The sequence below is a fragment of the Kushneria konosiri genome (assembly GCF_002155145.1).
Classification (GTDB): domain Bacteria; phylum Pseudomonadota; class Gammaproteobacteria; order Pseudomonadales; family Halomonadaceae; genus Kushneria; species Kushneria konosiri.
Genome location: NZ_CP021323.1, coordinates 57,672 through 115,342 on the forward strand (window position 1 = coordinate 57,672; position 57,671 = coordinate 115,342).

At 58.0% G+C, this 57,671-nt stretch carries 51 protein-coding genes, 2 tRNA genes and 3 rRNA genes (2 of these 56 cut by a window edge); 31 read left to right on the plus strand and 25 right to left on the minus strand.

Features of this window, described 5'->3' with window-relative positions:
- From B9G99_RS00350 to B9G99_RS00360, 3 genes are all read left to right on the plus strand, one after another.
- A protein-coding gene (locus B9G99_RS00350; RefSeq protein WP_086623186.1) for an NAD(P)/FAD-dependent oxidoreductase crosses the window boundary here: on the plus strand, nucleotides 1-69 show its final stretch. 1,230 nt of this gene lie to the left of the window's left edge; only the last 69 of its 1,299 coding nucleotides appear in the window; its start codon lies beyond the left edge, outside the window; it ends in the stop codon at nucleotides 67-69.
- 216 nt (nucleotides 70-285) lie between these two features.
- Nucleotides 286-1,038 (plus strand): sugar phosphate isomerase/epimerase family protein, encoded by a 753-nt coding sequence (locus B9G99_RS00355; protein ID WP_086620249.1) that lies wholly within the window; start codon nucleotides 286-288, stop codon nucleotides 1,036-1,038.
- A 97-nt stretch (nucleotides 1,039-1,135) separates the two neighbouring features.
- Nucleotides 1,136-2,125 carry a 2-hydroxyacid dehydrogenase gene (locus B9G99_RS00360; protein WP_086620250.1) on the plus strand — a complete coding sequence of 330 codons (990 nt, stop codon included), beginning with the start codon at nucleotides 1,136-1,138 and terminating at the stop codon, nucleotides 2,123-2,125.
- Between the two features lie 122 nt (nucleotides 2,126-2,247).
- Here B9G99_RS00360 and B9G99_RS00365 read toward each other — a convergent pair whose 3' ends face one another.
- From B9G99_RS00365 to B9G99_RS00375, 3 genes are all read right to left on the minus strand, one after another.
- On the minus strand, nucleotides 2,248-2,553 hold the full coding sequence (locus tag B9G99_RS00365) for a GIY-YIG nuclease family protein (protein ID WP_086620251.1): 306 nt from the start codon (nucleotides 2,551-2,553) through the stop codon (nucleotides 2,248-2,250).
- Nucleotides 2,537-3,232, minus strand: coding sequence for a ribulose-phosphate 3-epimerase (rpe, locus tag B9G99_RS00370; RefSeq protein ID WP_086623187.1), 696 nt, complete (start codon nucleotides 3,230-3,232; stop codon nucleotides 2,537-2,539). The genes B9G99_RS00365 and rpe overlap by 17 nt, the downstream gene beginning before the upstream one ends.
- Nucleotides 3,233-3,374: 142 nt before the next feature.
- On the minus strand, nucleotides 3,375-3,551 hold the full coding sequence (locus tag B9G99_RS00375; protein ID WP_086620252.1) for a hypothetical protein: 177 nt from the start codon (nucleotides 3,549-3,551) through the stop codon (nucleotides 3,375-3,377).
- 181 nt (nucleotides 3,552-3,732) lie between these two features.
- Between B9G99_RS00375 and ggt the strand changes: the two genes are divergently transcribed.
- The 5 genes from ggt to B9G99_RS00400 all read left to right on the plus strand — a co-directional run bounded on the left by ggt (nucleotide 3,733) and on the right by B9G99_RS00400 (nucleotide 9,369).
- The gene (ggt, locus tag B9G99_RS00380) at nucleotides 3,733-5,451 is read left to right on the plus strand and encodes a gamma-glutamyltransferase (protein ID WP_086620253.1); all 1,719 of its coding nucleotides are present in this window, start codon (nucleotides 3,733-3,735) and stop codon (nucleotides 5,449-5,451) included.
- 178 nt (nucleotides 5,452-5,629) lie between these two features.
- Complete coding sequence (cysP, locus tag B9G99_RS00385) at nucleotides 5,630-6,649, plus strand: thiosulfate ABC transporter substrate-binding protein CysP (protein WP_086620254.1); 1,020 nt, start codon at nucleotides 5,630-5,632, stop codon at nucleotides 6,647-6,649.
- Nucleotides 6,649-7,485 (plus strand): sulfate ABC transporter permease subunit CysT, encoded by an 837-nt coding sequence (gene cysT / locus B9G99_RS00390; RefSeq protein WP_086620255.1) that lies wholly within the window; start codon nucleotides 6,649-6,651, stop codon nucleotides 7,483-7,485. The genes cysP and cysT overlap by 1 nt, the downstream gene beginning before the upstream one ends.
- 1 nt (nucleotide 7,486) lies before the next feature.
- Nucleotides 7,487-8,314 carry a sulfate ABC transporter permease subunit CysW gene (cysW, locus tag B9G99_RS00395; RefSeq protein ID WP_086620256.1) on the plus strand — a complete coding sequence of 276 codons (828 nt, stop codon included), beginning with the start codon at nucleotides 7,487-7,489 and terminating at the stop codon, nucleotides 8,312-8,314.
- Complete coding sequence (locus tag B9G99_RS00400) at nucleotides 8,311-9,369, plus strand: sulfate/molybdate ABC transporter ATP-binding protein (RefSeq protein WP_086620257.1); 1,059 nt, start codon at nucleotides 8,311-8,313, stop codon at nucleotides 9,367-9,369. Before cysW ends, B9G99_RS00400 begins: the two co-directional genes overlap by 4 nt.
- A gap of 79 nt (nucleotides 9,370-9,448) precedes the next feature.
- Here B9G99_RS00400 and B9G99_RS00405 read toward each other — a convergent pair whose 3' ends face one another.
- From B9G99_RS00405 to B9G99_RS00415, 3 genes are all read right to left on the minus strand, one after another.
- Complete coding sequence (locus B9G99_RS00405) at nucleotides 9,449-10,123, minus strand: class I SAM-dependent methyltransferase (RefSeq protein ID WP_086620258.1); 675 nt, start codon at nucleotides 10,121-10,123, stop codon at nucleotides 9,449-9,451.
- 2 nt (nucleotides 10,124-10,125) lie between these two features.
- Entirely contained in the window at nucleotides 10,126-10,737 is a 612-nt protein-coding gene (locus B9G99_RS00410; RefSeq protein WP_086620259.1) for a TIGR04211 family SH3 domain-containing protein, read from the minus strand.
- Between the two features lie 199 nt (nucleotides 10,738-10,936).
- Nucleotides 10,937-11,263: a DUF1820 family protein gene (locus B9G99_RS00415; RefSeq protein ID WP_086620260.1), complete on the minus strand. Its 327-nt coding sequence runs from the start codon at nucleotides 11,261-11,263 to the stop codon at nucleotides 10,937-10,939.
- A gap of 329 nt (nucleotides 11,264-11,592) precedes the next feature.
- On the opposite strand from B9G99_RS00415, the gene miaB reads away from it, so the two are divergent.
- The 7 genes from miaB (at nucleotide 11,593) to B9G99_RS00450 (ending at nucleotide 19,393) form a co-directional block, all read left to right on the plus strand.
- Nucleotides 11,593-12,942, plus strand: a complete 1,350-nt coding sequence (gene miaB / locus B9G99_RS00420) for a tRNA (N6-isopentenyl adenosine(37)-C2)-methylthiotransferase MiaB (protein ID WP_086620261.1) — start codon at nucleotides 11,593-11,595, stop codon at nucleotides 12,940-12,942.
- Nucleotides 12,943-13,112: 170 nt separating this feature from the next.
- Nucleotides 13,113-14,114: a PhoH family protein gene (locus B9G99_RS00425; protein WP_086620262.1), complete on the plus strand. Its 1,002-nt coding sequence runs from the start codon at nucleotides 13,113-13,115 to the stop codon at nucleotides 14,112-14,114.
- Nucleotides 14,111-14,638: an rRNA maturation RNase YbeY gene (ybeY, locus tag B9G99_RS00430; RefSeq protein WP_086620263.1), complete on the plus strand. Its 528-nt coding sequence runs from the start codon at nucleotides 14,111-14,113 to the stop codon at nucleotides 14,636-14,638. The genes B9G99_RS00425 and ybeY overlap by 4 nt, the downstream gene beginning before the upstream one ends.
- Entirely contained in the window at nucleotides 14,635-15,528 is an 894-nt protein-coding gene (locus B9G99_RS00435; RefSeq protein WP_086620264.1) for an HlyC/CorC family transporter, read from the plus strand. The genes ybeY and B9G99_RS00435 overlap by 4 nt, the downstream gene beginning before the upstream one ends.
- Nucleotides 15,529-15,623: 95 nt before the next feature.
- The gene (lnt, locus tag B9G99_RS00440) at nucleotides 15,624-17,105 is read left to right on the plus strand and encodes an apolipoprotein N-acyltransferase (protein WP_086623188.1); all 1,482 of its coding nucleotides are present in this window, start codon (nucleotides 15,624-15,626) and stop codon (nucleotides 17,103-17,105) included.
- Between the two features lie 28 nt (nucleotides 17,106-17,133).
- Nucleotides 17,134-17,877, plus strand: a complete 744-nt coding sequence (locus B9G99_RS00445; protein ID WP_086620265.1) for a YdcF family protein — start codon at nucleotides 17,134-17,136, stop codon at nucleotides 17,875-17,877.
- Nucleotides 17,878-17,992: 115 nt separating this feature from the next.
- Complete coding sequence (locus tag B9G99_RS00450) at nucleotides 17,993-19,393, plus strand: MFS transporter (RefSeq protein ID WP_227875859.1); 1,401 nt, start codon at nucleotides 17,993-17,995, stop codon at nucleotides 19,391-19,393.
- A 4-nt stretch (nucleotides 19,394-19,397) separates the two neighbouring features.
- Here B9G99_RS00450 and B9G99_RS00455 read toward each other — a convergent pair whose 3' ends face one another.
- A complete protein-coding gene (locus B9G99_RS00455) occupies nucleotides 19,398-19,988 on the minus strand; it encodes a zinc ribbon-containing protein (protein ID WP_086620266.1) in 591 nt (196 codons plus the stop codon).
- Nucleotides 19,989-20,252: 264 nt separating this feature from the next.
- Here B9G99_RS00455 and leuS point away from each other — a divergent pair, with 264 nt between their 5' ends.
- From leuS to B9G99_RS00485, 6 genes are all read left to right on the plus strand, one after another.
- Nucleotides 20,253-22,844, plus strand: coding sequence for a leucine--tRNA ligase (gene leuS, locus B9G99_RS00460; RefSeq protein ID WP_086620267.1), 2,592 nt, complete (start codon nucleotides 20,253-20,255; stop codon nucleotides 22,842-22,844).
- A gap of 92 nt (nucleotides 22,845-22,936) precedes the next feature.
- Nucleotides 22,937-23,482: an LPS-assembly lipoprotein LptE gene (locus tag B9G99_RS00465; protein ID WP_158521409.1), complete on the plus strand. Its 546-nt coding sequence runs from the start codon at nucleotides 22,937-22,939 to the stop codon at nucleotides 23,480-23,482.
- Nucleotides 23,483-23,495: 13 nt separating this feature from the next.
- Nucleotides 23,496-24,569 carry a DNA polymerase III subunit delta gene (gene holA, locus B9G99_RS00470; protein WP_086620269.1) on the plus strand — a complete coding sequence of 358 codons (1,074 nt, stop codon included), beginning with the start codon at nucleotides 23,496-23,498 and terminating at the stop codon, nucleotides 24,567-24,569.
- A 5-nt stretch (nucleotides 24,570-24,574) separates the two neighbouring features.
- Nucleotides 24,575-25,678 (plus strand): DUF5924 family protein, encoded by a 1,104-nt coding sequence (locus B9G99_RS00475; RefSeq protein WP_086623190.1) that lies wholly within the window; start codon nucleotides 24,575-24,577, stop codon nucleotides 25,676-25,678.
- Between the two features lie 92 nt (nucleotides 25,679-25,770).
- Nucleotides 25,771-26,223 (plus strand): transcriptional regulator SlyA, encoded by a 453-nt coding sequence (gene slyA / locus B9G99_RS00480; protein WP_086620270.1) that lies wholly within the window; start codon nucleotides 25,771-25,773, stop codon nucleotides 26,221-26,223.
- Nucleotides 26,224-26,365: 142 nt separating this feature from the next.
- Nucleotides 26,366-26,824, plus strand: a complete 459-nt coding sequence (locus B9G99_RS00485) for a universal stress protein (RefSeq protein ID WP_086620271.1) — start codon at nucleotides 26,366-26,368, stop codon at nucleotides 26,822-26,824.
- Nucleotides 26,825-26,959: 135 nt separating this feature from the next.
- Here the strand turns inward: B9G99_RS00485 and B9G99_RS00490 are convergent, their stop codons facing one another.
- On the minus strand, nucleotides 26,960-28,876 hold the full coding sequence (locus tag B9G99_RS00490) for an ATP-binding cassette domain-containing protein (RefSeq protein WP_086623191.1): 1,917 nt from the start codon (nucleotides 28,874-28,876) through the stop codon (nucleotides 26,960-26,962).
- A 124-nt stretch (nucleotides 28,877-29,000) separates the two neighbouring features.
- Between B9G99_RS00490 and B9G99_RS00495 the strand changes: the two genes are divergently transcribed.
- Together B9G99_RS00495 and B9G99_RS00500 are read left to right on the plus strand one after the other, a co-directional pair.
- Nucleotides 29,001-29,852, plus strand: a complete 852-nt coding sequence (locus tag B9G99_RS00495) for a TatD family hydrolase (protein WP_227875860.1) — start codon at nucleotides 29,001-29,003, stop codon at nucleotides 29,850-29,852.
- Between the two features lie 49 nt (nucleotides 29,853-29,901).
- Nucleotides 29,902-30,417, plus strand: coding sequence for a hypothetical protein (locus B9G99_RS00500; protein ID WP_086620272.1), 516 nt, complete (start codon nucleotides 29,902-29,904; stop codon nucleotides 30,415-30,417).
- A gap of 17 nt (nucleotides 30,418-30,434) precedes the next feature.
- Here the strand turns inward: B9G99_RS00500 and B9G99_RS00505 are convergent, their stop codons facing one another.
- On the minus strand, nucleotides 30,435-31,016 hold the full coding sequence (locus B9G99_RS00505; protein WP_418268929.1) for an elongation factor P hydroxylase: 582 nt from the start codon (nucleotides 31,014-31,016) through the stop codon (nucleotides 30,435-30,437).
- Nucleotides 31,017-31,180: 164 nt separating this feature from the next.
- Here B9G99_RS00505 and B9G99_RS00510 point away from each other — a divergent pair, with 164 nt between their 5' ends.
- Complete coding sequence (locus tag B9G99_RS00510; protein ID WP_086623194.1) at nucleotides 31,181-32,560, plus strand: MATE family efflux transporter; 1,380 nt, start codon at nucleotides 31,181-31,183, stop codon at nucleotides 32,558-32,560.
- Nucleotides 32,561-32,732: 172 nt separating this feature from the next.
- Nucleotides 32,733-33,425: a hypothetical protein gene (locus B9G99_RS00515; protein WP_086620273.1), complete on the plus strand. Its 693-nt coding sequence runs from the start codon at nucleotides 32,733-32,735 to the stop codon at nucleotides 33,423-33,425.
- A gap of 2 nt (nucleotides 33,426-33,427) precedes the next feature.
- Here the strand turns inward: B9G99_RS00515 and tusA are convergent, their stop codons facing one another.
- From tusA to B9G99_RS00555, 8 genes are all read right to left on the minus strand, one after another.
- The gene (gene tusA, locus B9G99_RS00520; protein WP_086620274.1) at nucleotides 33,428-33,676 is read right to left on the minus strand and encodes a sulfurtransferase TusA; all 249 of its coding nucleotides are present in this window, start codon (nucleotides 33,674-33,676) and stop codon (nucleotides 33,428-33,430) included.
- Between the two features lie 32 nt (nucleotides 33,677-33,708).
- Complete coding sequence (rlmM, locus tag B9G99_RS00525; RefSeq protein ID WP_086620275.1) at nucleotides 33,709-34,791, minus strand: 23S rRNA (cytidine(2498)-2'-O)-methyltransferase RlmM; 1,083 nt, start codon at nucleotides 34,789-34,791, stop codon at nucleotides 33,709-33,711.
- Nucleotides 34,792-34,995: 204 nt separating this feature from the next.
- Nucleotides 34,996-35,111, minus strand: a 5S ribosomal RNA gene (gene rrf, locus B9G99_RS00530).
- Nucleotides 35,112-35,218: 107 nt separating this feature from the next.
- A 23S ribosomal RNA gene (locus B9G99_RS00535) occupies nucleotides 35,219-38,109 on the minus strand.
- Nucleotides 38,110-38,383: 274 nt separating this feature from the next.
- Nucleotides 38,384-38,459: transfer RNA gene (locus B9G99_RS00540), tRNA-Ala, on the minus strand.
- A 7-nt stretch (nucleotides 38,460-38,466) separates the two neighbouring features.
- Nucleotides 38,467-38,543: transfer RNA gene (locus B9G99_RS00545), tRNA-Ile, on the minus strand.
- Nucleotides 38,544-38,611: 68 nt separating this feature from the next.
- Nucleotides 38,612-40,147: ribosomal RNA gene (locus B9G99_RS00550) — 16S ribosomal RNA — on the minus strand.
- The 16S, 23S and 5S rRNA genes sit together here with 2 tRNA genes alongside, the layout of an rRNA operon.
- Before the next feature lie 489 nt (nucleotides 40,148-40,636).
- Entirely contained in the window at nucleotides 40,637-41,389 is a 753-nt protein-coding gene (locus B9G99_RS00555; protein WP_086620276.1) for a GntR family transcriptional regulator, read from the minus strand.
- A 161-nt stretch (nucleotides 41,390-41,550) separates the two neighbouring features.
- On the opposite strand from B9G99_RS00555, the gene pabB reads away from it, so the two are divergent.
- From pabB to B9G99_RS00575, 4 genes are all read left to right on the plus strand, one after another.
- Nucleotides 41,551-42,918 (plus strand): aminodeoxychorismate synthase component I, encoded by a 1,368-nt coding sequence (gene pabB, locus B9G99_RS00560; RefSeq protein WP_086623195.1) that lies wholly within the window; start codon nucleotides 41,551-41,553, stop codon nucleotides 42,916-42,918.
- A 110-nt stretch (nucleotides 42,919-43,028) separates the two neighbouring features.
- A complete protein-coding gene (locus tag B9G99_RS00565) occupies nucleotides 43,029-44,093 on the plus strand; it encodes a FecCD family ABC transporter permease (RefSeq protein WP_086620277.1) in 1,065 nt (354 codons plus the stop codon).
- On the plus strand, nucleotides 44,090-44,896 hold the full coding sequence (locus B9G99_RS00570; RefSeq protein WP_086620278.1) for an ABC transporter ATP-binding protein: 807 nt from the start codon (nucleotides 44,090-44,092) through the stop codon (nucleotides 44,894-44,896). Before B9G99_RS00565 ends, B9G99_RS00570 begins: the two co-directional genes overlap by 4 nt.
- Before the next feature lie 102 nt (nucleotides 44,897-44,998).
- Nucleotides 44,999-45,619 (plus strand): phosphoadenosine phosphosulfate reductase domain-containing protein, encoded by a 621-nt coding sequence (locus B9G99_RS00575; RefSeq protein ID WP_086620279.1) that lies wholly within the window; start codon nucleotides 44,999-45,001, stop codon nucleotides 45,617-45,619.
- 68 nt (nucleotides 45,620-45,687) lie between these two features.
- On the opposite strand, the gene cysB is transcribed toward B9G99_RS00575, so the two are convergent.
- Complete coding sequence (gene cysB, locus B9G99_RS00580) at nucleotides 45,688-46,659, minus strand: HTH-type transcriptional regulator CysB (RefSeq protein WP_086620280.1); 972 nt, start codon at nucleotides 46,657-46,659, stop codon at nucleotides 45,688-45,690.
- Nucleotides 46,660-46,828: 169 nt separating this feature from the next.
- On the opposite strand from cysB, the gene B9G99_RS00585 reads away from it, so the two are divergent.
- Entirely contained in the window at nucleotides 46,829-47,608 is a 780-nt protein-coding gene (locus B9G99_RS00585; protein ID WP_335617619.1) for a sulfite exporter TauE/SafE family protein, read from the plus strand.
- A 123-nt stretch (nucleotides 47,609-47,731) separates the two neighbouring features.
- Nucleotides 47,732-48,055: a thioredoxin gene (gene trxA / locus B9G99_RS00590; RefSeq protein ID WP_086620281.1), complete on the plus strand. Its 324-nt coding sequence runs from the start codon at nucleotides 47,732-47,734 to the stop codon at nucleotides 48,053-48,055.
- Nucleotides 48,056-48,135: 80 nt separating this feature from the next.
- On the opposite strand, the gene B9G99_RS00595 is transcribed toward trxA, so the two are convergent.
- The 7 genes from B9G99_RS00595 to B9G99_RS00625 all read right to left on the minus strand — a co-directional run.
- On the minus strand, nucleotides 48,136-49,221 hold the full coding sequence (locus B9G99_RS00595; protein WP_086620282.1) for an AI-2E family transporter: 1,086 nt from the start codon (nucleotides 49,219-49,221) through the stop codon (nucleotides 48,136-48,138).
- A gap of 64 nt (nucleotides 49,222-49,285) precedes the next feature.
- Nucleotides 49,286-50,488 (minus strand): Bcr/CflA family multidrug efflux MFS transporter, encoded by a 1,203-nt coding sequence (locus B9G99_RS00600; protein WP_086620283.1) that lies wholly within the window; start codon nucleotides 50,486-50,488, stop codon nucleotides 49,286-49,288.
- A 64-nt stretch (nucleotides 50,489-50,552) separates the two neighbouring features.
- On the minus strand, nucleotides 50,553-51,044 hold the full coding sequence (locus B9G99_RS00605) for an STAS domain-containing protein (RefSeq protein ID WP_086623197.1): 492 nt from the start codon (nucleotides 51,042-51,044) through the stop codon (nucleotides 50,553-50,555).
- The gene (locus B9G99_RS00610) at nucleotides 51,037-52,179 is read right to left on the minus strand and encodes a PP2C family protein-serine/threonine phosphatase (RefSeq protein ID WP_086620284.1); all 1,143 of its coding nucleotides are present in this window, start codon (nucleotides 52,177-52,179) and stop codon (nucleotides 51,037-51,039) included. Before B9G99_RS00610 ends, B9G99_RS00605 begins: the two co-directional genes overlap by 8 nt.
- 32 nt (nucleotides 52,180-52,211) lie before the next feature.
- Entirely contained in the window at nucleotides 52,212-52,952 is a 741-nt protein-coding gene (locus B9G99_RS00615) for an MlaA family lipoprotein (RefSeq protein WP_086620285.1), read from the minus strand.
- A gap of 183 nt (nucleotides 52,953-53,135) precedes the next feature.
- The gene (hrpA, locus tag B9G99_RS00620) at nucleotides 53,136-57,107 is read right to left on the minus strand and encodes an ATP-dependent RNA helicase HrpA (RefSeq protein WP_227875861.1); all 3,972 of its coding nucleotides are present in this window, start codon (nucleotides 57,105-57,107) and stop codon (nucleotides 53,136-53,138) included.
- Between the two features lie 163 nt (nucleotides 57,108-57,270).
- Nucleotides 57,271-57,671, minus strand: the final stretch of a protein-coding gene (locus B9G99_RS00625) for an AMP-binding protein (protein WP_086620287.1). The gene runs 1,279 nt beyond the window's last position; 401 of the gene's 1,680 nt are visible here — the last part of the coding sequence; its start codon lies beyond the right edge, outside the window; it ends in the stop codon at nucleotides 57,271-57,273.

A 57,671-nucleotide genomic window follows, 5' to 3' on the forward strand; every position in this document is an offset into this window, starting at 1 on the left:
CGCACCGGCATTCGTATACTGGTGGATCGCATCAATACGATCATTCGCCCACGGCTTAAACTGCATTGAATGCCTTCAAAGCCTGAACGCGTCGATCGGCCCGGACGGGATGGCCATCGCGTTAACGCAAGGGTTCGACATTGCAGGAGCAGCCGGTGCGCCCGCCTCGGCATGACCCTACTACACTGCAAGCAGCATGCGCATTTTCTACATGATGATGTTCATGGCTTCGGCGGCTCTCACTGACAGAGCCGCCTTCAGACCAGGTGACGCAAGGAGTTTCCCATGGGACCGGTAATAATCTGTACTTCTGCCTTTGGCGCCGATCTGGTCAAACAGCTGGGGCAGGCAGGCGTTCTTGAACATATCAGGGAGGCCGGCGCACAAGGCGTCGAAATTCGTGAAGAATTGCTGAGCGATCAGGATCTGCCCCTGAGCCGACTGCGTGAAGCCATTGAACAGGCCTCACTGAGCTGTGTTTACTCTGCGGCCACGCCGCTTTTTGACAAACAAAGCCGGCTCAATACCGACGAGATGCATCAGTCACTGGCACGCGCCAATGAGCTGGGGGCACGATGGATAAAGTTCGGACTCGGCCAGCTGTGCGCCGAGTGCATCGATGACGGTGCGGCCACCCTCAAAAACGAGCTTGCCGATCACTCCCTGCCGGTCCTGATTGAAAACGATCAGACGTCCTGCGGCGGTGACCCACTGATTCATGCCGCGCTGCACAGGGCGCTGGAATCCGATGCGCTTGGAACGACCCTGGATCTCGGTAACGGCTACTGGACGGATCACGATCTCTCACAGGCGGCAAGCCGTTTGGGTGCCAGGGTACGCTATGTGCATTGCAAGGCCGTCACCCATATCAACGGCCAGCCCAGGGCCTGCCCACCGGACGACGCCGCGCGCGCGCACTGGTCCGCGCTCTGGCATCATTTTCCGGCGGAGGTACCGCGCGCCATCGAGTTTCCGCTGGATCATGACAATGTCAGTGCCACCGCGCGTCATGTCGAACAGTTGAAATCGCTTGCCTGACGTTCTGATAAACCGAGGGAGCAGAATCCTTCACGTCATATCCTGCTATAACGAGCTGTCGTTAACCGCTCGTTGACTTCCTGCATCAGGAGAGATCATGTCTTCGAAGAAAACCGTCATTGTGTACCAGCGTGCCCTGAAACCGGCCCTGCAGGAAAAGCTTGAGCGGGAGTGCCATGTACTGGATTTCTCGCAGACCAAGGGCCTGACCCAGAACAGCGAGTTCAAAAAGGCACTGTCTCAGGCCCATGCCCTGATCGGCTCCAGCGTTAATCTACCCCCCGAACTGCTGGATCAGGCGCCTCATCTTGAAGTGGTTTCGAGCATCTCGGTGGGCGTGGACAACTATGATGTCGACTACCTCAGCAGGCGTGGGATCGTACTTTGCCATACGCCGGATGTGCTGACGGAAACCACCGCGGATACCGCCTTTTTACTGATTCTGGCAAGCGCCCGTCGAGCGGTTGAAATGGCGGAAATGGTAAGAAAGGGAGAGTGGACCGGTGGTGTCGCCGAGCCTCATTTCGGTGTGGACGTGCAGGGCAAGAAGCTCGGCATTGTCGGCATGGGGCGTATCGGTGCCGCGATTGCGCGACGCGGCAGGTTCGGCTTCAACATGGCGGTGAGCTATCACAACCGCTCACGTCATGAGGATTTCGAACGCGAGCTGGGCGCCGACTGGAAAGAGCTTGATGACCTGCTTCGCGATGCTGATTTCGTCTGTGTCACCGTGCCGCTCTCTGATGCCACGCGCCACATGTTTGGCAAGCATGAATTCGAGCTGATGGGCAAGGACACCATCTTCGTCAATATTGCTCGTGGCGGAGTGGTGAATGAGCCGGCCATGATCGAGGCGCTGAAAAATGGCACCATCCGTGCCGCAGGTCTTGATGTCTTCGAAACCGAGCCTCTGCCTGCTGATTCTCCGCTGGCGCACATGAACAATGTCGTGGCCCTGCCCCATATTGGCTCAGCCACACATGAAACCCGTTATGCCATGGCGGAACTGGCCGTAGATAATGCTCTGGCCGTACTCAAGGGCGAAAAGCCCCGGGCGCCCTATAACTGGGAGACCCTCAAACGCTGATCGCTTCATGGCTGACGGTGCCGGTATGGCACCCTAAAACACATCGCCGGCCTGATGGCCGGCGATGTCGTGCAGATGGCAGTCTCATTGACGATCGACAGGGCAGCGCCTCATGGACATTATCAATCCACGGGAAGCTGTCCCTTTTCGATGATGGCCAGACGCCCGGAACGCGAGAGTTTCTTCACACGCCGTTCAATACTGAGTGCCCGCCCTTTATCACCTACCAGGCAGGAGAAGCGCAGGCGCAGCGGCCCCTTGCCTCTCAGTGATCGTGCACATCGGCCACCATCGCTCTGGTGCTCCCTGAAACGGCGTGCCACGTCCGTGGTTACGCCGGTATATAGATGCCCCAGCCGATTTTCGATGATGTAAAGCGACCAGACCTTGATGGTCGCCTCATCATCCTGCTCAGTCCGACAGACCATCCAGCGGTTCCCTGAAGGCGCGCAGGATCGAGTCGTAACGGTTCGGGTCGCTATCACTGCGCTGGGCAAAGATGGAAGAACCGGAGACAAAGGTATCTGCGCCTGCACGAGCAATCTCGCCAATGTTGTCGGCGTTGATGCCGCCATCGACTTCAAGACGAATGGCGTTGCCGGTGGCGTCGATCATGGCGCGCGCCAGACGCAGCTTGTCCATCATGGCCGGAATGAAGGATTGCCCACCAAAGCCCGGATTGACCGTCATGACCAGCAGCATCGACAGCTTGTCGAGCACATGGTCGAGCGTTGAAAGCGGGGTCGCTGGATTGAGCGCAAGACCTGCGGTGGCGCCACCATCAAGAATCAGCTGCAGGGAGCGGTCGACATGCAGGCTGGCTTCCGGGTGGAAGGTAATGTGGTTGGCACCGGCATCCAGAAAGGCGCGGATCAGATCATCGACCGGGGATACCATCAGGTGGACATCGATCTCGGCGGTCACGCCGTAATTGCGCAGGGCATGACAGACCGCCGGCCCAAAGCTCAGGTTGGGAACATAGTGGTTGTCCATGACGTCGAAATGAATCATGTCGGCGCCGCTGGCCAGCACATCATCCACCTCCTGTCCCAGACGGGCAAAGTCTGCAGACAGAATGGAAGGTGCGATCCTGAAGGGTTGTTGCACTGTAAACACCTCATCAAACAAGCTTGATAGCCGTCAGCCTACACGGCGGACCCAAAGCGTAACAGGGCATCGCTGCGCAGGCGTTACTGCACGAGACAAAAAGGGGCCGCCTCATGGCGGCCCCTCTCATACTACCAAAGTCTCAATTTTCACACTCATAACGCTTGACGGCGTCAATGGCTTCCTGCTCGGTTTCATATTCACTGAGCAGGGTATCGGTATCAGGATTGACCCCACGGACTTCATAAACCGTTTTGCCACACCCCTTTTCGACCTTCTTGACACAGGCAGTGCGGGGCGTGGGCGTTTGATCAGGCATGGCAAGAACCTCAATGTTAGCGTGCAAGAGTCACTATAGTTCATACCCGCCAGCTGGCGAGCCGCTCGACAACCTCTACAGGTGCTTCCGCTTCCGGAAGCCGTGCAGATATCCTATTGTTGCAAAGGCGCATTAAACGGAACTGATATAGCCATATAAACAACACAAAAAGGGGATTTGCATGCCGGGAATACAACGATCAGCACTGGCCTGCCTGCTGTTGATGCTTTTGCCGTCACTGGCCAGTGCCCAGCCACCCATCATCGAAGGCGAGCGCTTTCACTCCGAATCCGGCCAGCACGCAATGGTCGTTACCAGCCATGAACTGGCAAGCCGTGTCGGCCGCGATATCCTGCGCCAGGGTGGCAATGCCGTAGACGCCGCGGTCGCCATCGGCTTTGCGCTGGCCGTGGTTCAGCCACGCTCGGGCAATATTGGCGGCGGCGGCTTCATGGTGATTTCCGATGAAAAAAGCGGTGAAGTGACCTCGATCGATTATCGCGAGACCGCACCTGCCGGATCCTTCAGGACCATGTTTCAGGATGAGCAAGGCAATGTCATCGAGGAGGCTTCGCGCTATTCCGCTAACGCCTCGGGCGTCCCCGGTACGGTCTCCGGCATGGCGATGGCGCTTGAGCGCTACGGCTCAATGCCCCTTGAGCAGGTCATGGCACCGGCCATCCGGCTGGCACGCGATGGCTTTGCCATTCCCGGGCGCTTTGCCGACGGCCTGAATGGTAGCCGCGAGCAGCTGGAAAAAAATGAGGGCACGCGCCGTTTGTTCTACAAGGCCGATGGCAGTGACTGGCGTTCAGGAGAGGTCTTCAAACAGCCCGAACTGGCCGCCACGCTGGAACGTATCGCCCAGAACGGCCCGCGCGAATTCTATGAAGGCGAAACGGCCGACTATCTGATCGACACCATCAAGGCACACGGCGGCGTCATGACCCTTGAAGACCTCAGGGATTATCGTGCCATCGAGCGTGCTCCGGTGCATGGTAATTACCGGGGATATGATATCTACGCGATGGCGCCCCCCTCCTCCGGCGGCGTTCACACCGTGCAGATATTGAATATGCTGGAAAACGATGATCTTACTGCCACGGGCTTTGGCTCCGCTGCCACCATGCATCTGATGAGTGAGGCCATGCGGCGTGCCTATGCCGACCGCTCAAAATACCTGGGCGATCCAGACTTTTTCGACGTGCCGGTCGATGCGCTAACGTCAAAGGCCTATGCCCGCGCACTTCGTCAGCAGATTTCTCTTGACCGGGCGACGCCCTCTGCGGATATCGGGCCGGGCAATATCACGCCCCATGAATCCAATGAAACCACGCATTACTCGGTCGCTGATGACTCGGGACTGGCGGTATCCAATACCTATACCCTCAATTTCAGCTATGGCTCCGGCATTGCCGTGGAAAAAGCCGGCTTTCTGCTCAACAACGAAATGGATGATTTTTCAGCCAAGCCGGGCGTTCCCAATGCCTACGGCCTGATTGGTGGCGAAGCCAATGCCGTGGAACCCGGCAAGCGCATGCTGTCCTCCATGACGCCTACCATCGTCAAACACGACGGCAAGAACTTTTTGATTACCGGTAGTCCGGGCGGCTCTCGCATCATTACGACCACGCTTGGGGTGATCAGCAACGTCATTGATCATGGCATGAACATTCAGTCGGCCGTCAGCGCCCCACGCTTTCACGACCAGTGGCTACCCGATGAACTCCGCATCGAGGACGGTTTTAGTCCGGATACCGTGCGTATTCTGGAGAACATGGGCCATCACGTGGTTCAGAAATCGGCCATGGGCGCCAGCCAGTCGATTCTGATCAACGACAGTGGGTTTTATGGCGGCGCCGACCCACGTCGTGAAACGTCCTCCGCCCTTGGGCTATAAACGGCTCGGTGAGAGAGGCATTGCCTCTCTCACCGGTAGACCCTAACCCTGCCTTAAAGAACAAAATGGCATAACCGGACAGATTGTCATTCCCTCAGGTTTTGTTTAGCCTCTACTCAATGCCAGCCCTGCTGGCTTTTGATAACAATCCTGCCGATCAGATGCCGGGGAACACGATATGTCCGTACGCTCGACCCTTTTACGTCGCGTGGTGGCCACCGCTGCGCTAAGCATGGCACTGGGCAGCACGCCGGCCTTCAGCGCCGACCGCGAGCTGCTCAACGCCTCCTACGATATCGCGCGTGAACTCTTTGCCGAACTCAACCCGCAATTCGTCGAGCACTGGCAGGAAGCGCACGGGGAGTCGGTCGATATCAAGCAGACCCATGCCGGCTCTTCAACCCAGGCACGCGCCATCCTGCAGGGGCTTCGCGCCGATGTCGTCACCTTCAACCAGGTCACCGATGTCGATGTTCTGGCACAAAAGGGCCAGTTGATCCCGAAGGACTGGCAGACACGGCTGCCCAACTACAGCTCGCCCTATTACTCGACCATGGCGTTTCTGGTCAGAAAGGGAAATCCGAAAAACATTCACGGCTGGTCGGATCTGGCCGGCGATGACGTGGCGCTGGTCTTCCCCAACCCCAAGACCTCCGGCAACGGGCGCTACACCTATCTGGCCGCCTGGGCGTCAAGCAATCACGACAATGGCGGTGACAACGACGCCACTCGTGACTACATGAAGAAAATGCTGGCCAATGTCGAAGTCTTTGACACCGGCGGACGTGGTGCCACCACCACGTTTGCCGAGCGCGGCATTGGCGATGTGCTAATCACGTTTGAATCGGAAGCCAACAACATTCGCAACCAGTATGGCCCGGACGACTACGAGGTCGTGGTACCGCCGGTCGATGTCATGGCCGAATTTCCGGTCACCTGGATCGACAAGAACGTCGAGCGCAACGGTACCGAGGATCTGGCCAGGGGCTATCTGGAATACCTCTACTCGCCCGAAGCGCAGCGCACGCTGGCGCAGTACTACTATCGCGTCAACAATGACGACATCAGCGAGGAGTTTGCCGATCGCTTCCCGCAGACCACGCTGCTGCGCATCGAGGACGCCTTCGGGAGCTGGGAAAATGTGATGCAGACACATTTCGCCAGCGGGGGTGAACTCGACCAGCTGCAGCGACGTTAATGCGTGCCCGTGCTGCCCGGGTCCTGCCGGGCTTTTCGCTGTCGCTGGGTGTGACACTGCTGTTCGTGTCGTTGATTCTGCTGCTGCCGATGACCAGCCTCATCGGCCAGCTGTCAACGCTGTCATGGTCGCAGTACTGGGCGGCCATCACCGACCCGCGTCTGATCGCAAGCTATCGGGTCACGATTCTGGCAGCACTGGCCGCCTCGCTGTTCAATGCGCTGTTCGGGCTTTTGATGGCCTGGGTACTGGCACGCTATACGTTTCCGGGCAAGCGCATCCTTGATGCGCTGATGGATCTGCCCTTCGCCCTGCCCACGGCCGTGGCCGGCATTACCCTGGCCACGCTCTACTCCCGCAATGGCGCCGTAGGCAGCCTGCTTGAACCGCTGGGGATCGAGGTCGCCTATACCTGGCTCGGGATTGCACTCGCCATGGCCTTTACCAGCGTGCCCTTTGTGGTGCGCACCGTACAGCCGGTGCTTGAAGACCTGCCCGGTCAGGCCGATGAGGCCGCGCTGACGCTGGGGGCCAGCAACCTGTATGCCTTCCGCCGGGTCATCCTGCCCCACATCTGGCCGGCCGTGGTGACCGGCACCGGGCTCTCCTTCGCCCGATCGCTGGGCGAGTTCGGCGCGGTCATCTTTATTGCCGGTAACATGCCCTATCGCACCGAAGTGGTCTCTCTGATGATGGCCACCCGCCTTGAAGAGTATGACTACGCAGGCGCCGCCGCCATCGCCTCACTGGTGATGCTGGTCTCCCTGCTGCTGTTGCTGGCCATCAATCTCTGGCAGGGACGCTTTTATCGTCGTCTGCATGGCGGGAGGCACTGACATGAAGCGTATCGGTGATGGCACGGCCACACGCGTGGGACTGATCGGGCTTGCCGTGGTCCTGACGACGCTGTTTCTGGTCATACCGCTGGCCGGCATTTTCTACCAGGCGTTTGCCGAAGGTCTGGCGCCCTTCTGGCAGAACCTGACCAGCAGCTTTACCAGAGAAGCGATCGGACTGACGCTTCTGATCGCACTTCTGACCGTGCCGATCAACCTGATTTTCGGCATTTTTCTGGCCTGGCTGGTCACCCGTTTTGCTTTCCCCGGCCGGCGACTGCTGCAAACGCTGATCGATATTCCCTTTGCGGTATCCCCGGTCGTGGCAGGTCTGCTTTATCTACTGCTATACGGCCGTACCGGCTGGCTGGGCAGCATGCTGTCCGAACACGACGTGCAGCTGATGTTTGCCTGGCCCGGCATGGTGCTGGTGACCGTTTTTGTCACCTGCCCGTTCGTGGCACGTGAGCTGATTCCGCTGATGCAGGCGCAGGGCAGTGCCGAAGAAGAGGCCGGTGTCACGCTGGGCGCCAGCGGCTGGACCCTGTTTAGACGCATCACCCTGCCCAATATTCGCTGGGCACTGGTGTACGGCGTCATTCTGACCAATGCCCGCGCCATCGGTGAGTTCGGCGCCGTCTCGGTGGTTTCGGGCAGCATTCGTGGCGAGACCATCAATCTGCCGTTGCAGGTGGAGCTTTTGTATCAGGATTACAACACGGTGGGCGCCTTCACCAGCGCTGCACTGCTGGCGGCACTTGCCATCGTGACGCTGATCATCAAGGCCGTGCTTGAGTGGCATACCCATCGTCGGGAGAAAACAGCATGAGCATTACCATAAGCGATGTCTCCAGACGTTTTGGCAGCACGACGGCCCTGCATCCGCTGTCACTGGAGATCAACCAGGGAGAAATGGTCGGGCTACTGGGGCCGTCAGGCTCCGGCAAGACCACGCTTTTGCGCATTATTGCCGGCCTTGAAGCCCCGGACAGTGGCTCGATTCATTTCGGTAATCGGGAGGTGACCCACGTCCATGTGCGCAAGCGCCGGGTCGGGTTTGTCTTTCAGCACTACGCACTTTTTCGTCACATGAGCGTGTTTGAAAACGTGGCTTTCGGACTACGGGCACGGCCGGCCAGAGAGCGGCCTTCCAATGCCGAGATTCGCGACCGTGTACAGCACCTGCTTGAGCGTGTTCGCCTGGACACCCTGGCCAAACGTCTACCGGCACAGCTTTCCGGCGGTCAGCAGCAGCGAGTCGCTCTGGCCCGCGCGCTGGCCGTCGAACCCGAGGTGCTGCTGCTGGATGAACCCTTCGGCGCACTGGATGCCAAGGTACGACTCGAGCTGCGTCGCTGGCTCAGGCATCTGCATGAAGAGTTCGGCTTTACCAGCGTGTTCGTGACCCATGATCAGGAAGAAGCGCTTGAGCTTTCCGATCGCGTGGTCGTCATGAGCAACGGCCGCATCGAACAGATCGATACACCACAGGCGCTTTATCGCGCACCGGCCAACCGGTTTGTCTTTTCGTTTCTGGGTGAAACCAACCGCTTTGGCGGCGAGTATCACAATGGGCGGCTGCAACAGGGTAACGCATGGATTGCGCTGGAGCATTCGGAAACGGCGTCCGACGAGGTGCTTTTGCGGCCCCACGAACTGATGCTGACCACGGCGCCCGACGAGCGCGCGTATCTGCCGGTCACGGTAGATGCCGTATCACCGGTTGGCAGCGACGTTCGGGTCGAACTGGTGGCCGACTGGATGGACGCCCCCTGGCTTGCCAGCATCACGCATCACGATTTCGATCGCCTGCTGCCGGCACGCGGTGACAGCTTCTATGTTGTCCCCTCGCGCTGGCACCGGTTTGCTCCCGAAACGACCTGACAGCGCAAGCCCCGGTGATCACTCATGTTCACCGGGTGCTCGATATTCAAGCAGTTCTGCACTCGATCCCTTCAGGGTTTCAGCATGAAAGCGGCGCCCTGCGACACAGGCGCCAGACGACTTCGGTCATGCCACGCTCATCGCGCCGCTCCCCCAGTCGCTCCAGCATGAAATTGGGCGCAAACAGACGATGGACCTCATCATCGGTGACCACATAGGGCGGTCCCTGATCGCGCTGCCCGTCACGAATCAACGAAATCAAAAGCCCTTCCACATTCGGCCGGCACAGCTCGGCCAGCTTGAGCGCATAGCGCTGACGCGCTGCTTCAGGCAGTGCAATCAGTGCGGCCCGATCATAAAAGGCGTCAATGTCGTCACTCAAGGCGGCATCGAGATGGAAAAAGTTACCCACATCGAAGGTCACGCCGGCACGCCCCACCCGTTCGGGGCTTTCGAAGCGATTAAAATTCGTGCGGGCCACGGTCTCGGGCAATGCTTCGGCCTGATCCTCAAACCAGCTTCGAACCGCTTGTTCGACCAGCTCAACGCCCAGTACGGCATGGCCGCACTGCGCCAGCCAGAGGATGTCGCCGCTTTTGCCGCACAACGGTAGAAGCACCCGCGCCCCGGTCGACACGCTCAGATGAGACCAGTAGCGCGCCAACATGGGCTGGACGCTGTCACTGTGAAAGCCGATGCGTCCTTCCCGCCAGCGCTCAAACCACTGCTCGTTACCCTGACCCGACGTCGCCACGATCAGAACCAGCGATCGCGCTTTTTACGTCGCCTTGGTAGATGCGGCACCAGCAGGCCGAGTACCAGACCGCCCCCGGCCACGCTGCCCCCATAGACAAAGTAGCGCATCAAAAGATCTTCACGCTCGGTATCCAGTCGTGCCTGATACTCTCGCATCTTCGACTGTGCCTGAGTGAGCTGGGCATTGAGATCATCGTTGGTGGTCTGAAGCTCGTTGACGCGTGACTGACTGCTTTGCAGCGAGCTTTTCATGTCGGCCACACGCTGATTCCACTCATCATTGATGCCTTCCAGGCGCTGCGTCAGGGTCTGCACGCGCTCCTGCATGTCCGGCACTCTTTCCTGCACACTCTCCTGTGCCTGCAGGTCATCACTGGGAATCCAGACAGTGTCGCCGCTTTCGGTGCGAATACGGCTGTAGTTTCCCTGGGATTCGAGCAGCGTCACGCGCTGACCGGCATCCACGGTTCCCACGATACGGTAGCTGTCTGTGGGGCCGCTTCGAACATAGGTCGACAGAGAATCACTGACCCAGCGGGCTTCTTCGGCGTGGGCGGTGCTGATACCGGCACCCAATAAAAGACCGACGCAGAGTTTTCCGATTGTTTTCATGATGGAGTCGTTGGTTCGTCGAAATTGTCATTACATCATGCAGCCTGAGTCGGGCGTAACGATTACCTGATACCCGATTTAATCGCTCATCCACAGTTTCTGTGGATAACCTACGGGACAACCTGATCACATGACGCACAAAGCGCCCGACTGGCAGGCCATGACACCATTTTGCTTAAAAAATATTCAATTTAAACGCCTACTCTTCACGGGGCGGCCAGTGCATGGCCCCCGGAAAGGCAGTGACGTTACCTTCGGCCTTCACCGCTCGCGGCGTTCCTTCACGCTCGACTTCATCAATGCGAACGATGGCATTCATCGGCAGATAGCTGCGCGAGACGCCTTCGAAGGTGCGGCGCAGCTTTTCAGCACCGGGGTCGACCACTACCTTCGTGTCATCACCAAAGACGACACCCTCGACTTCGATAAAGCCCCAGAGCTCACTTTGAAAGATATCGCGCGCGTAGAGCTCCCAGAGCTCACCCTGCTGCAGGAAACTGATTCTATAAAGGGGCCTTGCCGCCATGTACGCTCAATCCTCACTGTATTGCGCCAGACCGATGGTCATCACGGCCCCTTGAAAGGCCGCAACAAGCGCGGGAGTCTACCATAGGCTTTTATGCCAATGGCGCCTGTCGTGAGCCTGCTCACGTGTTGATACACAAAGACCATTTTTCACTACACAAGTGCCCACTGGCCTGTGCCTATGGCCTTGCGTATAATTTCGCCATTCCATGTCGCTTCGCGACGGTTCATGACACTTCTCTCGATGGTAGGACGACTGAACGGCCGGTTTTGTGCCGTCATCGCTGGATCATCGTCTGACACCCATTTTCTTATATGTACCCAAGGCCCATGACGAAGAAACTCTTCATCAAGACCCACGGCTGCCAGATGAACGAGTACGACTCGGCTCGCATGGCCGACCTGCTGGGCGAATCACATCAGCTTGAGCTGACAGACAACGAAAACGAAGCCGATGTCATCCTGCTCAACACCTGCTCGATTCGTGAAAAGGCGCAGGAGAAGGTCTTTCATCAGCTCGGACGGTGGAAAAAGCTCAAGGCGGCCAATCCGAATCTGGTCATCGGTGTCGGCGGCTGTGTGGCAAGCCAGGAAGGCGACAATATCCAGAAGCGCGCGCCTCATGTCGACATGGTCTTCGGCCCGCAGACCCTGCACCGACTGCCGGACATGATGGATAACCGCAACGAGAGCGGAAACCTGATCTCGGTGGTGGATGTCACCTTTCCGGAAATCGAGAAATTCGATCGGCTGCCGGCCCCCAACTCCGATGGCGCCTCGTCATTTGTCTCGATCATGGAAGGCTGCTCGAAGTACTGCAGCTTCTGTGTGGTGCCTTACACCCGCGGCGAGGAAATTTCCCGGCCGTTCGAGGACGTTCTCGATGAAGTCGTCCACCTGGCCGAGCAGGGCGTACGCGAGATCAATCTTCTGGGACAGAACGTCAATGCCTATCGCGGCATGGACGAAACCGGTGAAGAGATCGATCTGGCTGAAATGATCGCCGCCGTGGCTGCCGTGGACGGTATCGATCGCATCCGCTTCACAACGTCACATCCGGTCGAATTCACCGACAGCCTGATTGAAGCCTTCGGCGAGATTCCGGAGCTGGTGAGCCATCTTCACCTGCCGGTGCAGTCGGGCTCTGATGCCATTCTCAAGGCGATGAAGCGCGGCCATGGCCGTGAGGAATACATCGCCAAGATGGAGCGCATCCGTGAAAAGCGCCCGGACATCAGCTTCTCGTCCGATTTCATCATCGGCTTTCCCGGCGAGACCGAGCAGGACTTTCTGGACACGATGGATTTGATCGAGCGTATCGGTTTCGACCACTCGTTTTCATTCGTCTACTCCAAGCGCCCCGGCACACCGGCGTCTGACCTGCCTGATGATACTCCGGAACCGGTCAAGAAACAGCGCCTTAAAATCCTTCAGGACCGCATTACTCAAAATGCGATCGGCATCTCCCGGCGCATGGTCGGCACGACCCAACGCATCCTGGTCTCGGGCTTCTCGCCAAAGGACCCCGGTGAGCTTTCAGGACGAACCGAAAACAACCGCGTGGTCAACTTTCGCGCCGCCAACCCGATCGACCTGATTGGGTATTTCGTCGATGTTGAAATTGTGGAAGCTTTCCCCAATTCTCTCAGGGGTGAGCTGGTCTCTGGACAGAAATACTGATTCGACAGACGCACGTTTGATGTCATGTCGCCCTTCATGGACCGGCACGCCATCGCAGGATATCTCCCGCGATGGCGTCTGTTTATTTTCGATTGAGCAATTGATGCTATTGTTCCCATAAAGAACGAGATTCAGGCTGCCCTTCAACGACGCAACGACCGGACCCGACATTGACCCAGAAAACTGCCAACGCGCATCGTATTCTTCAGCTGTCGCTGGAACCCAATGACCCCATGCGGCTGGCCAATCTCAGCGGTCAGCAGGATGAACACCTTCATCTGATCGAGCAGCGTCTCGAGGTCACGGTACGCAACCGCGGCAACGAGTTTCAGCTGGCCGGCAACGCCGCGCGCGTCAAGGCGACGGCCAACGTGCTGGAACATCTCTATCGTGAGACCCAGACGCAGACCCTGTCGCCGGAAACCGTACATCTTTATCTGCAGGAATCGGGCCTTGAGTCGATTGCCGAGGATGAAGACGATGACATGCCGCGTGAAGGCGTCATCCTGCGAACGCCGCGTGCCGTCATCAAGCCTCGCGGGCAGAACCAGCAGCAGTACGTTGAACATATCCGAAACCACGACATCAACTTCGGCATTGGGCCTGCCGGTACCGGCAAGACCTATCTGGCCGTCGCCGCCGCGGTTGAAGCCCTGAACCAGCAGAGCGTTCGCCGTATTCTTCTGGTGCGACCGGCCGTGGAAGCCGGCGAAAAACTGGGCTTTCTGCCGGGTGATCTGGCCCAGAAGATCGATCCCTACCTGCGTCCGCTGTATGACGCACTCTACGAGATGCTGGGTTTTGAACAGGTCAACAAGCTGATCGAAAAGCAGGTCATCGAGATTGCGCCGCTGGCTTACATGCGCGGGCGAACGCTCAATAATGCCTTTGTCATTCTTGATGAAAGCCAGAACACCACGCGTGAACAGATGAAGATGTTTCTGACGCGTATCGGCTTTGGCTCCACGGCCGTGATCACCGGCGATGTGACTCAGGTGGATCTGCCGCGCGGCACTCATTCAGGCCTGATTCACGTGCTCAATGTTCTCAAGGATGTCGATGGCATCAGCATGACCCGTTTTGCTTCCAAGGATGTGGTCCGTCACCCGCTGGTCGCGCGCATCATTGATGCCTATGAGGCACATGAATCCGAAGAGGATCGCCACTCATGAGCGATGCGGTCCATGTCGACTGCCAGGTGGCCGTCGATTTTGACGCCCTTCCCGATGAGCAGGCACTTGAGCACTGGTTCACCACGGTGCTCGAGCATTTTCCCGGAGAGATTCGCCGGGAAATAACGGTCCGATTTGCCAGCGAAGAAGAGAGCCGAACCCTCAATCACGACTATCGCGGCCGCGACAAGTCAACCAACGTGCTCTCCTTTCCCTTCGAGGCGCCACCGGAAATCCCCCTCCCCCTGCTGGGGGACCTAGTGGTCAGTCCTCATGTGGTGGCTCGCGAGGCGATCGAGCAACAAAAGCGCCTTGAAGATCACTTCGCCCACATGATCGTGCATGGTACGCTGCATCTACTGGGTCTTGATCACATCGATGACGATGAGGCCGAGACCATGGAACAGCTCGAGCGGGACATCCTGTCCACGCTGGGCATTTCTGATCCCTATGCTGTTGCCCCCGACGATTTCGGTGCGCGCGATGGCCATCAGGTATCCGAGGAGAAGAGAACCGACGCATGAGCGATGACCGACCGGCAAGTCAGCCATCCCGATCTTGGCTTGACAGAATAATCGGCGCTTTTTCCGGCGATAACGAAGAACCCAGCAGTCGCGATGAACTGATCAGCTTTCTCAAGGAAGCCTCCACGCGACTGAGCCTCGATCAGGATGGCCTGACCATCATCGAGGGCGCCTTCGATATCAGCACCATGCAGGCCCGTGAGGCCATGGTACCTCGCTCCCAGATCGTGGCCATTCAGGCCGATCACTCTCCTGATCAATGCCTGCCCATCATTCGCGAGACCGCCCATTCACGTTATCCCGTCATTGATGACAATCTGGATGAGGTGGTGGGCGTGCTGCTGGTCAAGGACATGCTGCCGCTGATTCTTCAGGACAGTGAGGAGCGCGAGCGCTTCAGACTGCGCGAAGTGCTCCGACCCGCCCTGTTCATTCCGGAATCCAAACGACTCAACAATCTGCTGCGCGAATTCCGTGATACCCGCAATCACATGGCCATCGTCGTGGATGAATATGGTGGCACGGCCGGTATCATCACCATCGAGGATATCCTTGAGCAGATCGTGGGCGACATCGAGGATGAGCACGATATCGATGAGGAAGACGATATCCGCGATCTGGGCAACGGGACCTATGCCGTCAAGGCCCTGACGCCCATCGATGACTTCAATGAGCGCTTTGAAACCAGCTTTTCCGATGAAGAGTTCGATACGGTCGGCGGATTGGTCATGCAGCGTTTTGGCCATCTCCCGGCGCGCAATGAGTCGACCGAGCTTGAGCACTGGCGGTTTACCGTCATGAATGCCGACAGCCGCCGCATTCGCTGGTTACAGGCTGCCAGAGTCGATACGCGCCCCATCTCCGAAGATGTTTCCCGGTCCGATCATTGACCCTTCTTCCTGGCAGGGCCGTGGATGGCTTTGCCTTGTGATCCCCATGACGGGCAGGCATGATCGCCTGCCCGTTTTCTGTCAAAGGATGCAGCATGGCCTCCCTTTTACAGCGCCGCGGCGTCAGTTCCCTTCTGGCTCTGCTGGCCGGCGCACTCACGACGCTGACCTTCGCACCCTTTAATGTCTGGGGGCTTGGCCCCGTGGCAATGGCGGCATTTTATGTCGCCCTTCAGCACGTCAATGTGCGACAGGCACTGTGGCGCGGCTGGCTGTTTGGCGTGGGCCTGTTCGGCAGTGGCGCGTCATGGGTGTATGTGTCCATTCATGACTTTGGCAATACCGGCGGGCCACTTGCCATCGTTTTGACGGTCCTCTTTATCGCCGCCATGGCACTTTTTGTGATGCTCCCGGCCCTGCTGTACCGGTTTGCCGCGAGCTCAAGGCTGGATGTGCCGGCCTTTGCCGGCGCATGGGCGCTGGGCGAGGCCTTTCGCAGCTGGGCCTTTACCGGTTTTCCGTGGCTCTTTCTGGGCAGCGCCCATGTCAGCTCGCCACTGGCGAGTCTCGCGCCGCTGGGCGGCGTTTATCTGGTGTCGCTGGTTGTGGCCCTGAGCGGTGCCTTATTGGCCAGAGCCCTGCTTTCCCGGCGCTGGTGGCTGCTGGCGCCGCTGGCCGCCCTGTGGCTGATACCACTGGCCCTGCCCACCCAGTGGGCCAGACCTGCCGGCGACGAGGTAAGTGTCTCACTGGTACAGGGCGATCTTCCTCAGCTGAGCAAGTGGACCCCCGACGGCCAGCGGGATGCCATCAATACCTACTTTGGCCTGACCCGCCAGCAGGGGCTGGACAGCGATCTGGTCATCTGGCCGGAAACCGCCCTTCCCATGCTGGAGCAGCAGGCCATGCCGTTTTTGCAGCGCGTACAGTCCACCCTGCCGGCAGACAGCACATTGATGACCGGCATCATGCAACGCGTTCAGACCGGCATGTTCTACAACAGCATGATTGCCCTGGGAGACACGCCGGGCCAGTACCGAAAGGCCCACCTGGTGCCCTTCGGCGAATATCTGCCGCTGGAACCTCTACTGGGCGGGCTGCTGAAGATCTTCAATATTCCAATGGGCAACATCGGCGCCGGTGGCAACGATCAACCGCCGCTTCAGGCTCATGGGCTGCGCCTGGGTGTCGCCATCTGTTATGAAATTGTCTATCCCGACCTGGTAAGACAGCGTGCCGAGAGCGCCAATGCATTGGTCACCATTTCCAATGACACCTGGTTTGGCCACTCCATCGGACCACTGCAGCACATGCAGATGGCACAGCTCAGGGCGCTGGAGAACAACCGCTATCTGCTCAGAGCCACCAACAATGGAATGACCGCCATCGTGGCACCGGATGGCCAGCTTCAGGCTCGGGCACCACGCTTTGAGCCAGCCGTGCTCAACGGCACCGTTCGTCCGATGGAGGGTCTGACGCCCTTCACACGCACGGGCAGCTGGCCGACGCTACTCCTGGCACTGTTAATGTTGCTCGGCGGTGGTATCTTGCGCGTCAAGCAACGCAACACTCACTGATTTTGATGCCCTGGCAGAGACTCCGACCATGCTGACGCTTTTAAAGATGTATCTTCTGCCGCCGGGCATCATTATCGTGGCACTCCTGTTTGCCCTGGTGGTCGTGTGGCACTGGCGACGACGCTGGGGACGACGGCTAAGCATCGCCGTCGTGCTAATCTTCTGGGCACTGTCGACTTCACGCGTGGCTACCCTGCTGATGGACCCGCTGGAAACGGCGGTGCCCATTGCCACCCAAAAGCAGTGGGAGCAGGCACAGGCGATCGTTATTCTCAGCGGCGGCCGGCTGTTCGGCCAGTATCAGCTCAATGATTTTGACGACGTCACACCCATGGCCATGCAGCGACTGGCCGATGGCGCCCGCATCAAGCGCCAGACTGATCTCCCGGTGCTGATCGCTGGTGGTGGTGGCCGTCGCGGCACCCGACACCCGCCCGAAGCCGATCTCATGGCCTTCCGTTTTGAGAGCAGTTTTGGCCTGCCAACGCGATGGCGCGAAGTGCAAAGTCACAACACGGAACAAAACGCCCTCTACAGCGCTCGCATACTGCGCGATGAAGATATCGACACCGTGATTCTGGTCACCAGTGCCTGGCACATGCCTCGTGCCAGGCGCGCCTTTGAAAATGAAGGCATCAATGTGCTGGCAGCCCCCACCGGATTTACGGCACGAGCGGGCTTCGGGCCGCGCAGCTTCTCACCGAACATGACCGCGCTGGGCAACAGCTATTGGGCGCTGCATGAATATATCGGACTGCTTGCGGGGAGATAGCTCGAGTCGTACCTGACAATGTGAAGGGCGCTTTGGCGAGACCGGCCAGCAGAACTGATGGCAAACTGAACGGGCAGATATCTGCTCTCAGTGAATCCCGTTCAGGAACGCCACCATGTCCAATAACAATCATGCAGGTTCCCAAAGCGGTGGCAGGCCGCTCTCGACGCCCCTGTCGCCGGAAAGGCGCAAGGCGATGCATCAGGTCATCATCGCCTCGGCGATCGGCAACTTTGTCGAATGGTTTGATTTTGCCGTTTACGGCTTTCTTGCCGTCATCATTTCACAGCACTTCTTTCCTCAGGGATCTCCGGCCATTGCCCTGCTGCAGACCTTCGCGGTCTTTGCTGTTTCCTTTGCACTGCGCCCACTGGGAGGTCTTTTTTTTGGCCGACTGGGAGATCGCATCGGACGCAAGCGGGTTCTGGCCATCACGATCCTGCTGATGGCAGGCGCCACGGCATTGATTGGCGTTTTACCTACCTATGGCGCCATTGGTCTGGCTGCGCCCCTGCTGCTGGCACTGGCACGCTGCATTCAGGGCTTCTCGGCAGGCGGTGAATATGCCGGGGCCTGCACCTATGTTCTCGAACATGCCCCGACGCATCAGAAGGCACGCTACGGCAGTCTGATTCCGGTATCGACCTTCATGGCCTTTGCCAGCGCCGCCGGGTTGACCCTGCTGCTGGGCATGGTGTTGTCGGAGGGCGACATGCAGTCTTGGGGCTGGCGTGTGCCATTCCTGATCGCAGCACCGCTGGGTCTGATCGGTTTGTACATGCGCCTGCATCTGGAAGAGTCACCCGCCTTCAAGACCCTGCAAAAGGCACCCGAAACGCCACACGCCACGGTCAGTGAAACCGTGAAGGTGCACAAGGCGACCATTATCTGCCTCAGCGCGTTCATATCTGCCACCGCGCTGTCGTTTTATATGTTCACAACCTATCTGGTGACCTACATGCAGGTAGCAGGCAACGCCACCATCAGGACGGCGCTGCTGGCAAGTCTGGGAGCACTGGTGTTTTCAGGACTTCTATGCCCTGTGATCGGGCGACTGTCGGATCGCATCGGGCGACGCAATACCATACGCGGTGCTTGTCTATCGCTGATGATTGCAGTATTTCCAGCCTATTATCTGGCCGGCAGTGGTGAACTCTGGTCTGCCATGCTGGGGGCATCGCTGCTGGCCGTGGGCGCGGTCATGTGTGGCGTGGTCACGGCTGTGTTGCTGGCCGAACAGTTCCCGACCCGGGTGCGTTATACGGCGTCTGCGCTGTGCTACAACGTGGCCTATACCATTTTTGGGGGAACCGCGCCGCTGATCGCGACATGGCTGATTGATCTGACCGGTCATTCACTGGCGCCAGCCTTCTACCTGATCGCCATTGCGCTGCTTGCCCTGATTGGCGGGTCTCGTCTGCCGGAATCCTCGCATCGGGCGCTGGACGATAATGAAGCAGACTGGCATAACCAGTCCACTTCATCCGCTACAGGGGGAGCAGCGACACACGCCTGATCGATCAGGACCCCGCGCGCTGAAAATAGCGATGGCCACACTGGTGGCAGGGCTCAAGCAGCTGTCGATAATGCAGTATGACAGGATGCTCGCAATGAACGCAGGACATGCGGCCCGGCGCCACCACTTCGCCTTCGGTATAATCAGCGCGCGCTACCTCAAGCTCTTCTTCGAAACGCTGCTGATCCAGCGCCGTACGATCGGCCACGGACAGAAGCCCCTGACGCAGACGATCGGACAGCATGCTCAGATCGATGCCCAGAAACCCCGCCAGGCTCTCTCCGCCGCTGACCAGATAACGCCGAAACTCGCTGACATCACGCTCCACCCAGGCACGCAGAATGGCGAGTTCGTCACGGGTGAATTCTTCGACGTCGGCTTCAAAACTCAGCGCCTCATCAAGCTCATCCTGTAGTCCTTCCCGCGACAGCGAATCGCTACGATTGTTGAACCGCGCCACGATGCGCTCATAAGCCTCGGAAAGACGATTTGAGCCCTGCTCGGCAGAGGGGTCGGCAGACGTCTGCGATGCATCATGCGTGGGGGTTGCGGGCTCGATATCGTTGTCTCTTGCAGATTTGTCATGCTCAGCCATGGCCCAGCTCCTTGCATATACGTTCGATGATATAAACCTCACGGCTCGGGCCTACCTGTCACAGGCCGAGTCGGGTATCCTTGATCACCACCAGCGGCCGGATCGATGTCGTCGTTATCAAGCATTGACGGCTCAGGGCGCGCTGTCCAGAACGATGTTGATCACGTCATGACACCGTTCTGCTGCCTCGAAGACCGGTCATTCGACCCGCATACATTTTCAGGGCGTCGCCGCCCAACGGCCCAAGGCTTCAAGACGAACACGATGGACGCACAATACAACCCCTTCGAAATCGAACGCACCGCCCAGCAGTTCTGGGAAAAAAACCGCTGTTTCAAGGCGGTTGAAGATGCCAATCGCGAAAAGTATTACAGCCTGTGCATGTTTCCCTACCCCAGCGGCAAACTGCACATGGGGCATGTGCGTAATTATACCATCGGCGATGTCGTCTCCCGCTTTCAGCGCATGAAGGGTAAAAACGTCCTGCAGCCCATGGGCTGGGACGCCTTTGGCATGCCCGCCGAGAACGCCGCCATCAAGAACAATGTCGCGCCCGGTGACTGGACCTATCAGAACATCGACTACATGCGTGACCAGCTCAAGGCGCTGGGTTTTGCCTATGACTGGGACCGCGAGTTCGCGACCTGTGACAGCGACTACTACCGATGGGAGCAGTGGTTTTTTGCGCGTCTGGTCGAAAAGGGGCTGGTCTACAAGAAAAACTCCACGGTCAACTGGGACCCGGTGGATCAGACCGTGCTGGCCAATGAGCAGGTGATTGACGGCCGTGGCTGGCGCTCGGGCGCGCTGGTCGAGCGTCGCGATATCCCGCTGTGGTTTTTAAAAATCACCGATTACGCCGAAGAGCTGCTGGCCGATCTTGAGCATGTTGACTGGCCCGAGCAGGTCAAGACCATGCAGCGCAACTGGATCGGCAAATCGCGCGGTCTGGAGCTGAGCTTTGATGTGGCCGACGATGGCCCGGCCCTGTCGGAGGGCAGTGAGGCGCTGACGGTATTCACGACCCGTCCGGATACCCTGATGGGCGTAACCTATCTGGCCGTCGCCGCTGACCACCCGCTGGCAGACGCCGCCAGCGCCCATGTCGAGGGTATGACGGCCTTTCGTCAGGAATGTCGCCAGGGCGGTACGTCCGAGGCCGACATGGCCACCATGGAGAAAAAGGGACTGGCCACCGGCTTTGAAGCCATCCACCCCATCAGCGGCGATCGCCTGCCTGTCTTTGTGGCCAACTTCGTTCTTATGGAGTACGGCACAGGTGCCGTCATGGCCGTGCCCGGGCACGATCAGCGCGACTGGGAATTTGCGACAAAATACGATCTGACCATTCGGCCGGTCATTGCCGATGGCGAAGGCAATGCCCCTGATCTGTCTGAGGGCGCCTTTACAGAGCACGGCACGCTGATCAATTCCGGTGAATATGACGGGCTGGACTTTGACGCAGCCTTTTCCGCCATTTCCGCCCGACTTGAGCATGAAGGCCGCGGTGTGGTGAAAACCAACTTCCGCCTGCGTGACTGGGGCGTGGCCCGCCAGCGTTACTGGGGCGCGCCGATTCCGGTCAAATATGGTCCTGAAGGCCAGACCGTGCCCCTGACCGATGACGAGCTGCCGGTCGAGCTGCCGCGCGAAGTCGAGTTTGATGCTACCGGCTCACCACTCAAGAAGATGCCGGCCTTTTATGATCTGGGCGACGGCTGGGTGCGTGAAACCGATACCTTCGACACCTTCATGGAATCGTCCTGGTACTATGCGCGCTTCTGCTGCGCCGACAACGATCAGGCCATGCTGGATGAGCGCGCCAACTACTGGCTGCCGGTCGACATCTATATCGGCGGCATCGAGCACGCCATTTTGCACCTGCTTTACGCGCGCTTTTTCCACAAGCTGATGCGCGACTTCGGCCTGGTCGAAAGCGATGAGCCCTTCAAGCGACTGCTCACCCAGGGCATGGTGGTCGCTGAAACCTACTATCGTGACCTGCCAAACGGCGGCCGCGACTGGTTCAACCCGCTCGAGGTCACGGTAGATCGCGACGAACGCGGCCGCCCGCTCACCGCCCGCCTGATCAGCGATGGTGAACCGGTCATGCCCGGCGGCATCGAAAAAATGTCGAAGTCGAAAAACAACGGGGTCGATCCGCAGTCCATGATCGACCGCTTTGGTGCCGATACCGTCCGACTCTTCATGATGTTTGCCGCCCCGCCAGAGCAGTCACTTGAATGGTCCGACTCCGGTGTTGAGGGGGCCCACCGTTTTCTCAAGCGTCTATGGCGTCAGGTCATCGAGCATATCGAGACCGGCACACCAGCCGCTCTGGAGACAGAAAGTCTCACGGATGATCAGCGCACGCTGCGGCGCAAGACGCATGAAACCATCGCCAAGGCCAGCGATGATATCGGTCGACGCATTACGTTCAATACCGCCATTGCAGCCGTCATGGAGCTTTCCAACGCCATCTCACGCTTTGAGGATACCAGCCCCCAGGGACTGGCCGTGATCCGTGAAGCGCTGGAAGCCTGTGTCCTGCTGCTCGCCCCCATCACTCCGCACGCCATGCACGCGCTCTGGGAGCATCTGGGCCACGACACGCCCGTTATCGATGCAAAGTGGCCGCAGGTCGATGAACAGGCACTGACGCGCGACAGCGTTGAACTCGCCGTCCAGGTCAACGGCAAGCTGCGAGGCCGCATCAGCATGCCGGCCAGCGCCGAGCGGGATGACATCGAACAGGCCGCCATGAAGGATGCCAACGTCGAGCGCCACATTGAAGGCAAGACGGTGCGCAAGATCATCGTGGTACCGGGCAAGCTGATCAATATCGTGGTTGGCTGAATCAACGATTCCACAACGTTTCCCGCCCTCGCTCGGCGGGAAACCGGGACAACCCTCTCCGCGCTGTCGTTGCGGCGCACAAGGAGTTCAAGGTGAAAAGACGCTCTTTTATTGCAGGCCTGGCAGGTGCAGGCCTTGTGCTGGTTCTGGCCGGCTGCGGTTTTCAGCTTCGCGGTACAGGGCCTGGCAGCACGCTTACCCTCGGTGAGCTGGCACTGGAAAGCGCCGACGGCCCGACCAGCGCACTGACTCGCCAGGTCACGCAGGAGCTCAACAGTGCCGGCGTGACGCTCAATGATCAGGCCCCCTTGCGCCTCAACCTGGGTTCGGAAGAATTCCTGGAGCGCGAACTGACATTCGGTGACGCCGGTACGCAGGAGCGACAACTGACGCTGACCGTGCCCTGGTCACTACAGCGAGTGAGCGATGGTGCCTACCTGGCCAGTCAGGAAAGCGTGGTCGTCTCGGGAACGTTCTATACCAGCAGCGATCAGCTGCTGACGCGTGACGACGCTCGTGAAGCGTTAAAGGATGAGCTTCATCAGGAAGCTGCCCGCCGGCTGATCGACCGGCTGCAGACCTTCCAGCCAAACAGTCGCGGGATGGTTCAGCCTTCCTCAACGGCATCGTCATCCTGAAGGGACGGACGGAATGAGGGTTTACCCTGACAAGCTGTCCGAGCAGCTTGCGCGCAAGCTCTCGCCCATCTACATCGTGGCCGGTGAAGAGCCGCTGCTGCATATGGAAGCCTGTGATGCCATCCGTCACCGCGCCCGCGAAGCCGGGGTCGAGGAGCGTGAAATCCTGCAGGTCGAACAGGGTTTTGGATGGCATCAGCTGATGGAGAGCGCCAATAATCTGTCGCTGTTTGCCACTTCCCGGCTGATCGAGCTGCGGCTGGGGTCGCAGTCCCCCGGTCAGGAGGGCGCCCGCGCGCTGGAAGCCTACGCGCAGCAGGCCGACAGCAGCAGCGATATCTTGTTGATCAGTGCCGGACGCATGGAACGGCGTCTTTTGCAGAGCAAGTGGTTCAAGACCCTTGAAAGCAAGGGTGTTCATGTTCCGATATGGCCTATCGACCACCAGCGGCTTCACTTCTGGGTGCGCGACCGCGCCGGACGCCACGGCCTGGATCTGGATCAGGAGGCGGCCAGGCTGCTCGCAGAGCGCACCGAGGGCAATCTGCTGGCTGCTGACCAGGCACTGATTCGTCTGGCACTGGTGCATCCGGCCGGAGCTCGACTGAATGCGCAGGCAGTTGCTGCCGATACAGAAGACAGTGCCCGCTTTGATGTCTTCAACCTGACGGATGCCTGCCTGCGTGGTGAGCGCGACCGGGCGGTGAGAATTGTGAGCGGACTCAGGGAGGAAGGCATCGAGGCTCCTGTCGTTTTGTGGGCACTGACTCGTGAGCTGCGTACGCTGCTCTCCGTTCGGCAACACATGGATCAGGGCCAGAGCCTTGAACATGCCTGCAAGGCGCAAAGACCCATGATTCCTGAAAAGCGACGACCCCAGTATCAGCAGGCCCTGAAACGACTGCCCCTCAAGCGACTTCATAAACTGCTGCTGTTGTCACAGCGCATCGATCAGGCCATCAAGGGCGCAGCGCCCCTGCCGACCTGGGCAAGCCTTGCCGATCTGGCCCTGACGCTTGCCGGCGGCCGCGGCATGCTGGCCGAAATGGCGGACAGCTATCGCATTACCCTGCCCGGACGCGGGTGAACACCATGAACAGTGTCTCCGATCTTGTCCCCGCTCGACTGGAACGGCTCTATCATTGGCTGCGCCGCTATTATTGGCTGTGGCCGCTGATCAGTTTTGGTAGCGGCATCTTCAGCTTTTTTTTGATCAGTCGTCAGCAGAGTCTGGGCGTATGGCTGGCACTGGCGCTGATGCTGACCTGGCTTTTACTCTCACTTGAAAGCCTCTGGAGCTGGTGGCATCGTCACCGTGAACACTCATCGCTCCCACGACTGCTGGCGACCTTTTGCGCGCAGTTGACCCACCAGGAAACCCTGTTTTTCTGCCTGCCCTTTTTTCTGATCACCACCGTCTGGGACAGCGGCCAGGCCATCTTTACCGGACTGCTGGTGATTTGCGCCATTATCTCCATTGTTGATCCGCTCTATTTTGGGATCGCCGAAAAGCGCCGCTGGCTCTATTTCAGCTATCACGCCCTGTGCGTGTTTGCCGTTTTGCTGGTGGTTGGTCCCCTGCTGCTTAGACTGTCCACCGGCACCAGTCTGCTGATGGCCGCCATTGCCTTCCCACTGGTGGCGCTGCCCAGTCTGATCAGTATTTTGCGCCCTGATCGTGCCTTGCGCTGGGTGGCGCTGGTCATTCTGGCCGTCGGCATCAGCGGTGGCGCATGGGCGTTGCGAACCTTCATTCCGCCGGCCACGCTGTGGATCGATGCCAGCGCCCTGTCGCCCTCCTTTGATGCCGCCGCGCGCGAGCCCCGGGGCAGCATGATGCTGACCTCCGATAACCTGCGCGCTCGCGGACTTTATGCCTTCACGGCCGTTCATGCACCGCTGGGGCTCAACGAACATATTCGCCATGTCTGGCGCCACGAAGGTAACGTCGTTGACGAAATTGACCTGACCATTCAGGGAGGGAGGGATCAGGGCTATCGAGCCTGGTCACGCAAGCAGCATTTTGGCACCGATGTTGAAGGAGACTGGCAGGTGGATGTGGTAACGGATGCCGGACAGCGGCTGGGCGTGATACGCTTTGAGGTGATCGACGATGTCGATCAGGCCCGAAAGGTCGATGGCCATCTCGAAAGAACACCTGGCATCGGCTGGCTGCGCAGGCATCAGAAGGATTGATTCCTGCCCTATCGGACAAAAGTTAACCTGCATCGAGGCGTGTTGGACAGCAGTATCCATGACCGCCCGATCCATCATGACCAACGGACAACATGCACGAATCTCTCTGCCTCAAGGTCTCGCGTGTACCGCGGCTGTGGCGCGCCGTTATCGACAAGCGGCTTGCGCCTCTTGGCATGACGCATACGCGCTGGGTCACGCTTTATCATCTATGGCGCTATGGGGATGGTCAGGCACAGTGTGACCTGGCACGCACGATCGGTGTTGAGGCGCCGTCGCTGGTGCGCACGCTGGATCAATTGAGTCAGCAGGGACTGATCGAGCGACGCCCCAGCGAGGAAGATCGTCGAACCAAGCTGGTGTATCTCACGACTCAAGCCACGCCCTTGCTCGAAGAGATCGAAAGAGCGGTCAACGATGCTCGCAGCGACATGCTCAAGGACATCAGCGAAGAAGATCTCGAACACTTTGAGCGTGTTCTGACCCTGATTGAGAGCAACGGCAGCCACGAACTGGCACTGCAGGACAGCGAGCCATCGACGTAACTCGATTTTTCAGGCAGAGATTGCCAGCCTCTTCCCTCCCTCTTCGTCAGCGGATAGATTAGGATCACGACGCTGACGAGGCATTGTCGACGGATCAAGCCACGAAGCCGGTCGCTTCGGAAAATGATGGGAGAACAGGAACATGAGCGAATATTATCAGCACGTACTGGTGGCCGTTGACCTGACACGTGATTCCGGACTGGTTCTGGCACGTGCCATCCGTATCGCCCGACGCAACCAGAATGCACGGGTCTCCATCATGCATACCCTCGAACCGCTGGGTTTTGCCTACGGCGGCGATATTCCCATGGATCTCACCAGCATTCAGGATCAGCTGGATGGTCATGCACGCGACCGCCTGGCGGAAATTGCCGATGCCCACGGTATTCCGCGTGAAGATCAGCACGTGGTGGTGGGTATGCCGGATGCCGAGATTCATCGTTTTGCCGGCGAACGCGATGTCGATCTGATCGTGGTCGGCTCTCATGGCAGAACCGGGTTTGCCCTGCTGCTGGGCTCTACCTCCACGGGAGTACTGCATGGCGCCAAGTGCGATGTACTGGCCGTGCGTGTCGGTGCAGACGGCGAAGCCACCGAGTAATCTCGCTGCCGGATTGACAGGCATCATCATTTAAAAAGGGGCACCGTGGATCACGGTGCCCCTTTTGGTGAAAACCCATTGCCTCCCCCGCTTAAAACGCTTCACTCAGGCCAGCTGGACTTTCACGCTCGGCAATCATTCACTCTCGCTTTCCAGTTCAAGCCAGCGTTCCATTGCCTGCTCCAGCGCCTGTTGAGCGTTACCATGATCGGCAAGCGTTGCATTGATGGTATCGCTGTCCTGCTGGTAGAAATTGGCCGACCCGATGGTCGCTTCAAGCTCGGCGATACGGGCTTCAAGCGCCTCGATCTGACCCGGCAGCTGCTCGAGCTCACGCTGCAGCTTATAGCTGAGTTTCTTTTTGGCTGGCGCCGCAGGGCTGCTTTTTTCCCGTGCAGGTGTTTTTTCAACGCTGGCCGTATCACTGCCCTTCTGCTCACGTTCGCGCATCTCACCGGGCGCCGGCGGCAGCTTGCCGCCCTGTCGTACCCAGTCGGTATAGCCGCCAACATAGTCACGAATGACACCATCACCCTCAAAGGCCAGAACACTGGTCACCACGTTGTCCATGAAGGCACGGTCGTGGCTGACCAGCAGCAGGGTGCCATCAAAGTTGATCAGCAGCTCTTCAAGCAGCTCAAGCGTCTCAACATCCAGATCATTGGTCGGCTCATCGAGCACCAGTACGTTGGCAGGCTGCGTGAACAGCTTGGCCAGAAGCAACCGGTTGGCCTCGCCGCCGGAGAGTGCCCGGACAGGCTGACGTGCGCGGTCAGGCGAGAACAGGAAGTCCTGCAGATAGCTCATGACATGACGGTCACGTCCATTGATGCTGACCTGATCACGTCCACCGGCCACGTTATCCAGCACGGTAGCCTCCATATCAAGGCCTGCCCGCAGCTGGTCGAAATAGGCCACCTTGAGGTTGGTGCCCTCCCGAACGCTGCCTTCCTGAGGTTCGAGCTGTCCCAGCAGAATTTTCAAAAGCGTGGTCTTGCCAGCCCCGTTGCGGCCAATGAAACCGATACGGTCGCCACGCTGAATCTCGATGGACAGGTTGCGCACGACCCAGTCCTGACCAAACCGGTGGCTGACGTTTTCAAGCTCTACCACGCGCTTGCCGCTACGCTCACCACTGTCGACATTGATATTGGCATTGCCCTGACGTTCACGCCGCTCGGCCCGTTCAGCACGAAGCTTTTCCAGTGCGCGGACACGACCTTCATTGCGGGTTCGACGCGCCTTGACCCCCTGACGAATCCACCGCTCCTCGGCCGCCAGCTTCTTGTCGAATTCGTCGCGTTCGCGGGATTCAATCTCAAGCTCATGCTGCTTCTGCGCCTGATATTTATCGTAATCGCCCGGATAGCGCCCGAGACGACCGCGATCCAGCTCCAGAATGCCGGTCGCCAGACGCTTCAGAAAGGCACGGTCGTGGGTGATGAACAGCACCGAGCCATTGAACTGCAAAAGCTGCTCTTCCAGCCACTGGATGGTATCCAGATCCAGATGGTTGGTCGGCTCATCCAACAGCAGGACATCAGGGTCCACCACCAGAGCACGAGCCAACGCCACGCGTCGCCGCCAACCGCCCGAAAGACCTTCCATCATGGTCGCGGCCGGCAGTCCCAGACGGGTCAGAACGGTGTCGATACGCTGGTGATAGGACCAGCCATCCTGTGCCTCGATGGCCGTTTGCAGCGTAGCCAGCCGATTCATGTCAGGATTGTCAGACTCGATCAGATGCTGGTACTGGCTCAGCAGTTCACCGGTCTCGGGCAAGCCTTCGGCAACCACATCAAAAATGGTGCGCCCTTCTGCCGGTGGCAGATGCTGCAGCAACGTGCCTACCCGAAGCCCTGGCATGCGCCAGATATTGCCGCCATCGGGCAGTGCACGCCCCTCGATCAGGGACATCAGGGTCGATTTACCGGTGCCGTTGCGGCCCACCAGTGCCAGACGCTCACCCTTTTCAAGTACGAGGTCGGCGCCGTCGAGCAGCACATGAGTGCCATAGGCCAGTTGAAGCTGTTCCAGTCGTAAAAGCGTCATGGAGCTCTGCAAATTAGTGAAGGCATATGCGAAGAGATTATTGTACCTCATGCATCCGGGTCATGGCTGCCGGGCAATGGGACATCAATGAATCAGGTGTCCTACAATGGCGGCCGGACCCATCATGACCCACGGAGACGGCATGCTGCCTGACGCCCTGTGCTTTCAATCCCCGGAACCCTTGATCGACATCGGTGCCAACCTGACACACGAGAGCTTTCAAAAGGATCTGGACGACGTCCTCGAACGCGCCGCGGGGGCCAACCTGACGGCCATGGTGCTGACCGGAACGGATCGCGCCAGCATCGAGGCCAGCGTCGAACTGACCCGACGCGATACGCCCGTGACCCTCTATTCAACCGCAGGGCTGCACCCGCACCATGCCGGCGATTTTGATGATTCCCTCAGGCGATTTATCGAGGAATCCCTGTCTCACCCCGGCGTCGTGGCGGTAGGGGAATGTGGACTCGATTATCATCGCGATTTTTCTTCTCCAGTGGATCAAAGGCGTGCCTTCGAAGCCCATCTGGAAATGGCGGCAAGAACCCGGAAGCCGCTGTTTCTACATGAGCGCGATGCCGGAGGCGACATGCTGGACATACTCAGGCAGTGGCGCGACGACATCGGAGCCGCGGTGGTTCATTGCTTTACAGGGGACAAACAGACTCTGTACGGCTACCTTGATCTGGATCTGTATATCGGCCAGACCGGCTGGCTGTGTGACGAACGCCGAGGACAGCATCTACGCGAGCTGGTGGCCAATATTCCCGACAACCGCCTGATGATCGAGACCGACTGCCCCTACCTACTACCGCGCAACTTGCCCACCAAACTCAAGGGCAGGCGCCATGAACCTGCCCTGCTGCCCTGGATCGCCCGAGAGATTGCGCTCTGCAAGGGTGTCAGCGAGGCCGATATCGCGCGCGAGACCACCGCCAACGCACAGCGCTTTTTTGGCATTCCCGCTGCCAGCTGACCGGTTCATGACCTCCGTTCCAGGACATTCACTTCAGGACACCATAAACATGCAGGACGATTACGAGTTTTCCAATACCGAGGACCTGAGCCTTCCCGGCTTCATCGCGCTGGAAAGCGGTGAAGGCGATGTACCGGTCGCCATTGCCTGGACGCTGTCGGATGGTCGCATCAAGCACACCCTGATTCAGCCCGACGAAGCCTGGCTTGAAGACGATGTGGCAAGCCTTGGCGACTATCATGCCGATGAGCTGCTCACTATGGGCGTGAGTGTCAGCGATGTCATTCGCGAGCTGGAAGCCGACTACCACGGAAGCCTCCTTTACAGTGCAAACCCGGAACAGGATGAGGCGGCTCTGGCGCGCATCTTTGAAGCCATATCCGGCAGCGCCTTCGTGTCCATCGTCGATGCAGGCACGCTCTACAACGACCCTGACGAGTGGCATCAGCAGCGCAGCGAAATGTTCAATGAAATGGGGCTTGAACCGGGTCGTGCCGAACATGATCTGGAAACCCTGCTCAAGCTGCATGTTCGCTGGCTGGATGACGACATGCTCGCCGAGTGATGCCTCTTTAAAACCGATCAGCTCGCCTGCTCGTGCTGATCAAGCCAATCGCCTGCGCGTTGTCCCGCCTGCTCGGGCGATTGAGCCTCGATAAAAAGCCCTTCCAGCGCCTGACGAAAGGCCTCTGCTCGGGCCGGGAGTCCGTCACTTAGATAACGCTGTCGTCTCGCCTCAACTTTTACAGCGAACGCGTCACGGTCTACATCAGCACTCCCTTCCAGATTATCGACGCTGACATTAAAGCGTCGGCCGCAGGCCAGGGTTAGACTTTTTTCAATCGCCTGAGGGGCGATCTCTGCCGCCTCAAAAGCCTGCTGAGCGCTGTCATCACGCCTGTCCGGCATATACCAGTAGCCGTAATCCTCCAGCAGGCGGCGCCTTTCACCGGCAATACACCAGTGACTGATCTCATGCAGCGCACTGGCAAAGTAACCATGAGCAAATACGATGCGATGATGAGCATGATCGTCATCGGCAGGCAGATAGATAGGCTCATCGTCACCCCGCACCAGAAGGGTCTGATAGCGCGATGAAAACACATGATTGAAAAGCATGATCAGCTGCTCGACCTGATCGTGCTCCTGTCGCTGAGAGCTCACCTTTTTCTCCTGAAAGACACTTTTGGCGAGCCACTTTATCACGAGGCTCAAATCCCGAAGGCCTTGATACAATCGCGCTTTGCTACAATGGCGCTTTCCTCTGGCTGGAGCCGGCCTTGCCACGCATCGATATTACTGCCTGTCGTCTTGAAACCTCCGCACTGATGCGTCTGGCGCTGCCGATTCTCGGCGCGCAGCTGGCGCAGGCCGCCATGAGCACCGTTGACGTCATGATGTCCGGTCATTCCAGTGCCACGGATCTGGCAGCCGTTTCGGTCGGTGCCAGCCTCTGGGTGCCCTTGATGCTGTTCATGACCGGAACGCTGATGGGGCTGACTCCGATCGTTGCGCAGCACATGGGCGCAAGACAGCAAGGCGCCATCCGACCCTGTGTCCATCAGGCGCTCTGGGTAGCCCTGCTTCTGGGTCTGATGGCGTGTGCGCTGATCTGGCTCATGGCCGAGCCAATCTTTGTCTATATGTCGGTGCCAGAGCCAGTGGCGACTTCCTCGACACGATATCTGCATGCCGTGGCCTTTGGGATGCCGGCCGTCGCGCTCTATCAGGCGTTGCGCGCGTTTTCCGATGGCGTCAACCACACCCGTCCGGCGCTCTGGATCAGTCTGGTGGGGCTGGCCGTGAATATTCCCCTCAACTATCTGCTGATTTTCGGTGGCGAGGGAATTGTCTCTCTCACGGGCATTGATCTTTCCGGGCTACAAGCACTGCCCGCACTGGGTGCCACCGGCTGCGGCATTGCCACGGCGATCGCCATGTGGGTGATGTGCGGATGTATGGCCATCTATACCCGCCGTGCCCGAGTCTATGCACCGGTCAATATCTGGGAGAGATTTAGCCGGCCCGACCTGAAACTGACCGGGGAGCTGCTGCGGGTGGGTTTACCAATCGGTGTGGCCATTTTCACCGAAGTGACCCTTTTTGCCTTGATAGCCCTTTTTGTCGCCAGTTTCGGCGAAATTGTGGTAGCCGCCCACCAGGTAGCGTTAAATTTCACGTCACTTCTGTTCATGCTTCCTCTGTCGCTGGGAATGGCCCTGACGGTACGGGTTGGCAATACTCTGGGGCAGGGAGACAGCAAACGGGCTCGCTTTATTGCGTGGAACGGCGTTGGAATGGCACTGGTCGCCGCACTTCTCATCGATGTTGTGCTGATTGTTGCTGCTCACCCCATCGTTGCACTCTATTCAAGCAATACGGCAGTACGGGCTCTTGCTGCAAACCTGATACTGCTGGCAGCCATCTATCAGATTTCAGATGCTCTTCAGGTAAGCATGGCGGGCGCATTAAGGGGCTATAAGGATACGCGCATCATCATGCTCATTACCCTGGCATCCTATTGGATCATTGGCATGGGGGGCGGTCATCTGCTGGGTAGCGGCCTGCCCGCCCTGTTCTCTGGCCTGGGCGTTTACGGCTATTGGCTGGGGCTGATTGCCGGACTCAGCGTGGCCTCCATTTTGTTGGGCCTTCGCCTGCGTCGTACCGCTCACGGGCATGCCCGGTTGATACCTGCTAAAGCATAAGACTTCCAGTACTGGTGACTGTTGTTTCCGACCGCTGACCATGAAAGTATCACTTGGGGTATGACATTCATTGCTGCAGGTGTGCTAATAGTTAAAAAAGCGTCTCAATCACCGGGCGCCAGATTGATCGAGGATAAGGGACATACCGGACGGATAACCGGAGGGACAAGCAATGAACACGATGTCGACTCATCATCGTATGCAGGTTATCGACCTGGAGAGCGTACGTCAGCAGCGGCGTAAAAGGCATCGCATCGTGCGCCTGGCACCCGAGCTTGATGGGCTTGAAATGCTGTATCAGCTGGCCAGTGATCCCAAGTCCCTTTACGGCATGCCGGTGCTGGCATGGGGGTTACAGGAAGACGGCCATGTCGTGGGCATGGTGCCCTGGCTGGACTGTCTAACGCGCTGCGATACGCTTGAGGATCCCGAACAGGGTCGTTTTGTAGGCTACCGTGATCCGGAATCCGAACTCGTCATGGAGTCACCACCGCTTCACAAGGTGGTCGAACTTGAACATGCCGCTGCCTACTTTGATTACGAATATGAAGATGAGCCCTGTATACTTCAGCATCTTCCCGATACTCAGGGCACCCATGCCCTGTGTCATGCCCATGATGACAGCTGGCAGTTGAAGCAGGTTCATGGCTGGCACCTTTATAGCGACGGCAGTATCGAGGCACTTCTTCATGACGAGGAAAAGGTCTGTGAAGAGCCGATTCTGCCCGGTGATGACTGTCTGTATGCCGGACATTCACGCCATGAAGCGCTTTATCTGTTTCAGCGCCAGATTGCCAACCGCATTCGCAGCCAGGATCCTGCCACGCTGGAGGCACTATCAGTCATGATGGTAACTCAGGAATAGTGTTACTGATCAGACGCCAGTCGAATGTAGTAACGCCATGTGCCTTCTTCTTCGCGCTGGTCGATCAGCTCATGCCCGAGAAAGGTACAGAATTTGGGCACATCCCTCGTGGTGGCCGGGTCGGTTGCGATAATTTCAAGCACCTGACCCGGTGTCATGTCTCTGACCCGGTTGTGCATCATCATGATGGGCTCGGGACAGTAAAGCCCGGAAGTATCCAGCGTATCATTGCTTTCAGGCCGTTCGGTCATAGCTCTCTCTCCTTTCCTACTCAGGTCGTACTTTAAACGATCGCGACATAAACGGTCACTTCTTCCCTGTCATGATAAAGATGACGACATCTGACATGTGCCTTGAAACCGGCGTTTTCTATCGACTGGTGAAGGCGCTCAAGGCAGTGGTCGACCTCTTGCCACCGCTGTTTCATCGGCAGCTTGAGATTAAAGATGGCTCGACGCGTCCAGCCCTTTTCAAGCCATGTTCCCATGAGCCTGGCCACTCTGGTTGGCTGGTCCACCATATCGCATACCAGCCAGTCAAGCGGATGCGGCGGCTGCCAGCTATAAGCATCTTCACGCAGATGCTCGACCTGACCGGTATTCATCAATGACGCTTGCATGGGCCCATTATCAATGGCGTACACACTCATGCCGCGCTTGACCAGCTGCCAGGTCCAGCCTCCGGGGGCGGCGCCAAGATCCGCTGCCCACATGTTTTCACCAAGCAGCTCATCCCACTGCTCTGCCGGAATAAAGGTGTGCCAGGCCTCTTCGAGCTTGAGCGTCGAACGGCTAGGCGCATCGTGGGGAAAGCGAAGGTGTCGAATCCCATTGGGATACTCGCTGCGATTGCCAGGAAAGCTGATCGCCACCTGCACCTGGTCGCCGGCAGTCCAGAACAAATGCAACCAGCGCTTGCCGGCCTTTCGGCGTAATGCTCCACATTTTCGACTGGCACTTTCCAGCGCCTTTTGAATCGACTTGCCCAGCCCGGTCAGTGCCTTGCCGTCATTGGTATCCGGAAGGTCCTGACAGATGTGCTCAAAGCTCCAGCCACTTTCGCGGATCAGCGCCATGATAGGTGAAATGCGGTCTTCACGATCCAGGTTGGCAAGCGGTGGAAAGGCAACCAGTGTCTGTCGCGGAAACACCAGGGTCTCGAAGGAAAGCTGTCTTTGAAGCGTATGCGCCGGCTGTTGATCCGCTAGAACGTAGCGCACAAAGCCCGTATCGGCAGCGGCAACAGGATAGCCGTTGGCACCAAACCCTGCTGCCTTTTGAGAGATTTCTGCGGCAAGATCCGATTCAAAACCGGCTCGGCAATAAAGCAGTATCTCGCTGGCAATACGATCGGCATTTGCAGACATAGGGGAGGAATTTCCGGGATGGCAGTGCATGAGAGCCGATATTATACATGATAGCCTAAAACAACGCCCTTGCCGCGCAGGCCAGCGCCGACTGAGCCCGCGCCCTGCCCGGTCACGTCAGTGACGGGGCGGGGTCGGGCCCGGCCGTTTTTTCGAGCGCACATAAAAGAACCCCGGTCCATTGGACCGGGGTTCGGAAGGGGTGTCTGACGATGACCTACTCTCACATGGGGAGACCCCACACTACCATCGGCGCGGAGCCGTTTCACTACCGAGTTCGGAAAGGGATCGGGTGGGACCGGCACGCTATGGTCGTCAGACAATTCTGCAGACCGGCTGCCTTTCGGCAGCGGGTCAAAATCGGGATCATGCTGATCGATACGCTATCGTATCCAACATCGTGTGATGCGAACCACTTGGGTGTTATATGGTCAAGCCTCACGGGCAATTAGTACGCGTCAGCTCAATGCATTACTGCACTTACACACCGCGCCTATCGACCTCGTCGTCTTCGAGGGCCCTTCAGGGAGCTCGAGGCTCCAGGGAAGTTTCATCTTGAAGGGGGCTTCCCGCTTAGATGCCTTCAGCGGTTATCCCGTCCGCACATAGCTACCCGGCGGTGCCATTGGCATGACAACCGGTACACCAGCGGTGCGTCCACTCCGGTCCTCTCGTACTAGGAGCAGCACTTCTCAAACTTCCGACGCCCACGGCAGATAGGGACCGAACTGTCTCACGACGTTCTAAACCCAGCTCGCGTACCACTTTAAATGGCGAACAGCCATACCCTTGGGACCGACTTCAGCCCCAGGATGTGATGAGCCGACATCGAGGTGCCAAACACCGCCGTCGATATGAACTCTTGGGCGGTATCAGCCTGTTATCCCCGGAGTACCTTTTATCCGTTGAGCGATGGCCCTTCCATACAGAACCACCGGATCACTAGAACCTGCTTTCGCACCTGCTCGACATGTCCGTCTCGCAGTCAAGCACCCTTATGCTCTTGCACTCATTGCACGATTTCCAACCGTGCTGAGGGTACCTTAGTGCTCCTCCGTTACTCTTTGGGAGGAGACCGCCCCAGTCAAACTACCCACCACACACTGTCCTCACACCGGATCACGGTGCGGAGTTAGAACGCCGATGATACCAGGCTGGTATTTCAAGGTTGGCTCCACCCCGACTGGCGTCGGGGTTTCAAAGCCTCCCAGCTATCCTACACAAGTAACATCAGCGTCCAGTGTGAAGCTATAGTAAAGGTTCACGGGGTCTTTCCGTCTAGCCGCGGGTACACTGCATCTTCACAGCGATTTCAATTTCACTGAGTCTCGGGTGGAGACAGCGTGGCCATCATTACGCCATTCGTGCAGGTCGGAACTTACCCGACAAGGAATTTCGCTACCTTAGGACCGTTATAGTTACGGCCGCCGTTTACCGGGGCTTCGATCAAGAGCTTCGCCTTGCGGCTAACACCATCAATTAACCTTCCGGCACCGGGCAGGCGTCACACCCTATACGTCCGCTTACGCGTTGGCAGAGTGCTGTGTTTTTAATAAACAGTTGCAGCCACCTGGTCTCTTCGGCCGGTCAGGGCTAGGGGAGCAAGTCCCATCACCCTGGCCGGCGCACCTTCTCCCGAAGTTACGGTGCCATTTTGCCTAGTTCCTTCACCCGAGTTCTCTCATACGCCTTGGTATTCTCTACCTGACCACCTGTGTCGGTTTGGGGTACGGTCGCATGTTATCTGAAGCTTAGAGGCTTTTCCCGGAAGCGTGGCATCAGTGACTTCCAGACCGTAGTCTGTTCGTCTCGCATCTCGGCTTGTAGAGGACCGGATTTGCCTGATCCCCAGGCCTACATGCTTTCACCAGGACAACCAACGCCTGGCTCACCTAGCCTTCTTCGTCCCCCCATCGCAATAACATCCGGTACGGGAATATTGACCCGTTTCCCATCGACTACGCTTTTCAGCCTCGCCTTAGGGGCCGACTCACCCTGCTCCGATTGACGTCGAACAGGAACCCTTGGTCTTCCGGCGGGGCGGGTTTTCACCGCCCTTGTCGTTACTCATGTCAGCATTCGCACTTGTGATACCTCCAGCATACCTCACGATACACCTTCGCAGGCTTACACAACGCTCCTCTACCGCGCATCCATAGGATGCACCCGCAGCTTCGGTACCCGGTTTGAGCCCCGTTACATCTTCCGCGCAGGCCGACTCGACCAGTGAGCTATTACGCTTTCTTTAAAGGATGGCTGCTTCTAAGCCAACCTCCTGGCTGTCTGTGCCTTCCCACATCGTTTCCCACTTAACCGGGATTTTGGGACCTTGGCTGGCGGTCTGGGTTGTTTCCCTTTTCACAACGGACGTTAGCACCCGCTGTGTGTCTCCCACGCTGTACTCACCGGTATTCGGAGTTTGCCTCGGGTTGGTAAGCCGGGATGGCCCCCTAGCCGAAACAGTGCTCTACCCCCGGTGGTAATACGTGAGGCGCTACCTAAATAGCTTTCGAGGAGAACCAGCTATCTCCGAGCTTGATTAGCCTTTCACTCCGATCCACAGCTCATCTCAGCATTTTTCAACATACTTGAGTTCGGACCTCCAGTCAGTGTTACCTGACCTTCATCCTGGCCATGGATAGATCGCCCGGTTTCGGGTCTATTCCCAGCAACTAAGTCGCCCATTTAAGACTCGGTTTCCCTGCGCCTCCCCTATTCGGTTAAGCTCGCTACTGAGAATAAGTCGCTGACCCATTATACAAAAGGTACGCAGTCACAGAACAAGTCTGCTCCCACTGCTTGTACGCACACGGTTTCAGGATCTATTTCACTCCCCTCGCCGGGGTTCTTTTCGCCTTTCCCTCACGGTACTGGTTCACTATCGGTCAGTCAGGAGTATTTAGCCTTGGAGGATGGTCCCCCCATGTTCAGTCAGGGTTTCACGTGCCCCGACCTACTCGATTTCACAATGCTCGGATTTCGGCTACAGGACTATCACCTGCTATGGTCAGACTTCCCAGACTGTTCGCCTATCGGTTGCACTGCTTAAGGGCTGCTCCCCGTTCGCTCGCCGCTACTGGGGGAATCTCAATTGATGTCTTTTCCTCGGGGTACTTAGATGTTTCAGTTCTCCCGGTTCGCCTTCATGAGTTATGTATTGGCTCATGAATACTCATCTTGTGATGAGTGGGTTTCCCCATTCGGAAATCGCCGGGTCGCAGGTCATTTGCCACCTCACCGACGCTTATCGCAGGCTGTCACGTCCTTCATCGCCTCTGACTGCCTAGGCATCCACCGTGTGCGCTTAATCGCTTGACCATATAACCCCAAGGGGTCCGGTCTCACAATCACACGACATTTACCGGGTGACGTACGACATGACGTACCACGGTAAATTTATACGTTTTCTGCCGGCCGGGTCACGACACTCTCGTAGGCGAGAGGTGTTCACCGACCGACAGGTCAGCATGATCCACATTGTTAAAGAGCGTACTGTCAAAAAGACAGTCAGAAATCATGTCGATGAGTGTCATCATCATGACTTTTGACTGTGGTTTCATCAGTAAAAGCGAGATACCGACACCGGGCTGTATGGTGGAGCCTAGCGGGATCGAACCGCTGACCTCCTGCGTGCAAGGCAGGCGCTCTCCCAGCTGAGCTAAGGCCCCGACAGGTTGGTGGGTCTGGGCAGACTCGAACTGCCGACCTCACCCTTATCAGGGGTGCGCTCTAACCAACTGAGCTACAGACCCAGGCATCTTCGCTCTATCCGATCAGGCAATTTGTGTGGACGCGCTGGTTCGCGTGAACACTTGTCGTTTAAGGAGGTGATCCAGCCGCAGGTTCCCCTACGGCTACCTTGTTACGACTTCACCCCAGTCATGAACCACACCGTGGTGATCGCTCTCCCGAAGGTTAAGCTAACCACTTCTGGTGCAGTCCACTCCCATGGTGTGACGGGCGGTGTGTACAAGGCCCGGGAACGTATTCACCGTGGCATTCTGATCCACGATTACTAGCGATTCCGACTTCACGGAGTCGAGTTGCAGACTCCGATCCGGACTGAGGCCGGCTTTATGGGATTGGCTTCACGTCGCCGCTTCGCAACCCTTTGTACCGGCCATTGTAGCACGTGTGTAGCCCTGCTCGTAAGGGCCATGATGACTTGACGTCGTCCCCACCTTCCTCCGGTTTGTCACCGGCAGTCTCCCTGAAGTTCCCGGCCGGACCGCTGGCAAAAAGGGATAGGGGTTGCGCTCGTTACGGGACTTAACCCAACATTTCACAACACGAGCTGACGACAGCCATGCAGCACCTGTCTCTGCGTTCCCGAAGGCACTCTCCCATCTCTGGGAGATTCGCAGGATGTCAAGAGCAGGTAAGGTTCTTCGCGTTGCATCGAATTAAACCACATGCTCCACCGCTTGTGCGGGCCCCCGTCAATTCATTTGAGTTTTAGCCTTGCGGCCGTACTCCCCAGGCGGTCGACTTATTGCGTTAACTGCGCCACCAAACCCTCAAGGGGTCCAACGGCTGGTCGACATCGTTTACGGCGTGGACTACCAGGGTATCTAATCCTGTTTGCTACCCACGCTTTCGCGCCTCAGCGTCAGTGTCAGTCCAGAAGGCCGCCTTCGCCACTGGTATTCCTCCCGATCTCTACGCATTTCACCGCTACACCGGGAATTCCACCTTCCTCTCCTGCACTCTAGCCTGCCAGTTCCGAATGCCGTTCCCGGGTTGAGCCCGGGGCTTTCACATCCGGCTTGGCAAGCCGCCTACGCGCCCTTTACGCCCAGTAATTCCGATTAACGCTTGCACCCTCCGTATTACCGCGGCTGCTGGCACGGAGTTAGCCGGTGCTTCTTCTGTGGGTGATGTCCTTCATGACGGGTATTAATCGTCATGCCTTCTTCCCCACTGAAAGTGCTTTACAACCCTAGGGCCTTCTTCACACACGCGGCATGGCTGGATCAGGGTTTCCCCCATTGTCCAATATTCCCCACTGCTGCCTCCCGTAGGAGTCCGGGCCGTGTCTCAGTCCCGGTGTGGCTGATCATCCTCTCAGACCAGCTACGGATCGTTGCCTTGGTGAGCCGTTACCTCACCAACAAGCTAATCCGACATGGGCTCATCCGATAGCGCAAGGTCCGAAGATCCCCTGCTTTCTCCCGTAGGACGTATGCGGTATTAGCTCGGGTTTCCCCGAGTTATCCCCCACTACCGGGCAGATTCCCATGCATTACTCACCCGTCCGCCGCTCGCCGGCATCCCGAAGGACCCGCTGCCGCTCGACTTGCATGTGTTAGGCCTGCCGCCAGCGTTCAATCTGAGCCATGATCAAACTCTTCAGTTTATTTTGAAGCTTTGAGATTCTTTATTCGACACTGCCAAGGCAGTCTCGAAAGGCGAATCAATCCGGGCTCGAGTTCAAACTGGTACTCTTGACGAGTGTTCGTCTGCTCGATTATCTATGTGACTGGTGTCACACGAGCCAGACGCCCACACAAATTGCCTGATCGACTTGTTAAAGAGCGTCTCGAAGATGCTGTCTCAGTCGCCGTTGGCGGCTGCTTCGAGAGAGTGGGCATTTTACAGCCCTTGATCGAAAAGTCAACCTCTTTTTTTCGATCCGGAAGTCAGCGGCTGGATTTGAAATCCTGATTGAGCGACTAAAACCCCAGTCAAAACAATCACCTGCTTAACTTCCCCGCTGCCTCGTCGCCGTGTGCTCCGTGGCAGCGGATGCGTACTTTATAGATCACCCCCGGTTCGTGCAACCCCTTTCGTCAAAAAACTTCATTTTTCTGTCGATGAGCCTGAAAGCCCCATGGGGAATCGCCCTTCATATAGAGGGTGCACGACGCGACAACACCTTTCTATTCCCTCTGGGTAACTCACGATCGTCATCAAGGGACATGGCGTAGCGTTCGGCAACCGTCTGTCTGGCTGCAATCACGTGGCGACGCATCAACTGCTCGGCCAGCTCTTCATCACCGGAGGCGATGGCATCGACAATGCGATGATGCTCTATAAAGGCACGCTGTGGCCGTCCGCCGCGGGCACTGTATTGAGTGCGATAAAGTCTGACCAGATAGTAGAGGTCGTCACACAAGGTGGTCATCAGCATTCGGTTGTGGCTGCCGCGCACAATCAGATAGTGAAAGTCGAGATCGCCCTCTCGCTGATAATAGGCTTCAGCCTGATCCAGATCACCCTGCTCCTCATGCGCAATCAGAACATCACGGAGTGCCTGCACTTCGTCGGTGGTCATGTGCCTGGCCGCCAGTCGAGCCGCCATGCTCTCCAGCGCTTCGCGCATATCAAAAAGCTCAAGGAGCTCTCGCATCGACAGCTTGACGACTCTGGCGCCTACATGAGGCTCACGCTCGATAAGGCGATGAGCTTCCAGTCGACGCATCGCCTCACGCAGGGGCCCACGTGAAATACCATAGGTCTGGGCAAGGCCTGGCTCGGTAATCTTGCTGCCCGCCGGCAGCTCGCCACGTACGATGGCATCCTGAAGCTGTTGAAAGACTCGCTCAGCAAGCGTTCGCGCCTCGATAGGGGTCTCGCCGGAAGAAGTCGTTGAAGTCATGGTTATTGTCAACAATCAGGGAAATATCACCACAGTACGACATACTGTCCTCAAAGACCAAAGTTACAGTCTCACTTTGCCAATATGGTCCTGCTGATGGCATCGGTTCCTTCTGTGGACTGTTAAACTTCATGCTCCGTCAAAGCCTGCGATACATGATCATGCCTTCCTATCAACTACTGCTTCATCCCCTCCCTTATCATGCGGACCCGGCCGTCTGGTTTGAAAGACTGCGTCATCGACGCGAGGCGATACTGCTGGATAACGGCCGCCCTTATACGCAGACCGGGCGCTTTGACATCATGAGCTGTGATCCTGGCGCCGTATTGGAAATAGATACCCTGGGGCAATGCCACTGCACGACAGCACTTTCAGCCACGACCCCGCAGGCCGCCCAGCGCGAGCTTCTAAGCCACTTGAAAACTCTGGCACCGGACACTGATGAGGACGTTCCCTTTATCGGGGGGCTCATGGGCTACTGGAGCTATGATTTTGGCCGCCTGATCGAACGTCTGGAAAGCCGGGCTGCTGCCGATATTGATCTACCGCTGGCCAGACTCGGGCTCTATGACTGGGCCCTGATCCAGGATCACCAACAACAACGCAGCTATCTTGTCGCCACCGCCGAGCGACGTGATCAGGTGCTGACATGGCTTGAAACTTCTCTTGGTCAGCAAGAGGCTCCCTTTGCCCTGACCTCCCCTTTTACTGCCGATATTGATCGCGCAACTTATGGCGAACGGTTTCAACGGGTCAGTGACTACCTTCATGCCGGGGACTGCTATCAGGTCAATCTGGCCCAGCGCTTTCAGGCCCGATGCCAGGGAGCAAGCTGGGAGGCTTACGGCAGGCTACGTCACGCAACCCCTGCTCCGTTTGGCGCCTTTCTGTCATGGCAAGGAAAAGACGGTCGGGAACGCAGCATATTGTCACTCTCCCCTGAGCGCTTTTTGCATCTTGCACATCGCCAATTGACCACCAGCCCCATCAAGGGAACACGCCCCAGAGGTCAAACGACCGAAGAAGATCAGCGGCTGGCTGATGAACTTCTCGGCAGCCTCAAGGATCGCACCGAAAACGTCATGATCGTGGACCTTTTGCGCAACGACCTTGGCCGGGTCTGTCGTGCGGGAACGGTCCGCGTACCGGCACTGGCAGCCCTTGAAAGCTATCGCAATGTGCATCACCTGGTCAGCACCATCACGGGAGAGCTGGCCCCATCACTGGATGCCATCGATGCGCTGACCGCCGCCTTTCCGGGTGGCTCCATCACGGGGGCGCCCCGCATTCGTGCCATGGATATCATCGACGAGCTGGAGGGCACTCGCCGTGGCCCCTATTGCGGCAGCATCGGCTATATAGATCAGCGTGGCGACATGCATACCTCCATCACCATTCGTACGCTCTACCGGGAAGACGACGCTCTTTATGTTTGGGGTGGAGGGGGACTGGTTGCCGACTCCGATGAAGAGGGCGAATTTATCGAAACCCTCGACAAGATTCGCCATCTAATGCGGGCGTTGACATAAACACGCCTGTACGCTCAGGCAGGCGATGTTTATGATTGATAACCATTTCGATCACCACGGGCGTATCCTGCCCGCTGCAAGAGAATGCTGATGAGCGCTGGTAGCCCTACATGACAGTCACCGCCCCTGCTACAGACACCAGTATCGACAAGTATCTTCAACGGCGACGACGACACTATTGGCTATTGGCCATCACGGCAGTGCTGACGCTGTGTTCATTGATTGTCGATGTGGGCACCGGTCCCGGACAATATGGGCTGACCGATATCCTGAGTGCCATCCTCACCCCTGACGAAGCCCCCCGTGCGATTGCAGTTATCGTCTGGGAGATCCGCCTGCCGGTGGCGCTGATGGCCGTGATGGTGGGAATGTCTCTGGCCAGCGCCGGGGCCGAGATGCAGACCATTCTCAATAATCCGCTGGCCGACCCTTTCACGCTGGGCATCTCGGCGGCTGCAAGCTTTGGGGCCGCACTGGCCATCGTACTTGGCGTATCACTTTTCCCTGCCGCCAGCGAACTGCTGACCACGCTCAATGCCTTTATCATGGCCATGATCGCGTCGATGCTGATCTGGCTCGTCAGCCGCCTGCGCGGCGTCAGCGTACAGACCATGGTCCTGATGGGCATCGCGCTGATGTTCTTTTTCAATGCTGCTCTGGGCATCCTTCAATATGTCGCCTCGGCGGAATCCCTGCAGCAATTGGTGTTCTGGTCGCTGGGATCACTGTCGCGGGCCAGCTGGTCAAAGATTGGCATTGTGACCACGGCCCTTCTGGTCACAATGCCGATTTTCTTTTTCGCTGGCTGGCGATTGACGGCGCTGCGCATGGGGGATCTGCAGGCGCGCGCGCTGGGCGTCAACGTAGGCCGCCTGCGATTGACCGTGCTGCTGTGCAGTTCGCTTCTGGCCGCCACGGCCGTGGCCTTTGTCGGCATCATCGGCTTTATCGGACTGGTTGGCCCTCATATTGCCCGCATGCTGGTCGGTGAAGATCAGCGCGTGTTTCTACCCATGTCAGCGCTGACAGGTGCGCTTTTAATGTCGTTGACCTCCATTGTGTCCAAGACGCTGGTGCCCGGCGTGCTGCTGCCCGTAGGCATCATTACAGCGCTGATCGGCCTGCCGTTTTTTGTCTCCCTGATTCTCAAAAGCCGACGTGAGGTATGGGGATGAGCCTCAGGGTTGAATCACTGTCGGTCCATTTTGGACGCACCCGGATTCTGGATCATGTCAGCGGCCTTGAAGCACGTCCGGGCGAACTGACCGCCCTGATCGGTCCCAACGGGGCCGGCAAGTCCACGCTCTTGAAATCCATCGCCGGTATCGAGCGATCCACCGGCCAGATCAGCCTTGATGGCACGGCGCTGAATACGCTGGACATCGCCCAGCGTGCCGGACAGGTCTACTACCTGCCTCAGGACATCACCTCCCGCGCCGCACTCAGCGTGTTTGAAGCCGTTCTACTCGCACGGCGCACCACGCATCGCAGCGATCGACAGCAGGATTTAAGGCGGGTGCAACACACCCTTCAGACACTGGAACTCGAGCAATATGCCGAGCGCGACCTCGGCCAGCTATCCGGTGGACAGCGCCAGCGGGTGGCCATTGCTCAGGCCGTGGTCAGGGAGCCCCGGGTGTTGATGCTGGATGAGCCGACCAGCGCACTGGATCTTCACCATCAGCTGCAGGTGCTCGAATGGCTGGTGGCACTGGCGCGGGATCAGCAGATGATCATTGTCATTGCCATCCATGATCTGAGTCTGGCCGCGCGTTTTTCACGCCATATGTGGCTTATGGGAGCAGGCGGCAAGGTATGTGCCGTGGGTGCGCCCGAACAGGTGCTGACCGAGGAACGCCTGCGGGAGGTCTATGCCATCAAGGCCCATGTGGAATGGCCCGAAGGGGAACCTCCCCGCGTTACGCCGCTGGCCGCCACCCGCCAATTGGGCATGCAGGAGCGCGGGCAGGACTTCTAAACTTCAAACCAAATGATATTGGGGAGAAGTTCGGGTGATTTGCTATCGTGCCTGCCAAACGGCCCCTACCGGGCCATCTGTCATTGAGGATGGAGTCACCGAATGTCGCTGAATATCGATGAGATCAATGCAAGGCTGGGCAATGATCCTCAGGCACTGGTCGAATGGGCACTGTCACTCGACAAGCACCCCATCTGCACCACCAATTTCCGCCCCTTTGAAGCCGTCATCCTTCACATGGTGACGCAGGTTCGTCCCGACATCCCCATCGTCTGGATGGACTCCGGATATAATACGCCCGCCACTTATCAGTTTGCCGATGAGGTGAGCCAGAAGCTCGGCCTTAACCGCATCATCTATCTCCCGCTGCGCACACGCGCTCATCGAGAAGCCGTGGAAGGGCCGACGCCTGCTCTGGATGATCCGCGCCATGAAGCCTTCACCAAAGAGGTCAAGCTCGAGCCCTTCGAGCGCGCCCTGCGTGAAACCAGCCCGGGCGTCTGGTTTACGGCCCTGCGAGCGTCTGACACGGCAACCCGCGCACAGATGCAGCCGGTCAGCATCAACCAGGACGGCCTGATCAAGGTCGCCCCGGTGCTTCACTGGAGCAGCAAGGACATGCATGACTATCTGGTCAGGCATGACCTGCCCAACAACTTCGATTATTTTGACCCGACCAAGGGTGAGGAAACCCGTGAGTGCGGGCTGCATCTGCAGCACTGAATGGGCAGCAGACACCCCAAAAAAAGGCTCGCCAGAAAATGGCGAGCCTTTTTTATGTCGGGCAGTGCTTACCTGACAGGTAATTCGATGTGTTCAAAAAGCGCATTTTCAGCATGCGGACTCGACTCCAGCGCCGCCTCGACCGTATCCCGATCCAGATGAGCAGCAAATTCATGGATAAAGTCAAACATGTAATTGCGCATGAAGGTGCCGCGGCGAATACCGATTCGGGTCACCGAACTCTCGAACAGATGACTGGCATCGATGGCCACCAGATCGTGGTCTGCGACCGGATCAATGGCCATGTGCGCCACAATGCCGACCCCCAGCCCCAGTCTCACATAAGTCTTGATGACATCGGAGTCCGCAGCGGTCAGAACCACATTGGGCGTAATACCGCGTGACTTGAAGGCATCATCAAGCTGAGAGCGCCCTGTAAAGCCGAAGGTATAGGTCACCAGCGGATGCTCTCCGAGCGCTTCAAGGGTCAGATTCTGCGTGCCTTCCAGCGGATGCCCCCTGGGTACCAGCACACAGCGATTCCAGCGATAGCAGGGCAACAGGACCAGATCATTGAAAAGATCCAGTGATTCCGTACAGATGGCAAAATCCGCCATGCCTTCACAGACCATCTGGGCAATCTGGCGCGGCGTGCCCTGCTGCATGTGCAGCGCCACATCCGGATAGCGCTGAGTGAAACCACTAATGACGGCAGGCAGGGCGTACCGCGCCTGAGTATGCGTGGTGGCAATGGAGAGACTGCCACGACGGTCATCACTGAATTCCTGCGCCACGTGGCGAATATCATCCACCTTGCGAAGCACTTCTCCGGCAAGCTCGACAATCGGCTTGCCGGCCGGTGTAATTCTGGTCAGATGTTTGCCGCTTCGCGCAAATATCTCGACGCCAAGCTCGTCTTCCAGCAGCCGGATCTGTTTGGAAATCCCGGGCTGGGATGTAAAGAGACTCTGCGCCGTGGCAGATACATTCAGATTATGCCGGGAAACTTCCCAGATATAGCGAAGCTGCTGAAGTTTCAAGGCATTAACCTCCTGCAGAGCGGGTCCAAAAATCAATTCGAATGAGACACAGAAACGATCCCTAATGCTATCAGGGTCTAAAATAATGAACAATCATTCCTTTTCAGAATAAAAAATTGTCCCTAGATTCCTGCTGCGCAATGCTCTTGCCAACGCCACGGGATTTAGCATGTCACTTATCGATTTTCTGCTTTATGTACTTGCCGGCGCAGGTGTCGGTATCGCAGTAGGGCTCTCTGGCATCGGCGGCGGCTCACTGATGACCCCTATTCTGCTGACCTTTGGGTTTCCCCCACATGTTGCCGTGGGCACGGATCTTCTTTATGCCGCCTTTACCAAGATCAGCGGCATCTTCAGTCACCAGAAGCAGGGGCACATCGACTGGAAAGTCATGATGCGGCTCTCTGCTGGCAGCGTTCCTGCAGCCATCCTGACGGTTTTTGTACTGAACCGCTTTTTCACCGGTGCACATGATTACAACGCCCTGATCACCACCACTCTGGGTATCATGCTGATCCTTACAGCGGCCGTGTTGATCTTCAAGACACCGCTTCAGCGCTGGACCGGTCAGGGGGACCGCTGGGTCAATCGACATGTTGCCCCTCTGACCATAGTGTCAGGCATTGTGCTGGGCGTGTGTGTCACGCTCTCGTCCGTTGGCGCCGGGGTTTTTGGAACTGCGGTACTGATGCTGCTTTATCCCTTCTTTTCTTCGGGACGAATTGTCGGCACCGATATCGCTCATGCGGTGCCATTGACACTGGTGGCCGGCGGCGGACACCTGCTGCTGGGCAACGTGGATTTCGCGCTTTTGCTGGCGCTTCTGGTCGGATCGGTGCCTGCCATCCACCTCGGCGCATGGCTATCAAAATATCTGCCTGACAATCTGCTGCGGGGTATGCTGACGCTGTTACTATTGAGCATGGGTATTCGATATGCATTTTTTTAATGCGAACATGTCGTTAATCGCTTTGTTCAATGGGTACCATCGCAGAGACACATTTGCCTCACCCACTGCTACCCGCTAACATCCTTGTCATACAGCCTGTACATGTAATCACTGGAGTAAATCATGGCTAACAATGTTGACGTTACCAGCGCCAATTTCGACCAGGAAGTCATGCAGGCTGACAAGCCTGTACTGCTCAAGTTCTGGGCTCCCTGGTGCGGTCCCTGCAAGATGATGGCCCCGGTGGTCGATGAGGTTGCCGAAGAGAAGTCCGGCGAACTCAAGGTGGTCAGCATCAATGTTGACGATGCTCAGGGCATCGCCGCTGAACAGGGCGTTCGCGGTGTTCCGACCGTCATGATGTTCAAGGATGGTGCCAAGGTTGCCTCGCTGGTTGGCGCACAGTCCAAGACTCAGCTGGTGCAGTTCATCGATCAAAACGCCTGATACCAGCGCGCTTGATCCATCAAAAACGCTCCCATGGGAGCGTTTTTTTACGTTTGTTTGTTATGACAAGGCACTATTGCTCAATCTTCCGTGGGCATACCCTCTCGTGCCCGCCGCCGTCGCTCCCGGTTGGGTCCCAGCAGAATTGAAATCCAGCGTGTATCCGGATGACTGTCGAGCAGAATCTTGAGCGACATGGTCAGAGGCACTGACAAAAAAAGCCCCACCGGGCCGAACAGCCAGCCCCAGAAGACCAGTGACATGAAGGCAGCCAGCGTCGACATTCCAAGCGTCTGCCCCATGATGCGGGGTTCGATGAGATTACCCAGTACAAAATTGATCGTGACATAGGCGCCACTGAGGATGGCGGCCTTGACGACCCCGCCTTCCGGCACGATCAGGGTCAGAAGCACTGCCGGTACGGCTGCGATGATCGAGCCAATGTTGGGAATGAAATTCAGGAAAAAGCCCAGCACCCCCCACAGCAATGCAAACTCAACCTGCAAAATCAGACAGCAGGTCGCAATTAACCCTCCGGTGATGGCGCTGATGACCGTTTTGACCAGCAGATAACGCTGAAGCGTTCTGGAAAACTGGGTAAACCGCTCAAGACTTCCATGGGGCTGCCTGATGGCCTGAGAAAGCTTGTAGGGAAAATCCAGCGTCTCATACAGGATAAAAACGATCAGAATGATAATGATGCCGAATTGAGTAATGAAATTGCCGATGCCGCCCAGAAGCGAAGGCAGAGAGTCCATCAACATTGCCGGGTCAAGCGCCTTCTGAATCGCCTTGGCATCTATTGGCAGACCAAGTGCATCAAACCACTGTACCAGCCCGGTATAGTGCTCACCGAGCGCCTGCTCCATGGCGGGAAGTTGATTGACCAGATCCCCCAGTCGCGCCATCACCAGCCAGATCATGAGCGAACTGACCAGCGTCACGACAAACAGGACACAAAGAATCGACAGGTTGACGCTCATGCCTCGCCCATGAAGCCATTTAACGGGACGTGAACATAAAATGGCAACAAACAGCGACAGCAGCACCGGGATAAATAACCCCGCGCCCAGCTTGAGGCCGGTCACGATGATGACCAGCGAGGCAAAGGTGAGTATCAGGTGGTAGGGAAAATGGTGCTGATCCTGCTCAGGGTCGCTTTTCATGTCAGCCTCTTGAATATCAATGTCAGACACTGCAACGACATGCACCCGCCACGCGGCGCGTGTTTCACAATGTCTTTTCCCTTGCACGAACAGACGGCGTCAGGACACGCAAAAGCGTATTGGCGCAAAGGCTTGCACTCACCATACCCAATACCATCGGCCAGATACTCTCTATCTGGAGCCCGCTGACCAGCGCGCCTGCCAGACCGCCGGCCGTAAACTGCAGACTACCCAGTACGGCATTGGCGGTCGCACTCATGTGGGGAAAATGATCCAGCATGGAGGAGACGGCATTGGGTGAAATCAGCCCGTTCACGCCGACGAAAAACATGATCAGTACTACCATCCACCATAGCGCATCTAGACCCGCGAGCACCGATGCAACAATCAATATCCCCGCCGTCAGCTGAATGCCAAGCCCCAGCCTCAAAAGCTGCTGAGGTGAATAGCGCGACAGAAGCCTTATATTCAGGCGGTTGGAAAGCGCCATGATCACAATATTGGCCCCAAAGAGGAACGGGTAAAGCTGACTGGAGACGCCGTAATATTCCATATAGACATATGGAGAGTTGTTAATAAAACAGAACAGGCCCGCAAAGGACAGGGAGACAGCGGCGATATAGCCCATGGCTTCGCGATGCTTGAGCACCAGCGCATAGTTGCGCAGAACCTGGCCTGTGCCATGAGGCGAGCGCTTGTCAGGCGTTCGGGTTTCAGGCAGATAAGTGATGATCAAATACAACAGCGCCGCGCCATACAGGGCCAGAAACAGGAAGATGGCCCACCAGTCAACCAGTGTCAGCAGCACGCTTCCAACCGTAGGCGCCACCAGCGGCGCCAGCATTAATATCATGACCATCGTTGAAAGCACCCGCGCCGCCTCTCTCCCCGAGAAGCAGTCCCGCACGATAGCCGGGGAATTGACCACACAGGCTCCACCGCCAAGCGCCTGCAGAAATCGCAATATCATGAGCGGCCAGAAGGCATCGATTCGGGTCAGCAATAGGCTGGACAGCGTAAAGGTGATAATGCCGCCCAGAAGCACCGGTTTGCGTCCAGTGCGATCCGACAGGGGGCCAAATACCAGCTGCCCCAGCGCCATCCCAAGCAAAAAGACACTGATCGAGAGCTCGGTCAGGTGAATATTGGCATCAATGTGCCGGGCAAGAGCAGGAATGGCAGGCAGGTAGGCATCAATGGCAAAGGGGGCCAGTGCCGTATTGGCGGCCACCAGCAAAGCCAGACGCCTGGCTCCGATAATAGGCAAGTCATACTCCAGATCAGACTCCGGGAGCGTGCGACGATCGTCGGGGCACACGTTTTTTTCGGGGTCAGGGCTCTCGCTGGGATTCCAGCAGGTCGATGAGCGGCTGAAACTCGATGCGATTGTGTTCGCTCATCGCCGCCAGTGTACGGTGGGCCTCAAGAATTCGATCGCGCAGCTCTTCTTCACTGCTTTCCAGCGCCGGTAGATCGCTGAAATCAGAAGGCTCCGACCAGGGCATATCGATGATGGTAACGTATTTTTGAAATCCCATGACATCAAGCATACGCCTGACATCGGGATGATCGACCGCTACCAGCGGCTGACCCGGAATGCGCTGACGAACGGCGAGCGCAATCTTGGCCAGAAATCCAAGCGCCGTGGAATCCATGTTGATCACCTGGCGCAGATCAATGATGACACGCTCAAGACCCGGAAGCTCCGCCAGGGGCTCTACCTGCTGGTCCAGGGTAGCACAGAGTGTCAGGCGCACATCTCCGGTCAACCTGAGCACAAAGGTGCCCTTTTCGAAAGCCGCCTGAAGTCGTCCTTCATCCATCATTGAAACCGCTCAGGGTAAGAAAGGTAATGTCATCCGGTAATGCATCGGACAGGGCCAGCGATGATTTCAGATCACTGATGCTCCCTGCATTGCCGATATGCTCGCACAGTGCAGAAAGGCGCTCTTCAAGGTTGTTTCCTGCCAGACAGTCAAAAACGCCATCCGAACAGAGCCAGAGTCTGAAATGCTCCGGCAGCTCACAATGATAGGTCGGATACTCGACGTCGGGAAACAGTCCGACAGCAGGCCCCTCCCCCTTGAGCTGACGCACGCTGCCTTTCGTGGCCAGAATCGGCATGGGCATCTGCGCGCCCAGGGAATAGTGCAGCGTACGTGTCTGGCAGTCGATCACACCAACCACGATGGCCGCATGCTTGCCGACACCAGTATCCAGAAGCTCCCGATTGAGTCGAGCAAGCCATCTGGCCGGCAGATTTTCCGGCAGACGTGCATTCCAGCGCGATAGCCAGCGCTGAAAAAGTGCCTTCAACAGCACCGTGACAAAGGCAGACGAGGCACCATGTCCGGCCACATCCGCAAAGCAGAACAGGACATAACGATCACCGTGGGCCTGATAGTCGAGAAAATCTCCCGACAAATAGAGCGATGGCGCCATCCAGTAATCGCCCTCGATGCCGTTGAGTCTGGCACACGGCATGGGCTGCAACCGACGCTGAATCTGTCCGCCGGCCTGAAGATCGGTACGCAGCGTGCTCAGATGCGTCTGAAGCTGTTCATTGAGCTGTTCCAGACGATCCCGATCACGCAACGCCGAGGCATGAACACGGCGACAGTCCAGCGCTCTGAGCATGAGCTGGGTTAAAAGCAACCCATGTCCTACCGGATCAACCACATAATCGAGAACGCCGGCCTCGACTGCCGCCAGCAGCGCTCGACTGTTGCGCTCCTGACTGATGACCACAATGGGCAGGCGCTGCACCAGCGACGCCCACTGTGATGCCGGCACGATATCAGCGTGCACGATCAGACCATCAAGCCCTTCGGGCAGCGCATCGATGTTGTCAGCCGCCAGCAACGTAAACCGGCCACACGCTGACAACGCCTGATAGAGCGCGTCACGACGCGCTCCAGGCTGATCGACAAGCGCTACCCTATTCGTATTGACAGGCATGAACGCTTTTCCGCCATGGTCGTTCGAAGAATTTATTCTGCAAAGTCGCTGTCATCGAACTCAAGATCATCACTGGCGAAGGGATCCTTGCCGGACCGACCGTCATTGATCAAAAACGCCCGGCGCTGCAGGTAGGCATCACGAATGAACGAGTAGCGGTCCCCCTGAATCAGCTTTTCCTGATCCAGCAATGAGGCTCGCGTCTGCACCAGATCGATAAACCGCACGCTCCAGCGTGTCACGTCATCATCAATATAGGTGACCGGATCGGTATACCAGTCCACCGGCATACCGGCCGTATCGCGTACGGTGCTCGGCCCGAGGAACGGCAGCACCAGGTAGGGCCCTGAACCGACTCCCCAGGTGGCCAGCGTCTGACCGAAGTCTTCGTCGTGCTGATCGATTCCCATACGGGTTGCCGGATCAAGGAAGCCGCCCAGACCCAGGGTGGTATTGATCAAAAGCCGCCCGATCGAGGTGCCGGCGTTGGTCAGCTTCCACTGCAGCAGGCTATTGAAGGAGTTGCCGACTTCCCCCAGGTTGGAGAAGAAGTTGCCCACCCCCTCCTGCACGGGTGTCGGTGTAATGTAGTCATACCCCTGCGCGACCGGCTTGAGCGCATAGCGATCCAGCGTGTCGTTAAAGGAGTACACGCCCCGGTTAAAGCCTTCCCAGGGATCCTGGGGGTTGCTGTCCTGCGTTTGCGCACCGGCACACCCTGCCAGCGTGACACAGGTAAAGGTTGCCGCGGCAATGTTCGACCATGTTTTCATTCGTTCACCCTGTCCCTTGTTATCTGCAGTGCCTGACGCGACTGCATTCCATTCTACTGCGGCAACCGCCTGCATGATGGCCTCCGTCCTGCACGGCCCTTTCAATAGCGCGCAAAGGAGTCAAGCGCCGCATTGTCAGCCGATTTCAGGCCACTGTACAGTCCAGCGGCCATCAGTCACGAGTCAGGAAGCCGTCAGCTCCTGCCACTGACGCTCCAGACGCTTGGTGGACACTGGCGCCAGCGTCCCCAGCTGCTGGGCGAAAAGCGAGACCCGTAGCTCTTCCAGCCACCATCCAAAATCTTCCAGTGCCCGCTCCTGAAGCGCGTTGCTCCCCTGCCTGCGGCGCCTTTCCTCGAGCCGGCGCTGGAAGTCGTTGACCTCCTCCATAGCCAGCTGATCGCGCCGTACTTCGCGCGGCGCCTTTTCAAGCCGGATCTGCGCTGCCTCCATATAGCGTGGATACTGGACCAGCCACTCTCCCGCGGCGCTGATAAAGCCCGGATAAACCAGCCGCTGCATCTGGGCACGAACATCACTAAAGCTGAGCGCCAGGTTAAAGGCCACCCTGCCCTTGAGGGCCTTGCTGACTTCAAGGTGACGCTTGAGAATGCGCTCCAGCAGCGCCACCAGCGACTCGGCCGTCTCGTGCAGTTGCGAACGCTCGCTTTCAAGGCGCGCTTCAAAGGCCGCCTGATCACGCGGTAACGGATCGAAGGCAAATACTTTCAGGAACACGGCCTCAATAAAATCATCCACCAGATCCCGCCGGGTGCCGACATTGGCATAAAGCAGCACACAACGCTCAAGTCCGGGCAGATCGCGAGCCAGAAAACGAACCTGATCCGGCAGACGGCGCATGGCCAGACGCTTGATGCCGTGGCGATGCTGCGCGTACGCCTTGTCGGGATGATCAAACAGCGTCACCCCCAGCGTGCCCCCCTCGTCCACCAGCGCCGGCCAGGCCTCGACACGAATGCCGGCCTGGTCACGCACATGAGACTGCGGCAGCGCCCCGGACGGGAACTGCGTCAGTCCCTGCTGCGACAGGGCATCCCCCGCCATGGCCTTCGTCCCTGCCACGGCCTCCTGCTCGAAACGCTCGATCAGGGCATTCAGGTCACGTCCCTCTCCCAGCACCTGCCCTTCATGATTGACCACGCGGATGTTCATGATCAGGTGCGCCGGCAGCTGCTCCGGACGCCACTCATCGGCCGACAGTCGGATGCCCGTTTTCTGACGTAGAAACTCCGCCAGCGCCGAGGTCAACGAGACGTTGCCGGGCGTCAATGCCGACAGCGCGGCATCGGCCCAGTCCGGAATCGGCACCACCTGGCGACGATACTGCTTGGGCAGCGACTTCATCAGCGCAATGACCTTGTCACGACGAAGGCCCGGCACCAGCCATTCCAGCCGCTCACCCGGCAGGGTGGAGAGCATGGACGCCGGTACCGTGATGGTGACGCCGTCATCCGGCTCGTTGGGCGCAAAGTGATAGGACAGCGGATAGCGAATCCCGCCGCCCTGATAGCTCAGTTCGAGCGTATCGGGATACTGCTCGACCGTCACCTCACTGGCTTCACGCGCCAGCAGGGTCTCCATGTCGAGAAACAGGATATTGGCATCCTGCTGCTCGGCGTGGCGCCGCCAGCGCTCGAAACTCTTGCCGTTATAGATATCGGCAGGAAGACGCGCTTCATAAAACTCGAACAGCGTCTGCTCATCCACCAGAATATCGCGGCGACGAGCGCGATCCTCGAGGTCCTCGACCTCCTCGATCAGCGCTCGGTTGTGCTCGAAAAAGGCACCGTTCGTCTGAAACTGTCCTTCCACCAGCGCATGACGGATGAACAGCTCCCGGGATTCCTCGGGCGCAATAGGGCCATAGTGCACCTTGCGGCGCGCAACGACTGGCAATCCGAACAGCGTGACCTGCTCATAAGCCACGACCTGGGCTCGCTTCATTTCCCAGTGTGGTTCGCTGTAGCTTCGCTTGGTCAGATGTACAGCGAGCGGCTCGATCCATTCCGGTCGGATGGCCGCCACCTGTCGAGCAAACAGGCGTGTTGTCTCCACCATTTCGCCCGCCATGATCCATTTGGGCGTACGTTTGGCAAGCCCGGAGCCCGGATGAATCATGAACTTGCGATTGCGCGCACCCAGGTATTCCCGTGGCTCCTTGTCGGAGCCGGCATGTAGCCCCAGGTTGGACAAAAGCCCGGTCAGCAGTGCCTGATGGAGACGAGCAATATCGGGCTCACCCTCGTTTTCGACCAGCGAAAGCTCGCGGGTGAGCTGCTTGAGCTGCCGATAGGTATCGTGCCACTCGCGCAGGCGCAGATAGCTCAGGTAGTTGTCGCGACACCAGCGTCTCAGCTGATTGCCGGATAGTTCGGCACGGCTGGCTTCGAAGCCCTGCCACAGATTGATCCAGGCGGTGAAATCGGAGTCCTTGTCCAGCCACTGACGATGCTTTTGATCTGCCGCCTCGCGTTTCTCGGCCGGCCGCTCCCTCGGGTCCTGAATGGAGAGCGCACTGACCACGATCAGCGTTTCGCGAAGGCTGCCGAACTCACTGGCGGCCAGCACCATGCGCGCCAGGCGCGGGTCGATCGGCAACCGTGCCAGCTGCCGACCGGTTTTGGTCAGATGCTGGCGCTCGTCCACAGCCCCCAGTTCAAAGAGCAGACGAAAGCCATCCTTGATAAAGCGGCTGTCCGGCACATCCACGAAAGGGAATCTGCCGATATCGCCAAGCCCCAGCGACAGCATGGAGAGAATGACCGACGCCAGATTGGTGCGCTGAATCTCGGGCTCGGTGTAGGCCGAACGCGACAGGTAGTCCTCTTCGCTGTAGAGGCGAATACAGACACCTTCGGCGATACGGCCACAGCGCCCGCGACGCTGATCGGCGCTGGCCTGACTGATCGGCTCGATCGGCAGACGCTGTACCTTGGCGCGATAGCTGTAGCGGCTGATGCGCACCAGTCCCGGGTCGATCACATAGCGAATGCCGGGCACGGTCAGCGACGTTTCCGCCACATTGGTCGACAGCACAATACGTCGGCCCGTGTGCGGAGCAAACACCCGGTTCTGCTCGCTATTGGAAAGTCGTGCATACAGCGGCAGCACTTCGGTATCGCGCAGCTCAAGCTTGCGTAGCGTATCGGCCGTTTCGCGAATCTCGCGCTCGCCGGGCAGAAAGATCAGGACGTCACGCGGGCCGGTGTACCAGCGCTTTTCACGCTCGATACGTCCGATTTCCTCGACGGCCGCCACAATGCCTTCCTGCAGCGTTTGATCTTCCTCTTCACGCTCGTCACGCACCAGCGGGCGATAATGCGTTTCCACTGGATAGGTCCGTCCGGATACCTCGATGACCGGCGCCGGTGTGACGGAGCCATCGTTGTGATGCTGGCCAAAGTGACGTGAAAAACGCTCCACATCGATGGTGGCAGAGGTAATGATGACCTTGAGGTCGGGGCGATCTGCCAGCAGCCGCTTGAGATAGCCCATCAAAAAATCGATATTGAGACTGCGTTCGTGCGCCTCATCGATGATGATTGCGTCATAGCGCAAAAGCTGCGGGTCATGCTGGGTTTCGGCCAGCAGGATCCCATCGGTCATCAGCTTGACCCGAGTGGTCGGATCGGTCTGATCGGTAAAGCGCACCTGATAACCAATGGCGCTACCGAGCGCACTGTTCGTTTCCTGCGCCAGTCGCTGTGCCACGCTGCGAGCCGCCAGCCGGCGCGGCTGGGTATGGCCGATCAATCCGCGAACGCCCAGGCCAAGTTCCAGACACATCTTGGGCAGCTGCGTGGTCTTGCCGGAACCGGTCTCGCCAGCTATCACCACGACCTGATGATCGCGAATGGCCTTCACAATATCGTCATGACGCTCGGAGACCGGCAGCTCCGGAGGATATTCAAGCGTCACGGGCTGACCAAGACGTCCCTGAACCTGAGCTGCAGAGCGCGTCAGCCGGGCATCGATATCCTTTAACGCCCTGTCGACAGGCTGACCGCGGCGAATGCGCCCGGTCAGGCGCTCCAGACGCTGTCCCTGGGTTACGGCATCGCTGATCAGCACGTCATCAAGGCGGCGACGCAGTGATGCATGCGCCTGCTGCGCCGACTCACTGGAGTCAGTCACGTTCTCGCTCAAGGTACCCTCTGGACTTTTGAAACCGCCAAGGCGGTAGTGACAACGGTCATGACATGGCCATGACCGCTCGATGGAAAGGTGTTTCAACAACTCAAAAACACAGGGATTATTGTAGCGCCAATCAGGCCCTGGCGGCCAATCGCACCACCGCTCAGGAAGCGTTCTGATGCTCGCCTGACAGTTCATCACGCAGCATGCGGCGCAGGACCTTGCCAACAGTGCTGCGCGGGAGTTGATCGCGAAACTCGAAGCGCCTGGGCACCTTGTAGCCGGTCAACTCCTGTCGACACCACTGCTTGAGCGCCGACGCGTCAAGATTTGCGCCATTTCGCGGCACGATGAACGCCACCACACTCTCTCCGCAGTCTTCGTCCGGCACACCGATGACCGCCACCTCGTGAATGTCTTCGTGCCTTAAAAGCACATCCTCGACTTCATTGGGATAAACGTTGAACCCGGAACTGACGATCATGTCCTTTTTGCGGTCCACGATCCGTACAAAACCATCCTGCTGAAGCACGGCGATATCACCTGATCGAACCCAGCCGTCCT

Excerpts from the sequence above, each read along its gene's own strand:
- B9G99_RS00355 (WP_086620249.1), top strand. The coding sequence starts at position 286 with ATGGGACCGGTAATAATCTGTACTTCTGCCTTTGGCGCCGATCTGGTC.
- B9G99_RS00360 (WP_086620250.1), top strand. The coding sequence starts at position 1,136 with ATGTCTTCGAAGAAAACCGTCATTGTGTACCAGCGTGCCCTGAAACCG.
- B9G99_RS00365 (WP_086620251.1), bottom strand. The coding sequence starts at position 2,553 with ATGGTCTGTCGGACTGAGCAGGATGATGAGGCGACCATCAAGGTCTGG.
- B9G99_RS00375 (WP_086620252.1), bottom strand. The coding sequence starts at position 3,551 with ATGCCTGATCAAACGCCCACGCCCCGCACTGCCTGTGTCAAGAAGGTC.
- ggt (WP_086620253.1), top strand. The coding sequence starts at position 3,733 with ATGCCGGGAATACAACGATCAGCACTGGCCTGCCTGCTGTTGATGCTT.
- cysP (WP_086620254.1), top strand. The coding sequence starts at position 5,630 with ATGTCCGTACGCTCGACCCTTTTACGTCGCGTGGTGGCCACCGCTGCG.
- cysT (WP_086620255.1), top strand. The coding sequence starts at position 6,649 with ATGCGTGCCCGTGCTGCCCGGGTCCTGCCGGGCTTTTCGCTGTCGCTG.
- cysW (WP_086620256.1), top strand. The coding sequence starts at position 7,487 with ATGAAGCGTATCGGTGATGGCACGGCCACACGCGTGGGACTGATCGGG.
- B9G99_RS00400 (WP_086620257.1), top strand. The coding sequence starts at position 8,311 with ATGAGCATTACCATAAGCGATGTCTCCAGACGTTTTGGCAGCACGACG.
- B9G99_RS00410 (WP_086620259.1), bottom strand. The coding sequence starts at position 10,737 with ATGAAAACAATCGGAAAACTCTGCGTCGGTCTTTTATTGGGTGCCGGT.
- B9G99_RS00415 (WP_086620260.1), bottom strand. The coding sequence starts at position 11,263 with ATGGCGGCAAGGCCCCTTTATAGAATCAGTTTCCTGCAGCAGGGTGAG.
- miaB (WP_086620261.1), top strand. The coding sequence starts at position 11,593 with ATGACGAAGAAACTCTTCATCAAGACCCACGGCTGCCAGATGAACGAG.
- ybeY (WP_086620263.1), top strand. The coding sequence starts at position 14,111 with ATGAGCGATGCGGTCCATGTCGACTGCCAGGTGGCCGTCGATTTTGAC.
- B9G99_RS00435 (WP_086620264.1), top strand. The coding sequence starts at position 14,635 with ATGAGCGATGACCGACCGGCAAGTCAGCCATCCCGATCTTGGCTTGAC.
- lnt (WP_086623188.1), top strand. The coding sequence starts at position 15,624 with ATGGCCTCCCTTTTACAGCGCCGCGGCGTCAGTTCCCTTCTGGCTCTG.
- B9G99_RS00445 (WP_086620265.1), top strand. The coding sequence starts at position 17,134 with ATGCTGACGCTTTTAAAGATGTATCTTCTGCCGCCGGGCATCATTATC.
- B9G99_RS00450 (WP_227875859.1), top strand. The coding sequence starts at position 17,993 with ATGTCCAATAACAATCATGCAGGTTCCCAAAGCGGTGGCAGGCCGCTC.
- B9G99_RS00455 (WP_086620266.1), bottom strand. The coding sequence starts at position 19,988 with ATGGCTGAGCATGACAAATCTGCAAGAGACAACGATATCGAGCCCGCA.
- leuS (WP_086620267.1), top strand. The coding sequence starts at position 20,253 with ATGGACGCACAATACAACCCCTTCGAAATCGAACGCACCGCCCAGCAG.
- holA (WP_086620269.1), top strand. The coding sequence starts at position 23,496 with ATGAGGGTTTACCCTGACAAGCTGTCCGAGCAGCTTGCGCGCAAGCTC.
- B9G99_RS00475 (WP_086623190.1), top strand. The coding sequence starts at position 24,575 with ATGAACAGTGTCTCCGATCTTGTCCCCGCTCGACTGGAACGGCTCTAT.
- slyA (WP_086620270.1), top strand. The coding sequence starts at position 25,771 with ATGCACGAATCTCTCTGCCTCAAGGTCTCGCGTGTACCGCGGCTGTGG.
- B9G99_RS00485 (WP_086620271.1), top strand. The coding sequence starts at position 26,366 with ATGAGCGAATATTATCAGCACGTACTGGTGGCCGTTGACCTGACACGT.
- B9G99_RS00490 (WP_086623191.1), bottom strand. The coding sequence starts at position 28,876 with ATGACGCTTTTACGACTGGAACAGCTTCAACTGGCCTATGGCACTCAT.
- B9G99_RS00495 (WP_227875860.1), top strand. The coding sequence starts at position 29,001 with ATGACCCACGGAGACGGCATGCTGCCTGACGCCCTGTGCTTTCAATCC.
- B9G99_RS00500 (WP_086620272.1), top strand. The coding sequence starts at position 29,902 with ATGCAGGACGATTACGAGTTTTCCAATACCGAGGACCTGAGCCTTCCC.
- B9G99_RS00510 (WP_086623194.1), top strand. The coding sequence starts at position 31,181 with ATGCGTCTGGCGCTGCCGATTCTCGGCGCGCAGCTGGCGCAGGCCGCC.
- B9G99_RS00515 (WP_086620273.1), top strand. The coding sequence starts at position 32,733 with ATGAACACGATGTCGACTCATCATCGTATGCAGGTTATCGACCTGGAG.
- tusA (WP_086620274.1), bottom strand. The coding sequence starts at position 33,676 with ATGACCGAACGGCCTGAAAGCAATGATACGCTGGATACTTCCGGGCTT.
- rlmM (WP_086620275.1), bottom strand. The coding sequence starts at position 34,791 with ATGTCTGCAAATGCCGATCGTATTGCCAGCGAGATACTGCTTTATTGC.
- B9G99_RS00555 (WP_086620276.1), bottom strand. The coding sequence starts at position 41,389 with ATGACTTCAACGACTTCTTCCGGCGAGACCCCTATCGAGGCGCGAACG.
- pabB (WP_086623195.1), top strand. The coding sequence starts at position 41,551 with ATGCCTTCCTATCAACTACTGCTTCATCCCCTCCCTTATCATGCGGAC.
- B9G99_RS00565 (WP_086620277.1), top strand. The coding sequence starts at position 43,029 with ATGACAGTCACCGCCCCTGCTACAGACACCAGTATCGACAAGTATCTT.
- B9G99_RS00570 (WP_086620278.1), top strand. The coding sequence starts at position 44,090 with ATGAGCCTCAGGGTTGAATCACTGTCGGTCCATTTTGGACGCACCCGG.
- B9G99_RS00575 (WP_086620279.1), top strand. The coding sequence starts at position 44,999 with ATGTCGCTGAATATCGATGAGATCAATGCAAGGCTGGGCAATGATCCT.
- B9G99_RS00585 (WP_335617619.1), top strand. The coding sequence starts at position 46,829 with ATGTCACTTATCGATTTTCTGCTTTATGTACTTGCCGGCGCAGGTGTC.
- trxA (WP_086620281.1), top strand. The coding sequence starts at position 47,732 with ATGGCTAACAATGTTGACGTTACCAGCGCCAATTTCGACCAGGAAGTC.
- B9G99_RS00595 (WP_086620282.1), bottom strand. The coding sequence starts at position 49,221 with ATGAAAAGCGACCCTGAGCAGGATCAGCACCATTTTCCCTACCACCTG.
- B9G99_RS00605 (WP_086623197.1), bottom strand. The coding sequence starts at position 51,044 with ATGGATGAAGGACGACTTCAGGCGGCTTTCGAAAAGGGCACCTTTGTG.
- B9G99_RS00610 (WP_086620284.1), bottom strand. The coding sequence starts at position 52,179 with ATGCCTGTCAATACGAATAGGGTAGCGCTTGTCGATCAGCCTGGAGCG.
- B9G99_RS00615 (WP_086620285.1), bottom strand. The coding sequence starts at position 52,952 with ATGAAAACATGGTCGAACATTGCCGCGGCAACCTTTACCTGTGTCACG.